Source organism: Bacteroides sp. BFG-637, from assembly GCF_024793605.1.
Lineage (GTDB): Bacteria > Bacteroidota > Bacteroidia > Bacteroidales > Bacteroidaceae > Bacteroides > Bacteroides vicugnae.
This window is the reverse complement of the sequence record NZ_JANUPD010000002.1, coordinates 1-57671: the sequence shown is the minus strand read 5'-3', so window position 1 is coordinate 57671 and position 57671 is coordinate 1. Positions and strand designations below refer to the sequence as shown.

At 41.0% G+C, this 57671-nt stretch carries 45 protein-coding genes and 5 pseudogenes (1 of these 50 running past the window's edge); 19 read left to right on the top strand and 31 right to left on the bottom strand.

Features of this window, described 5'->3' with window-relative positions; genetic code table 11:
• Positions 1-60 carry the end of a winged helix DNA-binding domain-containing protein gene (locus NXX38_RS00265; protein ID WP_258978270.1) on the top strand. 993 nt of this gene lie to the left of the window's left edge, so 60 of the gene's 1053 nt are visible here — the last part of the coding sequence; its start codon lies beyond the left edge, outside the window; it ends in the stop codon at positions 58-60.
• Between the two features lie 264 nt (positions 61-324).
• Here NXX38_RS00265 and NXX38_RS00260 read toward each other — a convergent pair whose 3' ends face one another.
• Positions 325-966, bottom strand: coding sequence for a DUF1349 domain-containing protein (locus NXX38_RS00260; RefSeq protein WP_258981808.1), 642 nt, complete (start codon positions 964-966; stop codon positions 325-327).
• Between the two features lie 111 nt (positions 967-1077).
• Between NXX38_RS00260 and NXX38_RS00255 the strand changes: the two genes are divergently transcribed.
• Positions 1078-1851, top strand: a complete 774-nt coding sequence (locus NXX38_RS00255; RefSeq protein WP_195649149.1) for a response regulator transcription factor — start codon at positions 1078-1080, stop codon at positions 1849-1851.
• 50 nt (positions 1852-1901) lie between these two features.
• On the opposite strand, the pseudogene NXX38_RS00250 reads toward NXX38_RS00255, so the two are convergent.
• The 11 genes and pseudogenes from NXX38_RS00250 to NXX38_RS00200 all read right to left on the bottom strand — a co-directional run.
• Positions 1902-2128: pseudogene (locus NXX38_RS00250) on the bottom strand (HAD family hydrolase); the annotation flags it as partial.
• An 81-nt stretch (positions 2129-2209) separates the two neighbouring features.
• Positions 2210-3373: a glycoside hydrolase family 3 C-terminal domain-containing protein gene (locus tag NXX38_RS00245; protein WP_258978269.1), complete on the bottom strand. Its 1164-nt coding sequence runs from the start codon at positions 3371-3373 to the stop codon at positions 2210-2212.
• A 16-nt stretch (positions 3374-3389) separates the two neighbouring features.
• Entirely contained in the window at positions 3390-4394 is a 1005-nt protein-coding gene (locus NXX38_RS00240) for a glycoside hydrolase family 3 protein (RefSeq protein ID WP_258978268.1), read from the bottom strand.
• 8 nt (positions 4395-4402) lie between these two features.
• Positions 4403-6358, bottom strand: coding sequence for a sialate O-acetylesterase (locus NXX38_RS00235; protein ID WP_217721261.1), 1956 nt, complete (start codon positions 6356-6358; stop codon positions 4403-4405).
• 19 nt (positions 6359-6377) lie between these two features.
• Entirely contained in the window at positions 6378-8384 is a 2007-nt protein-coding gene (locus tag NXX38_RS00230) for an FAD-dependent oxidoreductase (RefSeq protein WP_195649146.1), read from the bottom strand.
• A 27-nt stretch (positions 8385-8411) separates the two neighbouring features.
• Positions 8412-9449: a BACON domain-containing protein gene (locus NXX38_RS00225; protein ID WP_195649145.1), complete on the bottom strand. Its 1038-nt coding sequence runs from the start codon at positions 9447-9449 to the stop codon at positions 8412-8414.
• Between the two features lie 51 nt (positions 9450-9500).
• Positions 9501-11201 (bottom strand): right-handed parallel beta-helix repeat-containing protein, encoded by a 1701-nt coding sequence (locus tag NXX38_RS00220; RefSeq protein WP_234132423.1) that lies wholly within the window; start codon positions 11199-11201, stop codon positions 9501-9503.
• 27 nt (positions 11202-11228) lie between these two features.
• Positions 11229-12728 (bottom strand): RagB/SusD family nutrient uptake outer membrane protein, encoded by a 1500-nt coding sequence (locus NXX38_RS00215; RefSeq protein WP_234132425.1) that lies wholly within the window; start codon positions 12726-12728, stop codon positions 11229-11231.
• Positions 12729-12739: 11 nt separating this feature from the next.
• Positions 12740-16174, bottom strand: coding sequence for a TonB-dependent receptor (locus NXX38_RS00210; RefSeq protein ID WP_258978267.1), 3435 nt, complete (start codon positions 16172-16174; stop codon positions 12740-12742).
• A 132-nt stretch (positions 16175-16306) separates the two neighbouring features.
• On the bottom strand, positions 16307-17287 hold the full coding sequence (locus NXX38_RS00205) for a FecR family protein (RefSeq protein ID WP_195649141.1): 981 nt from the start codon (positions 17285-17287) through the stop codon (positions 16307-16309).
• Between the two features lie 77 nt (positions 17288-17364).
• Positions 17365-17985, bottom strand: a complete 621-nt coding sequence (locus NXX38_RS00200; protein WP_258978266.1) for an RNA polymerase sigma factor — start codon at positions 17983-17985, stop codon at positions 17365-17367.
• 60 nt (positions 17986-18045) lie between these two features.
• Here NXX38_RS00200 and NXX38_RS00195 point away from each other — a divergent pair.
• A pseudogene (locus tag NXX38_RS00195) lies at positions 18046-19111 on the top strand (DUF2027 domain-containing protein).
• Between the two features lie 65 nt (positions 19112-19176).
• Here the strand turns inward: NXX38_RS00195 and NXX38_RS00190 are convergent.
• The 10 genes from NXX38_RS00190 to hemW all read right to left on the bottom strand — a co-directional run bounded on the left by NXX38_RS00190 (position 19177) and on the right by hemW (position 28328).
• A complete protein-coding gene (locus tag NXX38_RS00190) occupies positions 19177-19533 on the bottom strand; it encodes a hypothetical protein (RefSeq protein WP_004299310.1) in 357 nt (118 codons plus the stop codon).
• A 292-nt stretch (positions 19534-19825) separates the two neighbouring features.
• Positions 19826-20434 carry a lysine exporter LysO family protein gene (locus NXX38_RS00185; RefSeq protein ID WP_004326224.1) on the bottom strand — a complete coding sequence of 203 codons (609 nt, stop codon included), beginning with the start codon at positions 20432-20434 and terminating at the stop codon, positions 19826-19828.
• Complete coding sequence (locus NXX38_RS00180) at positions 20431-20718, bottom strand: LysO family transporter (protein ID WP_008650120.1); 288 nt, start codon at positions 20716-20718, stop codon at positions 20431-20433. The genes NXX38_RS00185 and NXX38_RS00180 overlap by 4 nt, the downstream gene beginning before the upstream one ends.
• Positions 20719-20720: 2 nt before the next feature.
• Entirely contained in the window at positions 20721-21419 is a 699-nt protein-coding gene (locus tag NXX38_RS00175) for a hypothetical protein (protein WP_234132427.1), read from the bottom strand.
• Between the two features lie 65 nt (positions 21420-21484).
• Positions 21485-22492 carry a DUF4249 domain-containing protein gene (locus NXX38_RS00170; RefSeq protein WP_258978261.1) on the bottom strand — a complete coding sequence of 336 codons (1008 nt, stop codon included), beginning with the start codon at positions 22490-22492 and terminating at the stop codon, positions 21485-21487.
• 7 nt (positions 22493-22499) lie between these two features.
• The gene (locus tag NXX38_RS00165; protein ID WP_258978259.1) at positions 22500-25193 is read right to left on the bottom strand and encodes a TonB-dependent receptor; all 2694 of its coding nucleotides are present in this window, start codon (positions 25191-25193) and stop codon (positions 22500-22502) included.
• On the bottom strand, positions 25190-26074 hold the full coding sequence (locus NXX38_RS00160) for a FecR family protein (RefSeq protein WP_258978257.1): 885 nt from the start codon (positions 26072-26074) through the stop codon (positions 25190-25192). Before NXX38_RS00160 ends, NXX38_RS00165 begins: the two co-directional genes overlap by 4 nt.
• Positions 26075-26101: 27 nt before the next feature.
• Positions 26102-26536: a hypothetical protein gene (locus tag NXX38_RS00155; RefSeq protein ID WP_258978256.1), complete on the bottom strand. Its 435-nt coding sequence runs from the start codon at positions 26534-26536 to the stop codon at positions 26102-26104.
• An 87-nt stretch (positions 26537-26623) separates the two neighbouring features.
• Positions 26624-27178, bottom strand: coding sequence for an RNA polymerase sigma-70 factor (locus tag NXX38_RS00150; protein ID WP_258978254.1), 555 nt, complete (start codon positions 27176-27178; stop codon positions 26624-26626).
• Positions 27179-27197: 19 nt separating this feature from the next.
• The gene (hemW, locus tag NXX38_RS00145) at positions 27198-28328 is read right to left on the bottom strand and encodes a radical SAM family heme chaperone HemW (RefSeq protein WP_258978252.1); all 1131 of its coding nucleotides are present in this window, start codon (positions 28326-28328) and stop codon (positions 27198-27200) included.
• 385 nt (positions 28329-28713) lie between these two features.
• On the opposite strand from hemW, the gene NXX38_RS00140 reads away from it, so the two are divergent.
• From NXX38_RS00140 to NXX38_RS00130, 3 genes are all read left to right on the top strand, one after another.
• A complete protein-coding gene (locus NXX38_RS00140) occupies positions 28714-30870 on the top strand; it encodes a translation factor GTPase family protein (RefSeq protein ID WP_258978251.1) in 2157 nt (718 codons plus the stop codon).
• A gap of 345 nt (positions 30871-31215) precedes the next feature.
• Positions 31216-32772, top strand: coding sequence for a sensor histidine kinase KdpD (locus NXX38_RS00135; RefSeq protein WP_074559146.1), 1557 nt, complete (start codon positions 31216-31218; stop codon positions 32770-32772).
• 1 nt (position 32773) lies between these two features.
• Positions 32774-33475, top strand: coding sequence for a response regulator transcription factor (locus tag NXX38_RS00130; RefSeq protein ID WP_004299326.1), 702 nt, complete (start codon positions 32774-32776; stop codon positions 33473-33475).
• A gap of 78 nt (positions 33476-33553) precedes the next feature.
• On the opposite strand, the gene NXX38_RS00125 is transcribed toward NXX38_RS00130, so the two are convergent.
• Both NXX38_RS00125 and NXX38_RS00120 read right to left on the bottom strand, forming a co-directional pair.
• Positions 33554-33730 (bottom strand): hypothetical protein, encoded by a 177-nt coding sequence (locus tag NXX38_RS00125; protein WP_167511779.1) that lies wholly within the window; start codon positions 33728-33730, stop codon positions 33554-33556.
• A gap of 140 nt (positions 33731-33870) precedes the next feature.
• A complete protein-coding gene (locus tag NXX38_RS00120; RefSeq protein WP_004299328.1) occupies positions 33871-34317 on the bottom strand; it encodes a MarR family winged helix-turn-helix transcriptional regulator in 447 nt (148 codons plus the stop codon).
• A 160-nt stretch (positions 34318-34477) separates the two neighbouring features.
• Here NXX38_RS00120 and rpsF point away from each other — a divergent pair, with 160 nt between their 5' ends.
• The 8 genes and pseudogenes from rpsF to NXX38_RS00080 all read left to right on the top strand — a co-directional run bounded on the left by rpsF (position 34478) and on the right by NXX38_RS00080 (position 42110).
• A complete protein-coding gene (gene rpsF, locus NXX38_RS00115; protein ID WP_004306610.1) occupies positions 34478-34822 on the top strand; it encodes a 30S ribosomal protein S6 in 345 nt (114 codons plus the stop codon).
• Positions 34823-34824: 2 nt separating this feature from the next.
• A complete protein-coding gene (gene rpsR / locus NXX38_RS00110; protein WP_002562536.1) occupies positions 34825-35097 on the top strand; it encodes a 30S ribosomal protein S18 in 273 nt (90 codons plus the stop codon).
• Between the two features lie 14 nt (positions 35098-35111).
• On the top strand, positions 35112-35555 hold the full coding sequence (gene rplI, locus NXX38_RS00105) for a 50S ribosomal protein L9 (RefSeq protein WP_004299330.1): 444 nt from the start codon (positions 35112-35114) through the stop codon (positions 35553-35555).
• Positions 35556-35637: 82 nt separating this feature from the next.
• Complete coding sequence (locus NXX38_RS00100; protein WP_148365222.1) at positions 35638-37302, top strand: DUF6377 domain-containing protein; 1665 nt, start codon at positions 35638-35640, stop codon at positions 37300-37302.
• Positions 37303-37540: 238 nt separating this feature from the next.
• The gene (locus tag NXX38_RS00095) at positions 37541-38653 is read left to right on the top strand and encodes a Gfo/Idh/MocA family protein (RefSeq protein WP_074559145.1); all 1113 of its coding nucleotides are present in this window, start codon (positions 37541-37543) and stop codon (positions 38651-38653) included.
• Between the two features lie 12 nt (positions 38654-38665).
• Positions 38666-40153 (top strand): Gfo/Idh/MocA family oxidoreductase, encoded by a 1488-nt coding sequence (locus NXX38_RS00090; protein ID WP_074559144.1) that lies wholly within the window; start codon positions 38666-38668, stop codon positions 40151-40153.
• A 37-nt stretch (positions 40154-40190) separates the two neighbouring features.
• Positions 40191-41054 carry a DUF1080 domain-containing protein gene (locus NXX38_RS00085; protein WP_074559143.1) on the top strand — a complete coding sequence of 288 codons (864 nt, stop codon included), beginning with the start codon at positions 40191-40193 and terminating at the stop codon, positions 41052-41054.
• A gap of 148 nt (positions 41055-41202) precedes the next feature.
• Positions 41203-42110 (top strand): annotated as a pseudogene (locus tag NXX38_RS00080) (sugar phosphate isomerase/epimerase family protein).
• Positions 42111-42198: 88 nt separating this feature from the next.
• On the opposite strand, the gene NXX38_RS00075 reads toward NXX38_RS00080, so the two are convergent.
• Positions 42199-42420 carry a hypothetical protein gene (locus tag NXX38_RS00075; RefSeq protein WP_004306615.1) on the bottom strand — a complete coding sequence of 74 codons (222 nt, stop codon included), beginning with the start codon at positions 42418-42420 and terminating at the stop codon, positions 42199-42201.
• A gap of 158 nt (positions 42421-42578) precedes the next feature.
• A complete protein-coding gene (locus NXX38_RS00070; RefSeq protein ID WP_217721249.1) occupies positions 42579-44252 on the bottom strand; it encodes a long-chain fatty acid--CoA ligase in 1674 nt (557 codons plus the stop codon).
• Positions 44253-44362: 110 nt separating this feature from the next.
• Between NXX38_RS00070 and mtaB the strand changes: the two genes are divergently transcribed.
• The 4 genes and pseudogenes from mtaB (at position 44363) to NXX38_RS00050 (ending at position 48160) form a co-directional block, all read left to right on the top strand.
• Entirely contained in the window at positions 44363-45682 is a 1320-nt protein-coding gene (gene mtaB, locus NXX38_RS00065) for a tRNA (N(6)-L-threonylcarbamoyladenosine(37)-C(2))-methylthiotransferase MtaB (protein WP_148365221.1), read from the top strand.
• A gap of 2 nt (positions 45683-45684) precedes the next feature.
• A pseudogene (locus NXX38_RS00060) lies at positions 45685-46607 on the top strand (lysophospholipid acyltransferase family protein).
• Positions 46604-47632 carry a glycosyltransferase family 2 protein gene (locus NXX38_RS00055; protein WP_234132435.1) on the top strand — a complete coding sequence of 343 codons (1029 nt, stop codon included), beginning with the start codon at positions 46604-46606 and terminating at the stop codon, positions 47630-47632. Before NXX38_RS00060 ends, NXX38_RS00055 begins: the two are co-directional and overlap by 4 nt.
• Positions 47633-47635: 3 nt before the next feature.
• On the top strand, positions 47636-48160 hold the full coding sequence (locus NXX38_RS00050; RefSeq protein ID WP_258978249.1) for a methylglyoxal synthase: 525 nt from the start codon (positions 47636-47638) through the stop codon (positions 48158-48160).
• A 133-nt stretch (positions 48161-48293) separates the two neighbouring features.
• Here the strand turns inward: NXX38_RS00050 and folB are convergent, their stop codons facing one another.
• The 4 genes from folB to NXX38_RS00030 all read right to left on the bottom strand — a co-directional run bounded on the left by folB (position 48294) and on the right by NXX38_RS00030 (position 55133).
• Positions 48294-48665: a dihydroneopterin aldolase gene (gene folB / locus NXX38_RS00045; protein ID WP_148365219.1), complete on the bottom strand. Its 372-nt coding sequence runs from the start codon at positions 48663-48665 to the stop codon at positions 48294-48296.
• On the bottom strand, positions 48649-49701 hold the full coding sequence (locus NXX38_RS00040) for an acyltransferase family protein (protein ID WP_074559134.1): 1053 nt from the start codon (positions 49699-49701) through the stop codon (positions 48649-48651). The genes folB and NXX38_RS00040 overlap by 17 nt, the downstream gene beginning before the upstream one ends.
• 75 nt (positions 49702-49776) lie before the next feature.
• Positions 49777-52458 (bottom strand): 4-alpha-glucanotransferase, encoded by a 2682-nt coding sequence (locus tag NXX38_RS00035; protein WP_258978247.1) that lies wholly within the window; start codon positions 52456-52458, stop codon positions 49777-49779.
• Positions 52459-52589: 131 nt separating this feature from the next.
• A complete protein-coding gene (locus tag NXX38_RS00030) occupies positions 52590-55133 on the bottom strand; it encodes an adenosylcobalamin-dependent ribonucleoside-diphosphate reductase (RefSeq protein ID WP_074559132.1) in 2544 nt (847 codons plus the stop codon).
• A 285-nt stretch (positions 55134-55418) separates the two neighbouring features.
• On the opposite strand from NXX38_RS00030, the pseudogene NXX38_RS00025 reads away from it, so the two are divergent.
• A pseudogene (locus NXX38_RS00025) lies at positions 55419-56158 on the top strand (NADPH-dependent oxidoreductase).
• A gap of 100 nt (positions 56159-56258) precedes the next feature.
• On the opposite strand, the gene dnaA reads toward NXX38_RS00025, so the two are convergent.
• Complete coding sequence (gene dnaA, locus NXX38_RS00020) at positions 56259-57671, bottom strand: chromosomal replication initiator protein DnaA (protein ID WP_074638126.1); 1413 nt, start codon at positions 57669-57671, stop codon at positions 56259-56261.

Sequence of the window (57671 nt, the reverse complement as noted above, 5' to 3'; positions counted from 1 at the left end):
TGTGTCGATGAAGTTGCTTTGAACCGTGAAAAGGACAGGTATATACGATTTTGGAAATAATATGAAAAACGTATGCTCTGTTTCTCTGTAATTCACCTCTACTAATTATAGTATTTGTTTTTAATCCCCTCCACCCGTGAATGCTCTATTTATCAGGTGTTCAGAAGAAAGGTGAAGGAGACAGATAAATGCTATATCTGTAGAAAGAACGGATATACCTCTTATTAACTCTCAAAAGCATAGCTTTAGACTGGTTAAAGCTATGCTTTTCATTCCCTAAAGCTATGCTTTAGTCGGGTACAACAACCGGTATATGTGAAGTACCTATTTATTCATTTGTTTCTTGGCCCATTCCAGTCTTCGTTGATCGGCTAATGGAGTCACTTTAAATTCTTCGAATGTAGCGGTGAAGCCTTTCCCGTCCGGACAAGCTCCCATCAACCCAACCATGACAGGACAATTATCTTGCAACCAACAAGTGCGCATCATAATATATTCTTTATCGTCACGTGAGAAAAATATTTCTACTGCATCCAAACGGCGGACTGCTTTTATCCATATAGAACGGGGAGCATCCGGCAACTGCACTACGCTCCAATCGCTAGTCCGATGCGTTACAACAGCACTCACATTCTGTTTGCCATCTACATATTCCACACCTGCTTTGATCCAGTTTTCATGGTCGATGCGCAGCATTAATCCCATTTGGTCGAAAGTTGTTACGTAATTGCCGGTTATCTTTACTTTGGCTTCGAATTCTCCACCGTAAGTGGCATAATAGAAAGGACCGTCGTCTACGGTAAATCCATAATGAGAAATCCGCCAGAAGTCAGTTTTTGCCGGAACGTCCATCACTAAAGTTTTACCATCTTTTATTTCCCATTGTTGAGGCTCATTCAGCCAGTTCATTTTATTCAAACTTTGTCCCATAGAAGAAGTTGCTACTGCTATAAAGGCTATTGACATGATTTTGATTTTTAAATATTTCATGATTATTTCTTATTTGATTATCTTTGTGGTGCAAAGATAGCACAAGCCGCCGTGTGTAACAATACTGAATAATAACCATTTTATAGAATGGACGTATTACAAAAGGAAATAGATGAAGTTTATGCAACGCAACCGATCACTGATGAAACATTGGATAATAGGGTTGTAGAGCAGCATCGGCGATTTATTCATTCATTGACAGAGATAAATGGCGGGTGTGCTGTAATTTCGGATCTTTCGAACAGGAAGAGTTATATTGCCGTTCATCCGTGGGCACATTTCTTGGGGTTGACTCCCGAAGAAGCTGCGTTAAGTGTAATTGATTCTATGGATGAAGATTGTATTTACCGGCGTATTCATCCTGAAGATTTGGTAGAAAAGCGGTTATTGGAGTATAAGTTTTTTCAGAAAACCTTTGCAATGCCTTTCGATGAACGGCTGAAATACCGAGGAAGATGCAGAATACGTATGATGAATGAGAAAGGAGTGTATCAGTATATTGATAACTTAGTGCAGATTATGGAAAATACTCCTTCGGGAAGTGCATGGCTGATCTTTTGTCTTTATTCCCTGTCGGCAGATCAACGGACAGAGCAAGGTATATACCCTACCATTACTCACATGGAACGTGGAGAAGTGGAAATACTTTTCTTATCGGAGGAACATCGCAATATATTGTCCGAACGTGAAAAGGAAATACTTCGCTGTATACGTAAAGGACTATCAAGTAAAGAGATTGCAACAACCCTTTATATCAGTGTGAATACAGTCAACCGGCACCGGCAGAATATTTTGGAAAAACTTTCTGTCGGGAATTCGATAGAGGCGTGTCGGGCTGCTGAATTGATGAAACTGTTGTAATTGTAATCCAATTTTTTCACCTGTTTTAAATGATCATGTGTGAATGCATCTACTACTACTTCAGTTTCCACCATAGAAATGGTGAAAGCTTTGGCGCCATATCCGAGATATTTCAGATTGCTCATTTCTGTTTGAAATAAAGCGGCTGAAATATCTCCGGAAGTGCCATAAGGTTTTAGTAGATTGGTATATTGTTTTTCTATTTCCTGAAAAAAGATTCGTTGCTCCATAAGGTATCGTCTGCATCGAAAGCTATAACTATAATAAGTCCTTTCATCGGTTTCGTCGTCAATTTATGATTTTTGTAGATATCCGGGTATCTCATAGAGCAAAGATAGAAGAAAAATCAATATATCATTTAAAAGTTGACTTTGATATTTTTTCGGAAAATAATATCTTCTGCATTTCTCCCGATCATAATTGTATAATCTCCATCAGCTTTTTCCCAACCGGACTGACCGTAATACGCTAGTCGATCAAAAGGAATTTTGAGTTGGATTGTTCGTTTCTCCCCTTTTTTTAAAAACACGTTTTCAACAGCTTTGAGCTCTTTTACCGGACGGGTTGATTCTCCCCACCATTTTCGGGTATATATCTGGATTAGTTCGTGTCCGTCCATTAAGCCGCTATTATAAATAGGTATGTCGACAGAAATAAATTTTTCCTCAATGCTGATGTCAGGCTGCCCATATTCAAAAGTTGTATAGGAAAGGCCGTAGCCGAATGGATATTGTGGCTTGTTGTCAATATCAATGTAACGACTTGAGTAGTTGCCTTCCTTGTCTACTGCCGGACGACCTGTGTTTTTATAATTATAGTATACAGGGATCTGACCTATATGCTTGGGAAAAGACATAGGTACTCTTGCCGACGGATTATATTTTCCTGTTATGACATCCACCATGGCATTACCGGCTTCTGTTCCGAGAAACCATGTATAAAGAATGGCGGGTGCTTTTTCTGCTATTTGGTTAAAGATTAGTGGTCTTCCACCCATTAGTAAGGTTATGCATTTTTTATTGACCTTATAAATTTCACAGGCAAGTTCTTCTTGTACTCCGGGAATATGTATGTCACCTCTTGAACGGGCTTCCCCACTCATTCCCCAGTTTTCTCCCAAAGCCAATATAACCAAGTCGGACTCTTTGGCTGACTTGATGGCAGCCGGAAAACCTGACCTATCATTACCGGAGATAGAACAACCTTCTATAAAAGTGATTTCAGTTTGTGGAAATTTGTTTTTGAGTGCTTCAAGTAAGGTGACGGCAACATCTGTTTCGGCAGCTACTGTCCAGTTGCCGTCCATAGCCCGTTGGAAATTGGCCAATGGTCCGATGACGGCTACTTTTTGAGGTATCTTCACTGGAAGCAGACTGTTGTTTTTGAGTAAGATAATGGACTTGCAAGCCATTTCGTATGCTGTTTTCCGGTGTGAATCCGTTAATATTTCATCAGCTTCTTTCTGGCTGTTGCAATATCGATACGGATCATCGAAAAGACCTAATTGATATTTTTGTACCAAGACTTTGCGAACTGCTTCATTTAAGGTAGCTTCTGAAACTTTCCCGGTTTCCTACTAATTTCTTCAGTTGGTCGGAATAGACATTACTTTCCATATCAATGGTAACTCCTGCCTGAATGGCTTGCATAGCTGCCATTTCCCTGTCTTTGCTATAACCGTGTACTACCATCTCCCAGATGGAAGCCCAGTCGGAGACTACGAGCCCCTTATATCCCCATTGTTTATAAAGCAGATCATACAAGTATGCATTGCCGGAGGAAGGTACACCGTTAATCTCATTAAAAGAGCACATAAAACTGGCCACCCCATTCTCTGCTGCAACTTTGAACGGAGGAAGGTAAACATTATGTAATGTTTGCATAGAAATATCCACAGTGTTATAATCTCTGCCTCCGATAGCTGCTCCATAAGCTGCGAAATGTTTGGCGCAAGCCATTAGCTGGAGTCCGTCGTCGAAAGGTTGCTGGTAACCGTTAATCATTGCTTTCCCCATTTCGCAGGCCCAGTATGTATCTTCTCCCGGTCCCTCCATCACTCTTCCCCAACGAGGATCGCGAGCAACATCAAGCATTGGTGAGAAAGTCCAATGAATACCGGAAACCACCGATTCACGTGCTGACACCCGGCATGATTGCCATATGGCTTCTGTGTCGAAACTGGAAGCCATGGCCAGGGGAATAGGAAATACAGTCCGGTAACCATGAATGACATCCAGTCCGAAAAGAAGTGGAATATGCAGTCGTGATTGCATGGCGAGTTCTTGCATGGAACGAGTTGCATATTCACCGCATACATTCAACATAGATCCTATTTTCCCTTCTTTAATCAGTTTCCGCTTATCTCCGGAATCAGTGATAGGACCGGTTGCCATTTGGAATCCCGTTATCTGATTAAGTTGCCCTATTTTTTCATCCAATGACATTAACCGGATGATAGAATCTGCCTTGGTCTCATAACTTTGCTGGGCAAAGATTGAGGATGAAGTGATTATTCCTAAAAGGAGTATGATGATATGTTTCATGTTGTTTCTTATTTTTCAGTAACGCCTTTCCAGCTATCTGTACGAAATGGAATAGCGGGAAGACCTTGTGCATTAAATAGATTGGCGGCGGGGTTGTTGCTCCAAGCATAACGGACAGCAACCGGTTCTGCTATATTCTCGTTGTATACAATGATTTTTCCATTTGCATCAATAAATGCTTTTGCCCATACAAATTTCCGGTCTTCTCCGGCAATGCTGAATCCTTCCAGATAGCCATACTTGTTATGAATAGTCAATTGAGAACCATATGTATTCATGGTAATAACAGCTGTATTTTCTTTAAAACTGACATTCTGGAAAGTAGGACCGCTGTAAACAAGTGAGTCTCTGCCATAATCTTTGTGCAATGCAATTAAGGATAGGCGTCTGCCCACTTCCTGTTTATTTGTAGGGTGTATACTATAAGCGTCGCCGATGTCATATATAGTGGCCTGTCCTGTGTGTGGCAGTTCCAATGTCATAGCTTGAGATTCCCGAAGTTCTGCCCATGAACTTCCGACAGGGGTCGTGTCTTCCGGATACAGGTTGGCTAATTGTACCCAATAGAAAGGTAATTCATACCCCCATCGGGTTCGCCAATCTTTTATCTGTGTTTGAAATAGTGTCCGGTAATCATATCCTGCTCCTACATTATTCTCTCCCTGATACCAGATGACTCCTTTTATACGGAAAGGAGTGAGCGGATGAATCATTGTATTATATAAGGAGGAATGTACCATGTTGGGAGTTATATCCAATACATGGTAATCTGCATTGGCAACTGACATTTGATATTTCCAGTTTCCTGCCAGAGAGTGACGGGTATTGTCAATTTCCAGATAGATGTCCGCTTCCTGTCCCCACATGCCACCACTTCCTCCGTTATCAGTTACTCTGACAGTGATGTTGTTACTACCTTCTTTCAATATGCCGGGAGGTATGGAATAGATTCGTGGAGTATCCCATCCACTGGCATTACCAACTTTTGTTCCATTCACCCATGTGATATCTGCATCGTCGATGGTTCCAAGAGAAAGAGTGGCGGGTCTGCCTGCTTCCGTACAAGTTAAGTTCAGATCATATTTGAACCATACATGTCCGTCTATTAGTGATAAAGGAGTTGTTCCCCATTCACCGGGCACTTTCATTTCTTCCCATGCCACAGTGTTGAATCCGGGAATAAACCACTGGTTGTTAATTCCCGGATCATTTTCCATGGCATCCAGAAAAGCCTGTTTCTGTCCCTTGTTCTGGCGAATATATTCTTCCAGATTATTGACGACTTCCATGTTATATTGCTTTTGAACGTTGGAGGGGAGTGCAGTAAAAGCTTCATCACTAATCCATGTTTCAATATCTGTTCCTCCCCAAGAAGCGTTGATAATCCCAATAGGAATTTGCACTTCTTTATACAGAGCTCTGGCATAATAATAGGCTATTCCCGAAAAAGCTCCGACAGTGGAAGGAGAACATATCTCCCATTGGGCATTAAAATTGTCCTGTGGGCTGTTTTTGATGCTTTTAGGTACTTTTAATGCTCTGATTTCCGGATAATTGGCATTTTGAACTTCTTGCTTTGAATTGGCGGACTGTTCAACAGTCCATTCCATATTAGACTGTCCGCTGCATAGCCAGATGTCTCCAATCAATATATTTTCTATTTTAATACTGTTTTCTTTTCCCTGGACCGTTAGAGAATAAGGACCTCCATAAGGTATAGGAGATAAAATTATTTCCCAAGTGCCGTCTTTCTTACACCGTGTATTCACTTTCTGATCATGAATACTGACCGTCACAGTTTCATACCTGTTTCCCCATCCCCAAATCTTTATGGGCATATCCCGTTGTAACATCATGTTGTCGGTGAAGTATCCGGGCAGTTTGATTTCTGCCCGGATACTTTGAGAGATGAGTAAACAAAATATGACTAAAAAGAAAGTATCATATTTTTTGAATCTATCCATTTTTATACGTTTTTATCGATTAATTGTCTGTTGCAGGGATAAAGAGTACTGCATCTGCTACAACTATTCCATCTGCTTCTTCGTTCGAGATTCTCACATAGTTATCCATTCCCTTTGTAAGTTTATATTGCCCGATAGAGACCCATTCTCCGGAAGTTTGTCCTTCTACAACAATATCCGAAGATCGGATGATCTTTTTATGTAACTCATTTCCATCGTAAATGTCTATGTGCGTTTGTGTAGTAGCATTTTGTACTTTGGGGAAATAAGCATATATTTCATACAGATTGTCTACCGGTATGACCGGAGTATATTGTATGGTTTTAAGATTCTTTCCTTTGGAATCGTCAGAAAAGAAATCGGGACCATAAGCTTTCCATATTTCAGTTTTCCACTCTCCGGTACGTTGAACATGGGACGTATCATGGTTGTCTATCAGGATTTCCGGTTGGCTTTTGTCCGCCAATGGGTTTTCTCTGAATTCTTTCAGGATAGCTTTGGCATCTACTTTCTGTACGCAATTATCATATTTGTCAATAGCCTGACCGGCGGCAATGGCTGCTGATTGTGCTAATACCATGAATACCGGTTCCATGCGGATTGAGCCATATGCGATGTGTGACGTTGACAAACAAACAGGGACCAGCAGATTTTGCACTTCATTTTGTTTGGGAGTGATGGCTCTATATGAAATAGGGTAGGGGCTAAAGCCTCCGATTTCTACATTCCCTTCATTTTTCACCATGCCATTCACGATATGGCGGTCACAGTTATGTGAGTCCATGGTATAGGCGGCCCAGCCTATACCGTCCGTTACAGTTTCCCTGCCTTGGCAGTGATGTTGTGTCATGACCAGTTCACCGATCATCCGTCGGGCTTCACGTACATACAGTTGGTGTGTCCAGTGTCCATTGTCTGTGTATTCATCTTTCGGGTAACCCCATTCCAACATCTGGTTGCGGATTGATTCGGGAATCCGTTCGTCATGTCCCACGAAGTAGAGCAGGCCTTTGGTATAATCTTCATGGAATTTCCAAATTCGTGCCCGTTCTTCATAGTCAGCATCCGGGTAATTCCAATTTTCACCTATTACATCTGTAGAAAAACCTCCGAAGTTATTAATGTCTGTCTTTCCATTAGGCATATCACTCCAAATAAAAACATCTGTATGTTTATTCCATGGATGTAACTCTTTGAGCCGTAGCAATAATTCATAGCGTGAGGGATTGTAATTGTCCGGTTTGGTGATTGGAATCCGATTTTCCGGACGGTTTGTTAATGTTATCCTGAAGTTGTATGCCTGTACTTTTTTGTCACCGGTTCCATTTGAATTGACCGGAGCGGGATTGATACCATAAATTAACCCACTGGTTGAATCACCTTTTATCTTATAGGGGTCTATACCGTCAGGGAATTGATGACGGTCCATTAACTCGACACCATTATATGTTTCTCCATATTGACTGTTCGCTTCTCGTCCCACTATATAGGAAACACCACTTTTTGCCATCAAGTCTCCTTCGTAAGAACAGTCAATAAATACCTTTGCCCGCACTTTTCGATTGGTAGTATGGTTCGGATGTTTACTATCCTCCAATGTAATGGTGGTGATGGAGTTTCTTTGTTTTTCTACATCGGACAATCGGTTTTCATACCAGACTTCAATTCCCGCGCGTTTTATGTAGTCTTTGAAAATGGTTTCGGCCACGCTTGGCTCAAATATCCATTGTTCTAGTTTTCCATAGTGTGTGCCCAACCGGCGATAGAAATCTAGCGCTAATCCTTGCACTACATACTTGTTTCCAATGTCAGTAAATCCTAATCCTCCCGAACTCATGCCGCCTAAATGGCGGCCAGGTTCGATGAGTAAGACACTTTTTCCTGACTGTTGTGCCGTATAGGCTGCGATTACACCTGCCGATGTACCGCCATAGATACAAATATCTACTTCTTTAACTGATTGTGTACGGCAGGAAATCATTGTTGTCAGGATAACTGACAGTAATAATATTATTCTATTTTTCATTTTTACATTAAGTACTTTATAGGTTATTTATTTGAAATCAAAATTCATTACCTTAAAGGACATGGTAGATGAACTGCCTCCGGCAGCTTTTGCATAGATTCCAATCGTACATTCTCCTCCTGTTACATTAATTTGCATGGAATTCTCTTTCCAACCGCCTCCCGGTAATGTCATTTTCTGTTGCGTTTCGTTTCCGTTTTTATCAATCACAATGAAATAAACCCCGTCAGTGGCAGCTGAATTTCCCGGATAACCGGCTGCCTGACAAGATAATATGTAAACTCCATCGGTCAGGTTTGTAAGTTTTTGGGTGACTCTGCCTTCAAATCCGCTTGTTGCGGAGATATTGTTTTTAAGATAGTAAGCTCCTGTGGGGGATCCGGCTGCAATGTATGCGTCAGTAGCCAGTCCGAACAGGCCGCTAGTACCGCTTGTTGTCCAATGTTCCATGCTGTTATTGATGAAAAAGCCGTTTTGTAGTATTGCATTGCCACTTTGTTTCACGATGATTGTTACATTTGGAAAATCTCCATTGGGATGTATCGTTATTGAGGTTCTTCGTTGTGTGACATCATTAGGAGACGCTGTAAGTTTGAAACCATTGGCGGTAATATCGCTTATGCTGCACCAAGTGTCAGTTGGAGGATCCACTGTATAATCTATATTTGTGGCAAGAGTCACATATAGTTCGCCACCGGCTTGTGCGAATGTTTTATTCAATTCCTCGTCTGCTATGGAGAAGTTAGGATCGCCTTGTTCTTGTGTAACTTTGATGATGTAGAAAGGAAACCCTACGGTAGCTACTACTACATCGACACTTCTTGTTGTTGTCAATGCATTTGTATTGACAGAGAAGAAAAAGCCATCTTCCGTTTTTTCTCCGATGGTGCACCATGGCTCGGAAGACATAGGTACATAATTGTCTGTGGAAGTTACGGGTATGAATATTTCGCCACCACTTTTTCCGACAGTTAAATTTTGTGCGCTATCTACTTGGAAAATTTTTCCGGATAGTTCATTGTCTTTATCGCAACTAAATATGATTAATGCGAATGTGACTATCATTGATATTTTCAAATACTGCTTCATATGTAGATATAAATATAGTTATATATTTTATTTAGAAAATGCTCCCAAATAGTTGATTCCCTGAACCGGGTTTCCAGCAAAATCAGTATCGGCCATTCCGTCGAACAATATTCCGTCCGTGAAAACTTTGGATTCAGTTGGCTGGAATCTTAGGGTCTGACTGAAACCATTGGCTGAAACGGGTGCATTTATTTTCGGATCATAACGGAGTGGAGATGAATCTATAATAAAGGAACTACCCACATGGAAAAACAGATTGTTTTCAAACGAATACTTCTCCATATTGTGGAGGTCTATTTTTCCCGTACATGGAGTCATTGACACAAAAATATTGTTCCGGTAAGAAATATCATGAGACTTTCCGGCATTAGCCCAGTCGTCAGTAAAAATGATTACTGGAGTTGTCCCATTATCCAACACAATTGTGTTGTTGTAAATGTCTGTTGCTCCCACATTACTTGAAACTGTCATCAGACTGCCACGGTAACTTCCGTCATTCTTGTAGAAAATGTTATTGCGGATAACCGTTCCGCTATGGTCTCCTGTTTTTATATTACACAGAAGAATGCCTCCTCCTTTATTATGATGAACATAATTGTATTGTACTAATGTGTTTTTGCAGGCAATATCCACATCAAGTCCCTGACCATCGGCACTGCCATGAGCCAGCCAAGTGTAGGCGGCTTCGTTGTATTGCATGACGATATTAGTACAGCTATAAGGCCAAAGGCCAGCACTTGCCTGTCCGTTTCGTCCGAGGAAGTTGGCATGGAAACAACGGTTATGATCAATATAAGAGTCGGTGGAGCCCATTAGGATCAAGCCGTCGCCACCGCAGTAGCTGAAATCATTGCCTTGTATCACCACATTTCTGGATGGGTACCAGTTTTGGTCGTCGCTAATATATTCATTATTGCCGTTGCCCGGTTTGTCACGTTGTCCCCATTTCCCCTGAATCAGGATTCCTGTGCGGCATACCTGACGAATAATGTTGTTGGTGATAAAGAGATTTTCATACCAGCTGGCACCTTGTTCTTGGGTTGTAGCATTTTCGATGATGATACCACCGAACTCTTTATTGGAGAAGCGGCTATCCGGTGCTATTTTTTCTACATCGATCGTTTCCGGATCAACATTTTCAAAAGGTATATCACCGGCCCAGTTCACTTCTTCGATGAGGCAGCCTGTAATTTCTACATTGAGGAAAGCTCCGGCACCTTGGATTTGGGTTTGTATGCGAATACCACGTGTTCCGGTCTTGTTGGTTACACGAATATTGCGGAAACGCATATTGTCATCCTGGATCAATACGGCTTGATCGCCTGTTCCGCTGATGGTAGGACGTTCTGTTCCTCCGTAAATGTCCATAATAAATGGCTTGTCGACACTACTGTTCAGATTTTTCAGAACCAGATTTTCTGCAAAGACAGAACCGCTTTTCAGCAGGACTTTCATCTTGGGAATCTTGGCCATATATGTAACTTTGGATAACGTTTTGAAAGGAGTTGCCTCGCTTAGGCCGTCATTTGTATCATCGCCTGTATCAGTATCTACATAATAGACAGTATAATCGCTTTCGTCGATGACGGGGATTGAAGGAGGAGTAATTCCCTTGTCGTAAGTCACTTCTATTGATTGATTGGGTTTGTTATCGATCGGGTCATTGTTCCCTTCACAACTGTAGCAACAGCAGATAAATGCATATAGCCATATATATTTTTTCTTCATATTATTAACTTGATTATGGTGAAAATATTAATTGGTATATCCCGGATTTTGCTTGACCACCCCTTCTGATTCGAGAATGTATTTGGAGGGTATGGCAAAACGTACTTTATGACTTGCCGACTGGCTATTGGGAAACATTGCCTTGGAGTCGGAAACAAATACTCCATGCCGTATTTTATCCTGACGCGACAAACCTTCTGCCATAAACTCATGTAACCGTTCGTTGAGGATGGCTTTATTGAAAGCATCCTTGTCCGACGTTTGTACATCAGTCAGTTCGGGTAAGTTTACGCGGTTGCGAATTTCATCAACGAGGTCGATAGCTTCCTGTGTCGGACCATTGTTGTTCATATTGATACATTCTGCTAATGACAGCATAACATCGGCAAAGCGGTAAACAATCAAATCTACTGAAGCAAATTCACCTCCGGTATAGGTATGGTCATCTACTTTTATGATGGCCGCTGCGTTAGCAAGGAATCCGTGCGTGCGGTCATTTGCTTCATTGGTGATACTGGTATAAGAAGTAACGATGGAGTTTAACCGGTCATCACCACTTTCAAAGGTGTCGTAGAAATCCCAGTTCATGCCGAAGGTAAACCAGCATTGCCTGTCCTCGCGATAGCGTACCGGCCAGAATTGAATGATACTTCGGTTTTGCATTCCATCGGCAAGTCCACATGGAATGGCATGGATGATCTCTTTGTTTTTGACATTATATTTGTTAAAAATTTCTCTGTATTTACCTTTTTCCATCAAATCATACGTGGTTCCGCGATAACTGTACAGTTCTCTTGCTATTTTTTCGGCTTCTGTATAATTTTTATCTATCATGTAGAATTTGAGTTTCAACATCAGTGCCAGTCCTTTGGACACTCGTCCCCAATCGTCATCTTGTCTGATGGGCAGTTCGGTGATGGCATCATCCAGATATTTGTGCATGATGGCGGTGTATTCGGTATCGCTCAAACGAGGGATAAGTATTTTTTCATTCGGATTAGCCAGTGCTTCTTCTGTGACCAATGGTACAGGGCCGAATAAGTCATAGAGAATGAAACCAATCCAAGCGTAAATACATTTTGCTTCAGCTATGGCTTTTGCTTTAAGCTTGTCGGTGATAGGGGCAGCTTCTATGCGTTTGATAGTTTCCAATACAGAAGTAAGTTTGTTATATTGCGAGTACATCCCTTCGGCAAAATCCTTGGCATACCCTGCGGGAGCATTTTCTTCCCAACGATGTTCCTGATATTGCGGATAACCTGTGGCAGTGGTCCAACGGCTAGCCAATGTACCAGAGGTGAAGTCAGACACTACCTGATAGCTATATTGGTCGACTCCGTAGAAACTGCCGTATCCCATTCGGAATGGACCGTAGTACAACCCTGCAAGTGCTTTGTTCACATCGTCTTCATTGCGGAAAAAGTTTTCAGGATAGATTTCATTATATGATTCCCTTTCGAGTGTGCAAGCCTCCATTGAAAGGATTATTGACGCAATTGCTATTATGAATTGTATTTTTGTTTTCATGATGATAAGGGTTAAAATTTAATATCCACACCAACAGTGAAAGAACTGGTACTCGGATACGTGTACACATCGTATTCTGGATCATATCCTTTGTAAGGGGTGAGTGTCAGAATATTTTTCATAGATGCATAGAAACGCACAGACTGCAGGACCTTCTTGGTAATACTCTTGGGAAGTGTGTATCCTAACGTGATATTGTCCAGACGGATAAACCATGCCTTTTCCATAAAGTAATCGGCATATCCAAAACTTGACGAAGTATTCTGTGTGAAAGCCGGAATGGTAGACGTAGTATTATTGAAAGTGAATCGATCGTTGAAATAAGGAGAGGTGTTGGTGCCTTCATAAGGGCCATAAGCGATGTTCACCAGATAATCAGTGTTTTTATAATGATTAAACTTACCATACATATGGATGCTCAAGTCGAAATTCTTGTAGGAGAACGTGTTCGTCCAACTGACCGGTATCGGTGTCTTATTATGAATAACGACCAGGTCGGCATTATCGATCTTTCCGTCCGGTTCGCCCAAATACATCGGACGACCATCGGCGTCTCTCATTATACTACCATCTGCATCGTATAAATAGCCATTAATGTCCTTGATTTTAATAGTGCCGGGAAGGGCACCGGGCATATGAGGAACTGTTTCTCCGGGCATGATTAACCCGTCTGAAAGATAGCTCCAGACGTCGTTCCAGTCAATGTTACGGGCCGGAGTATTAATATCGAGTACCTCAGACGGATCTCGTTTGGAGGTAAAGTCACGATAATAAGTCAATGTGAACTGGCTGCGCCAATTGAATCCGGATTTGGTGACTACGGTTCCATAAAGTGAGAGGTCAACTCCTCGTGTGTTGTCTATTCGCTGAGTATTGTAATTTAATGTGTTGATTTCGTGATACGACATCAGGTTCTTTGTACCGATACGGTCTCTGATTTTTCGTTCGTAAACATCAATGGTACCGCCAAACTTATTATTGAAGAATCCGAAATCCAAACCGATATTGATGTCTTGCTGTGATTCCCAGGATAAATCTGGGTTGCCAAGTACGGCGAGTGCTACACCACTTGTCAATTTGTTATTGAAATAATAATCTTTTCCGGGAGTATAATAAGTACGAGTGCCGGTCAGACTTCCGGCATATCCGGTGATACCTGCTCCAAATCGGAGTTTTAAATTTGACAGCCATTCGATTGGTTTCATAAATGATTCTTCGTTCATACGCCATGCAACAGATATACCACCAAAATTACCCCATTGTTTATTGGCTGCAAAGTTGGACGACCCGTCTCTACGAAAATTGGCGGTCAGCAGGTAACGATCTTTATAGGTATAATTCAGACGTGCGATAAAAGAAGCGTTCTGGTCTGTAGTTTTTGAAGATGACGCAATAGGCTTTTCGTATGTACCAAGATCGAGGTTATGCCATTTCACTCCATCGTATGGAAATCCGCGATTTTCACCACTCAGGCTTTCCGATACCACTTTCTGATACTCCCAGCCCGCCATCAATGTTAAAGCGTGGTCGTTGGCAAATGTCTTGTTGTAAGTGGCGGTCATATTGATGTAGTAGTTCGACAAATTGTTTTCGTTGATTTTGGCGATTCCTCCATTGGCGTTGATCCCTTCTTGAGTAGTCATAGGGAAATATGCACCGGTACTGGCAAATTTCCGGTCATATCCTACGGTTGTTTTTACTACTAAACCTTTTGCTGGCATAATATCCAAGAAAGCGGAGGTCAGAAGGTTATCTTTCTGGGTTAGCATGGTGGCGTCCAGAATAGATGCGGGATTTTGGGCCAAACCATAGATGCGTCCAAGAGCGTAATTACCATTTTCATCTCGTATCGGAATCGTAGGATCATATTTGCGTACTGCCATGAAAAGGGTTGTTGATCCTGACTTTCCGGATATGGGCACATCATTCGACTTTATATGTGAGTAAGAGACTGTTATCCCTCCTTTGAAATACTTGCTGAATGTCTGGTCGAGGTTGATGCGGCCTGATGTCCGGTTGTAATCGTTATTCTTGACAATTCCGTCATTACCCATATATCCCAATGAAATGAGATAGTTGGATTTTTTACCGCTGCCACTGACTGAAAGATTGTAATCCTGTATCTGTCCGTTTCTTGTCACAGCATCATACCAGTCTGTTCCTCCTGTGAAATTCTGAATCTCGTCCCAGCTGTAATTCCATGCCTTTCCGGCAGCTTCGTAACGGCGGCGCATCTCGTTAATGTCTTCGGAAGGCGGAAGAGTTCCCCACGGATAATATCCGCTGGATTGCATCCACCGTTCAAGTTGAGAGTCATTGGAAGCGATCATGTATTCTTTGGGGTTCATTACTTCCGGTTTTTCTGCGATCCACTGGCCTGTATAGGAAGCTTTGAAGGAAACATTCACTTTCTCGTCTGTCGATCCGCGCTTGGTTGTGATTAGAATGACACCTCCGGCTGCACGGGAACCGTAGATTGAGGTAGCACTGGCATCTTTCAAGACTTGAATATCCAGGATATCGTCCGGGTTAATATTATCGAGTACACTTTCCTTGTCACCTTTCCCGAAATTAAGCCCTGGATCAGGCTCCCACATCGTACTGACTGGTACACCATCTACTACAATTAATGGTGAAGCACCGGTGGCCGCACCGCGGATTTGCATCCAAACAGCGGCGCCCGGCTGACTGCTGGTTTGCGTGAAAGACATACCTGCTACTTGTCCTTTTAGTGCTTGTCCCAAAGTGGTGGAACCTATTTGAGGCATTTCTTCCCCTTTGATGGAAGAGATAGAACCTGTTAAGTCTCTTCTTCTTTGGGCACCATATCCGATGACTATTACTTCATCGAGTGTTTGAGTGTCAGGAATCATATTGACTTTCAGATTTGTCTGGTCTTTTATTTTCTGCTCTTGAGTGAGATACCCTAAATACGAGAATATTAGTGCGGTATTAGGGTCTGCATCAATGGTGAACTTACCGTCAATATCTGTAGTCGTACCTTTAGATACACCTTTAACCTGTATTGATACCCCGATGAGAGGTTCATTGTTCTCATCTACTACAACGCCTGTCAATTTTTTACCTTTTTCTTGCTTCATGGGGATAATGGCAAAGGTGTTTCCACTCTTTTTGAAGGTTAAGGACATTGGAGGCAATACCTTATTCAGAAAGGTTTCAATCGGCATTTGATTGACTGTAATAGTCACTTTCTTTTCTTTTGTCAGGTTTACATCCCGATATGTGAAACGATAAATTGTCTTATTTTCTATTTGGTCTAATACCTCTTGAAGACTTGCATTCTTGACCGATAGAGTGATCTCTTTGTTTTGAGCGCATAAATTCACCGGATGAATGACTAAAATGAAAAGAATACTAAACAAGATTAGATAATTATTGCTACATTTGTAGCGATAACTTTTCTTAAGATAAAAATTATCCATCATATTAAATATTAAGGTTGATACTAAAAACTATTTGCAAGTTTGTATTGACTATGGAACCGGAGGGTCTGCCAACCTTTCGGTTCCAATTTTGTTAGGGTGCTCTCTCTTTCATATCTGTTTTTTTTTAAGTGATTACTTCATTCTTATCAGGATTTTACCATTTTTCTCTGTGTAGGTAAATTGATAGTGCATTTGTAAGAGTCGCAATACTCCATGAATATATTCTTCTTTAAAGCTACCGGTAAAGAGGTCGGTATTATATTTGTCTCCGGTTATCTGAATTTCGACTCCATAGCGTTTTTTCAACTTTTCTATGATATCAGAGAATTTGGCAGAGCGGAAAACTAGTTCTCCCCGTGTCCAGGCTGTTTCGAAGTGCCCGGTAGTTTGCCGGGAGGATAGCTGGTGATTCTTCTTTGAATAAATAACTTTCTGACTAGGTTTCATAATGATAGGATGCTGACTGTTATTTTTGGTAGTCAGTTTTACTGCTCCTTCTATCAAGGTTGTTTCTACTTCGTCCTGATCCGGATATGAGTTGACATTGAACTTTGTACCCAATACTTCAATTTCCACGTCATCAGTATGTACATGGAAAGGTTTTTCTGCATCTTTAGCTACTTCCAGATAGGCTTCTCCCGTCAGGTATATATCTCTTTGGTATAATCCGAAGTCGCTGGGATAGGAAAGGGAGGTGGCTGCATTCAGATATACTTTCGTACCGTCAGGGAGAGTGATTGCTGCTTTTTCTCCGCTTTCTACTTGGATGGCTAGCTGTTGATCGATAAATTTATTCAGTTTATCGTTGGTTATATATAAGTGGATTTGTATACCTATAAGTAAAGGGATTGCAATGACTGCCGCCACTTTTGCTATAAATAATAAGGTATGCCTCATGGATGATTGGGATTTAATGGAAAGTTTTCTTGCTATTTGCTCAAATGCTACAGGTGAGGTAGCTTTTGTTTCATATTGCTCCCATACGTCGGACATTGCCTGCTTTAATTCTTCATCTGATAACTCTGTAACAGAATTTTTCAGTACCTTTCGTTCATCCGGAGTGATATTCTCATTGATGAACTTATTTAATAGATTATTTATATGCTTTTCCATGTAATGACTTTGTTGTTCTATAAGTTAATACGGGAGGAACTAAAAAGTCTACTATGGGAAAGTGTTTTTTTTCGGTATTATTCAAAAAAAATGGTGAAAAGAAGAAGAAAAGCACTGCCCACTTCTTTTCTTAGAATGCGGATTGCAGCTGAAAGTTGGTTGTAAATGGTCTGTTCACTGATATTTAGCTTCTCGGATATTTGTGGGGAAGTCATTCCCATCTCTTTGCTTAATTCAAAAATTTCTTTTTGACGACTCGTCAGTTTTTCTTTTGCTTTATTCAGCCGTTCTACAAACAGATCATAGTCTAGTTTCTGTTCGACTGAAAAAGGATTGCTGATTGGTAGGTTGTCGGAATAATCCAGATAACTTTCAAAGATGGGATTGTTGAGACGTTTGCGGAACTCGTCTATAATTAGATTATGGGAAATTTTAAATAAATAAGATTTGAAAGATTGGGTGGGATCAATGCTTTCCCGGTTAGTCCATATTTTGATAAAAGTATCCTGAACAATGTCTTTGGATAACTCGTGAGAACGGGTCAATCCGAAAACAAATCCGTATAAATTACCGGCATACCTATTATATATAACTTTGAAGTCATTATAAGAGCCACACCGTAATCCTTCTATGTGCTTTTCAATCTTCATATCGATTACATTCCGTATTCTTGAGACAAAGTTACTGAAATATTTCATAGAAATCTCTATCTTTGTTACTCGTTTTTTTGAGTTTGAATTTTAATTGGATATACAACAATGAAAATAGGAGATAAAGTACGCTTTCTTAGTGAGGTAGGCGGTGGAATCGTCACTGGATTCCAAGGAAAGGATTTTGTGTTGGTGGAAGATGCAGATGGATTTGATATTCCGATGCCGATACGTGAGTGTGTCGTGATTGAAACGGATGACTATAATTTGAAGCGTAAACCGACTTCTTCTGCTCCAAAACAAGAGGGAACTGCTAAACCGGTAAAACCGGAGATGCCCGTCATTCAACGCCAGCCGGAAGTGAAGGGAGGAGATACGCTGAATGTATTTCTGGCTTATGTGCCTGAAGATGCAAAGGCTATGATGACTACTCCTTTCGAGACTTATTTGGTAAATGATAGCAATTATTATTTGTATTACACTTATTTGAGTGCAGAAGGAAAAGCCTGGAAGAACCGTTCGCACGGGTTGGTGGAACCCAATACCAAATTGTTGCTGGAGGAGTTCACAAAAGATGTACTGAATGATATGGAGCGGGTGGCCGTTCAGTTGATCGCTTTCAAGGACGGTAAGCCTGCAGCTATCAAACCGGCTGTCAGTGTGGAAATACGGATTGATACCGTGAAGTTCCTATAAACTTCATACCTTTAGCGATTCTGATTTCTTCGAAGAACCGGCGTTGATTTATGACATTGTGAAAGATGATATGCCTACTAAACAAGTATATGTTTCGGCAGAAGAACTTCAAGAGGCTTTGCTGCAGAAGAAGTCTGTAGATAAACCCAGATCACAACCTATTGTGAAACCGAACCATGCTCATGGTGGAAAGAGTGAGATTGTCGAAATAGATCTTCATATCGACTCTTTACTAGATGATACTCAAGGAATGGGTAATGCTGAAATACTGAACTATCAATTGGATAAATTTCGCGAAGTGATGGAGGTTTATAAGAACAAGCGTGAGCAGAAGATTGTCTTTATTCACGGCAAAGGGGATGGTGTACTTCGGAAAGCCGTTCTTGATGAATTGAAACGGAAATATAGTAATTGCCGTTATCAGGATGCTTCTTTCCAGGAATATGGGTTTGGAGCTACTATGGTGACTATTAAATAATAGAATAAAAAAAGTGGAAGCCCAAACTGGCTTCCACCCTCTCTCTCTTTTGCATATTACTCATTTTACTTATTCAGTTCAATACCTTTATTCTGTAAAGTGATGTTCATCAATGCAGCATACTTGGCATACTGTTCAGCACTAAGAGTCTTTCTCATCAGCTTCAAGTTACCATAAACAGCGTTACGCAATTTAGCTTCTTTATCTTTCTTTGCTGTTGTGGCTCTTGACATCTGTTCGGAGAAATAATCGCAGATGTTTGCAACCTCTTCACTCTGAACTGAATTCAAGTTCAAATATTTACCTAATTTACTAACATTGATGTTACCTTCCCATTTTGCAGTTGTAGGTTGATTTCCGGCTGCAAATGTTGTAGCAGCAAGGCAGAGCGCTGCCACTAATGTTAATCCTAAACGTTTCATAATACCTACTTTTTTAATTGTTATACCTAAAAACTATTCCTAAAAACAAATCTAATACCTATTGAAAATTAGTCTAAGCGCTTAGTTTTTTCTTTTTACCTATGCAAATATAAGAATATGTTTTATAGCATAAAAATAAAGAAAAGGAAAAGATTCTATTTAGCCTCATTTCTTGATGTAAGTCAAGAGATGATATGCTTTTTGATACAAAAACGGTTCTTTATGAAACATATTTGTAATACGTGTGCGAAAACGATAGTGGAAATAATCTGCTTTTTAGGATTTATTCCTGTTAAAATGATATTGAGCAAAGGAACGTGACTAGGAAAGGAACACTGAAATCAACAACAAAACCATGGAAAATGGAAATGATTACAAATTCTTTTCCCGAATATCGGGTAATAATAGGAAGAGTGGTATCCATTGTAGTGGCTCCACCAACAGAAATAGGGGCTAGCTTTCCGAAATACTTCACTAATAATGGCGCACACAGCAAAGCGATGATTTCACGCATGATATTGGAAAGTAATGCAATAGTTCCCAATTCGGGCCCCTTGTATTCAGTAATGAAAATGCTGGAAAGTGAATAATAGCCAAATCCGGCTCCGACTGCCATACAGTCTAAAGGGCCTCGTTGGCTCATAAAGGCTCCTGCTACGGCGCAGCCTGCTAATGTGCCAATGATCGTCATGATGGGAAGGAATACAAGCCGCGGATTCAGGGAGCGAAAACTCTTCAGGGTATTCGGATCGTTACCAATACTGATACCTACGCAGAACATGAGTCCGCAGAGGGCATAGTAACTGAGCTTGCTGTCGGTGAAGTCGTATGGAATGAGATGATAAACTCCACAAAGAGTACCGATAATGAAGAAAGAGACGATAATCAAACTACCTTTCATGCTTTTGTCTCCTTTCCTCTATTCCATCTATATAATAGATACCATAATCCCCAGGCACATAACGTACTTCCTGCAACGGCAGCTACAGTGATGATAATAGCTTCCAGTCCGAGAGTATGCAAACCTTTGATAATAGATTCGTTACCTCCTACATCTATTCCGAGAAGAAAGAGGAGAATCCATATAAGAAGAGTAATTATCTTGTGTATCCATGATAGTCTTTTACTGCGTAACAAGTAGCCAAGAAGCATCCCTGTCAGCATAATTCCAATAATGATAAACATAGTTAGTGCCTGCTTTTTGGCTGCAAAGATAGTATTAAATGTATATCCCGACTAATCTCCTCCACGATTTCTTTCGTAGCCATTGACAAACATTCGGTCATATCATCCAGGCAAGCGGCATTGGCGGACGGTGAATCTTCGAATCTTTGCGCTTTTGTAGTTTGCTGATATTCTGTAGAGTAGGTTTTGTCAAGCAGACAATCTTCCTTTTGAGTGAGGCGGATAGAAATGGCAAGACTGGAAGTTGCCGGGCGAATTTTGTTATTGACAACCTCCAACATTTCTCCCTCAAACCAAGGGATGCTTGACTGGTTGAGTTTGATTCTGCCATACGTCTCATTCTTTCTGATTTTTACTTCCAGCCGATAGGCGGAATCGGGAATTATTTTCCCTTTCTGATTATCTATCAGATGGTAGCAGGTGCTACTGTTACATTCGGTAAGCAGTGCCTCCGTCAGAAATTCCCGATAGAGTTGGGTGAGCGAAGACTCTCCTAACCGGAGATGGAAAAGCTCACCTTCGTAGTTATATAACAGTAACGGTATATACGCAGACTTTTTTCGTTTCACGCTCGTGTAATAATCCATGTTGGAATAGTCGATGAAGTCCAGATATACGGTTTGGTCTGCTTTCTCCTGATAGATAGGAGAAGTGAGCTCGTAATACAAGCTGGATTTTAAGGCTTGTATCTCTCTTAGCATACTCCGGCTGCTTCGGCAGGAACAGAACAGTGGGAGTAAGACAAATATGCATAATATACGATTGGTTACCATCGTTGTGGTGTTTCTATTTCAATTTTTTTGCTGACCTCTGTTGAGATTCCTATCATTCCGGTTCCTCCATGTACATTGCTGGGATATTTGATTGGTTCATCGATTGTCTCGTCATAAATGTCAGAGTCCACAAGGTTAAGCGCTTTCAGATAATAATATTCTACTTCCGTGATGCTTCTTAAGTGGATAATGATGTCCATTTGATGAAAAAATCCCTCTTCGCTGGCAGTTTCGACGTGTGTACTATTATATACTGTCATTGTATAAGATGTGTTTTTAAACCGGGAGTCATCGAATACCCCATAGATATTCCTTGCCGTGTCAAATAATCCGTTATCCTCGTCTTGTCCGGTAGACGGTTGCCCGTCTGTCAGTACAATGTCTTCGCGTCCGATGAATGAGTAACTGTGCTTTGTCCAAAAGATGTACTCGCCTTTTCCCTCTTCTTCATAATTATATTTTCGTAAAGTAGTTTGTTTGTCCACCACAATGCGATAATAATTAGTTTCATTGGGACGGTCTTTGAGGGTTATCCGGTAACGAAGATATTTTCTTATGTGACCATACTCCAACATTGGAACGGTAAGAGTGTCGATGTTTTCTATTTCGGCAGGACGTTGAGGAACCGTCACTTCTGCCCACGCATGATATTTCCCGTCATCAGTAAGTGCATCAATACGTACCACGTCACCGGGAGTAAATTTGCTTGTAATGTTGAAGCGGCATTGCGGATCTCCTTCCTGTTTCGGTGGAAGGGGACGCAGGCTTTCTGTCAGTTGTCCGTTGACGCGTACCTCTATCGTTGCATTTTGGATATGAGTTGTAGCGTCCTTTCCTGTGAAGTTGAGGAAAAGAAGATTTGCCTGGCTTTCAGCATTAATCAGTGCATTCATTACTAATTTGGGCGGATTGTCCTTGATGCTGAAAGGAAGCTCATTCTCACACGAAACGATTATTAATGCTGCAATCAGTACGGATAAATAATGTATAAAAGTTTTCATTGTCGGTTTAGAATTTATAAGTATAAGTAAACGAGGGTATTATAGGTAATAATGTATATTTCTTGATGACACCTTTTCCTTGTTCATTGTGAGCTCGGTAAATCCATGCCGGATTCATCGCGTTATACACATTGTATAGACTGATATTCCAAGTTCGTATCCCATGCTTGGTTTTTTTATTGAAATTGATGCCGATATTGAGCCGGTGGCTTGCAGGTAGGCGAAAGTTGTTCCGGTGCTCCACGTAGTTAGTTTCTCCGATAGTGGGAGATGTATTGGTAAAGCTGGGTTCGTAAGGGATTATCCATCCTCCGCCCGAACCGTTGTTTATACCGTCGTTAGGACGGATAATTGCTGTTTTTTCTTCGGGAATAGTACTTGTTCCCCCTGTGTAGAACGCCCAGGAAACCCCGATGTCGATGCGGTCGTTGAACTGGTGGTTGACCGTCAGGTTAATGCTGTGACGGCGGTCGTACTTGTACGGAAACCGTTCTCCGTTGTTAATGCCGCCTTTGGCGAATTGGCGGTCACTTTTAGAAAGGGTATAGGATAGCCATCCTGTAGTCTTGCCGACAGTCTTTTGTGCCATAAGTTCAATGCCCATCGAACGCCCTTTTCCCATCTCCACTTTGTTTTCCCAGCCTGCCGAAGTGCCGAAGAAACTGACTCCGTCTTTGTATTCCAGCACATTGCGCATAGCCTTATAATACCCTTCTGCCGAAAATTCCCAGCCTTTGATTCCCGTATAATATCCGCCTAGGGAAAACTGGTGGGATTGCATAGGTTTGATTTTTTGGGTTACAGGGACCCATAAATCAGTCGGCATACTGATGGGCATGGATGAAAGCAGATGTACGTACTGGCTCATTTGAGTATAAGATGTTTTCAGGGCAATATCCTTCACTAACTGATAACGGGCGGATATGCGTGGCTGAAAGGAGAAGTAGCTTTTATTCTGTACATGAAATAAAGAAAGATGGGCGCCCATATTCAGCCGGAAACGTGTGTTGAGTCTGAAATTATCTTCCGCATAAGCTGATATTTCATGTGCGTATAGAGGGCTGTTATTTATGCTGTAGTATGTTTTCTCCTGTCCGACCTGTTTGCTGGTATGATCTGAAATTTTGGATGTCATGACTTCCGGGCGGAAGATATGGTATATATATTCTGTGCCGAACTTTATGCGATGGATAGGGCTGGGGTTGAAATCGAAGTCTATCTTATAGCTCCAGTCTTGAATGCCGGAACGGTAGTCAGCGGAATATCTGTTGACTTTATTTTCGGTTGATCCGAAGAATTGATTGGTCATGTATGAATGGATGCCAAGCTCGTAATTGTTGAAGGCGACTGTTGTGTTGCTGAACAGTCGGTTGTTGAATATATAGTTCCACCGGGCAGAGGCAATGGTGTTTCCCCAGTTCATTTTAGAACCGTCTTCATTGTCGGTGTTTTCGTCAAATTTAGTGGCGAAGTGGTCTTTACCATTGTATATGCTTAAGAAGAGACGGCTACGGTCGGAAAACTTATGGTTGATTTTGGCATTCACGTCATAAAAATAATAGCTGTATTTTTCGTCGTCGGGCATGAATGGTTTGGCAAGTAAATCAAGATAGGAGCGTCGGGCAGAGATATTAAAGGATGTTTTCCCCTTCACAATAGGACCTTCCAGATTGAACTTGCTGGTCAATAATCCGATACTAAGCATACCGTGGTACTTTTGCATATCTCCATCATTAGTACGGACATCGATTACCGAAGAAAGCCGACCGCCAAAGCGTGCCGGAAAAGAACTTTTGAATAGCATCACTTTCTTGACTGCTTCGGGAGTAAAAACCGAGAAGAATCCGAACATGTGATCTACATTGTATACCGGAACTCCATCCAGCAAGATTAGGTTTTGGTCGGGACTACCGCCACGTATATACAATCCCGCAGAACCGTCTACACCTGCCTGTACGCCAGGTATGAGCTGGATAGCTTTCATGACATCAGCTTCTCCCAGTATGCTCGGAGTACTTTTAATTTGTGTTATAGGGATTTCAATAGACCCCATCTGTGTAGCCATGGCTCCTGCTTCCGCTCGGTCCGAGACAACAACAACTTCCTGCAATTGCGTATTTCCTTGCATACGTATATTCATCAATGTATCCTGCGAGAGAATGAACTGACAAACTTCTGTGGCATAGCCTAAATAGGAAAAATGCAGGCTGGTCTCTCCTTCAGGTAGAGTGATGCTGTAAAAACCGTAAGGATTGGTGGTAGTTCCCTGATTCTGATGACTCTCAAAGATATTTGTTCCAATCAACGTCTCGGAGGACGTTCCGTCAGTGACATATCCGCTGATGGTAAACTTGCGGCTTACGTTTTTAGTTTTTTTCTTTTTTTGTAGCAGGATATAGCGGTCGGAGAACTGGTAACTGATTGTTTCATCCTTGAATACAATATCAAGTATCTCGTGCAGGGGCTTTTCTTTAACTTTCAGGTTGATTCTATGTTTGATATTGATTTCTTCGCTGTATATAAAGGAATAACCGGTTGAGTTTTCAATTATTTTGGTGAATTCCTTCAATGTCACATTTCGTAGTGTTAATGTAAGCCGGGCATTTGCGTTTTGTGCGTGTACCTGGGCGGTGATAAAGAACACCATACCTATCAGAACAATGGTTCTGACAGGCAGGTGGCCTTGGTGAATAGTTTTCATTTTAAGTCTGGTTTAGTAGTAATAATAATCTGTTTATTGTTTAATGAGTAGTTGAAATAACCGGCGTTATGTAATACAGATAAAATAGTCTCCAGATCTTCTCCATTGCGGAATCGTGCTGTGATCCGGTAATTTTGCAAAGTTGTGTCGGCTATATGGATAGTCGTTCCGAATGAGTTGGACAGTTCGCGGGCAATTTCCTGCAAAGGCAGATCATCGAATATAAATTCTCCCTGTCGCCAGGAAATTTCGTCTTCTGCATTTGCTAGAACTTTGCGAGTGAGTTTTTCTTCCACCTTATTATATATAGCAATCTCGTTAGGCTTCAAAATCATACGAACAGACTTGCTTTTATTGCTGACTGCTACCGAGCCGGACAATAACGTTGTCTTTACATCCGGATTGTCAGGATATGCATCTACATTGAAATGGGTTCCCAATACCTGAACGTCGATTGTTTCAGTCTGCACGATAAACGGATGTTCTTTCTTCTTGCTTACTTCAAAATAAGCCTCTCCATTGAGTTCCACTTCCCGCTTGTCCGATTTAAACTTTTCCGGATAAGAAAGTGAAGAATAATGGTTGAGTGTCACTGTACTGCCATCGGGAAGACAGACCGTGCGTGTCTCTGCCAAGGTGGAAATCGTTTGTATGGTGGTTGGTTGTATATATAAATAGGCTGTCCACGTCGATAGGCAAAGTAGAGCTGCTGCCGCTGCTGCCGAGAAGGTACGTATTAGCATCAGACGCCGGGTATGTGACTTCAGTCTTTTCTCCAGTTTCGGGTAACTGGCTGTTGCTGAAAACCGTCCTCGCGGTGAACGCGTGGAAGCGACGAGCTTGTACAGTATTTCTTCTAATTCCGTATCGGTAAATTTCATAGTTTTTTCTGTATTACTCTTGATCTGTTATTTTCGTATCAACAGAATGGTCAACTTACTGATTCCGCCTTCTTTCCATTGGGGAGTACAGGATAAAGTGATATTCTGCTTCTTCAATATCATCTGTTTAGGATAGATTTTTAGAATAGTCGTAGCCGACTTCTTACCCGCTTTGATGATTACTTTTTTTTCTGTCAGCTGTACGACTGCCGCTTGTCCTGCTAAAAGAGTGGGCGTAGCAAGTATTACCGTCCGGTCTTCTTTCGTTTTTTCCGTTGCAACAATTTTAATTTTCAACTCACATTCGGATTTACCGCTTTCACATTCTATTGTTTCCTTCGAATGTTCGAATCCTGCATAGTCCTTCGGGAAATTGTCGTTATCATTGTTGCATGAAAACAGGTACAGACAAACTGATAGAAAGGCAAGGATTCTAATGATTGCGTCATTTAGCTTTTTCATTTTTTCTGTCTTTTAGGTGATTGATTTATTTGTTGATAAAGACCGGAGGTTGACAGAAACTCCCTACGCTCCTTTTCTAAATAATTGTTAATCTATTTCTGCCCGGCTAATCATCTCTTTGAGTCGTGTGATTGCTTTCTGAAGTTGTGCGTCCACTGTATTCGTGCTGATACCTAATTCCTCCGCTACCTGTGCGTAACTCTGTTTTTCTTCACGGATGCGAATGAATACTTCCCTGCAACGCTCCGGAAGCCGGTCGAGTGCTTTTACGTAAAGAGCAAACAATTCTTCACTGATGAGTGATTCTTCCGGCGAATAGCTCTGTTCCTGTGGCTCCGGCAGAGAATCGGGATGAATGTAAGTGTGTTTTAATTCTTTTTCCAGATAATTGAGCGAAGCATTCTTGACGAGAATGAAACAATAATCTTCGATGTTTCTCACATCAAGTAGATTGCTACGTTGTTTCCATAGTTTCAGAAATACGTCGAGAACGATTTCCTGCGACCATTCTTCCTGTTTCACATAGTAGTAGGCAATGCGGAAGAGGCGGTTGTAAGTCATATTGTAAAAGTTCCGGAAAGCAGTTTGCGAATCCAGTTCTTTCATTTGCCGCAATAACTTTCTAACTTCTGATTCGGTCATCGGCTTGCCGTTTGTTTTGTTAATCTACCCAAAGTAAATCACTCATTATACTGTCGGAGATGAAAATACCTTCACGAGTCAAGCGTAAGGCTCCGTCGTGTTCTTCCAGTTTCCCATTTTTCAGATAAGGCGCAGCCATTCTCTGGCAATACTCCCACATCTCATTGCCGAACATCTGTTTTAGCTTTTCTATAGGTGTTCCCCATACTGTACGTATGGTAGTGATTATAAATTCATTGTAGCGGGTCGTCTGGTCCAGATACTCTATTTCAAAAGCACGGCTGTCTTCCTCTATACCTTTTATATATGTATCGATGGAAGAAACATTCCATTCCCGTGTCATCCCGTCAAAAGAATGTGCCGACGGTCCGCACCCCAGATAAGGTATTCCTTTCCAGTAAGAACTGTTGTGGCGGGAGTACTTGTCCGGACGGCAGAAATTCGAAATTTCATAATGTTCAAATCCCGCTTTCTGCAGATGCTCTATCAGTAACGTGAAAAAATCTAAACTGGAATCTTCGTCCACCTCCGATATCTGATGCTGTTTTAACATATTATATATAGGTGTATCTTCCTCGTAAATCAGATGATAAGCGGAAATGTGCTCCACGTTCAGACTGACAGCCTGACGAAGATCATTCTCCCATCGTTCTTTGGTTTCTCCCGGTAATCCGTAGATGAGATCGATGCTTATATTTTGAAAACCGGCTTCCCGACATCTGTGAACAGCTTCGATAGCTGTACGGGCATTGTGACGACGTTTCAATAGTTTGAGAGTGGGATCGTCAAAAGTCTGTATTCCCATGCTGATGCGATTGAAAGGGAGCGAAGAAAGCATTTTCAGATATTCACTTGTCAGATCGTCGGGATTGGCTTCCAATGTGATTTCCTGCCAATGGCTTAATCCGTAATGTGTCCGGATCGTATCAAATATCTGTTCGAAATCTTCTTTTTCCAATTGAGACGGGGTTCCGCCACCGAAATAAACGGTTTCTATATCTTCTCTTTTCAGGTAGTCTTTCCGCATGGCTAACTCCTGGCAAAGTGCTCGTACATAACGGGTTTTGAGCTCGCTACGGGTGGTTGAGTAGAAATCGCAGTAGATGCACCGTGTTTTACAAAAAGGAATATGAAGATAGATACCTGCCATAGTTGTGCCGTTTGAGTTTAGTGGCTGTAAAAGTAAGATTATTATCAGATATAACAAAAAATCTTATTGACTGAAATCATTCTTATGAGGCGTTGCATAGATAAGTTGTCTGACACCCGGGTGTCGGTATGCCTGAGACCCGGGTGCTGAACAATCCGTTTGTGCAGTCTAAATATTATATGCATATATACTATTGAATGGTGGTTCGTATAGAAATTAAATTATGAGCGAGCAAAAAATGTTTATGTTAAAGATGTGTTACATAACATTGTTTAGTAACACCGTCATAAGTGTTGCTTTTCCCCCAATTAATCCCTAATTTGCGCATCACAAAATTAATGGTATGTGAGAAACATACTGAGTAATTACTAAAATCTTATATATTATGAAAGTATATCAGACTAATGAAATCAAGAACATTGCCTTGTTGGGAAGTTCTGGCTCTGGGAAAACCACTCTCGTGGAAGCGATGCTTTTCGAGAGTGGTGTTATAAAACGTCGCGGATCTGTTGCTGCAAAGAATACTGTTAGCGATTATTTCCCTGTTGAACAAGAGTATGGTTACTCCGTTTTCTCCACCGTTCTCCATGTAGAATGGAATAATAAAAAACTTAATATTATTGACTGTCCGGGATCGGACGACTTCGTAGGCAGTACAGTAACTGCACTAAATGTGACCGACACAGCAATCATTCTTCTTAATGGCCAATACGGCGTCGAAGTCGGTACGCAAAATCACTTCCGTTATACAGAAAAGCTGAATAAACCTGTTATTTTTCTAGTCAACCAGCTTGATAATGAAAAATGCGATTATGATAATATCCTCGAACAGTTGAAAGAGGCTTATGGCTCTAAGGTTGTTCCTATTCAATATCCAATAGCTACCGGTCCGGGCTTTAATGCGCTGATCGACGTGCTGTTGATGAAGAAATATTCGTGGAAACCCGAAGGAGGGGCTCCGACCATCGAAGATATTCCGGCAGAAGAAATGGATAAGGCTATGGGGATGCACAAAGCATTGGTAGAAGCTGCTGCCGAGAATGATGAAAATCTGATGGAGAAATTTTTTGAACAAGATTCTCTTACAGAAGATGAAATGCGCGAAGGTATCCGTAAGGGATTGGTCGCCAGAGGTATGTTCCCTGTATTTTGCGTTTGTGGAGGTAAGGATATGGGCGTTCGCCGCTTGATGGAATTCTTGGGTAACGTTGTTCCTTTTGTTTCTGAAATGCCGAAGGTGCAGAATACCGAAGGTAAAGAGGTGGCTCCGGATAGTAACGGACCGGAATCTCTTTATTTCTTCAAGACCAGCGTGGAGCCGCATATCGGTGAAGTTTCCTATTTTAAGGTAATGAGCGGTAAAGTTCATGAAGGAGACGACTTGCTGAATGCCGACCGTGGTTCGAAGGAACGTATTGCGCAAATTTATGTGGTAGCCGGTGGTAACCGCGTCAAGGTGGAAGAGCTGCAAGCAGGTGATATCGGTGCTGCTGTGAAACTGAAAGATGTGAAAACCGGTAATACACTGAACGGTAAGGATTGCGACTATAAATTCAACTTTATCAAATATCCGAATTCTAAATATACTCGTGCCATCAAGCCGGTGAATGAAGCGGATGTGGAAAAGATGATGAGTATTCTGAACCGTATGCGTGAAGAAGATCCTACCTGGGTGATCGAACAGTCAAAGGAGTTGAAGCAGACTTTGGTACACGGACAGGGAGAATTCCATCTTCGTACATTGAAATGGCGTTTGGAAAACAACGAAAAACTTCCGGTGAAGTACGAAGAACCGAAGATTCCGTATCGTGAAACGATTACAAAAGCCGCTCGCGCTGACTATCGTCATAAGAAACAATCCGGTGGTGCCGGTCAGTTTGGTGAAGTTCACCTGATTGTAGAACCTTATAAAGAAGGTATGCCTGTGCCCGATACGTATAAGTTCAATGGACAGGAATTTAAGATTACCGTGAGAGGTACGGAAGAGATACCATTGGAATGGGGTGGTAAACTGGTGTTTATCAACAGTATTGTCGGTGGTTCTATCGATGCACGCTTCCTGCCTGCTATTATGAAAGGTATTATGTCTCGTATGGAGCAAGGTCCGTTGACGGGTTCGTATGCTCGTGACGTGCGTGTCATTGTTTACGATGGTAAGATGCATCCGGTAGATTCTAATGAAATCTCCTTTATGCTTGCCGGACGTAATGCCTTTAGTGAAGCCTTCAAGAATGCCGGTCCGAAAATTCTGGAACCGATTTATGATGTAGAAGTGTTTGTTCCGTCTGATAGGATGGGAGATGTAATGGGAGATCTTCAGGGACGTCGTGCCATGATTATGGGTATGAGTAGCGAAAAAGGTTTTGAGAAACTGGTTGCTAAAGTACCTTTGAAAGAAATGTCTTCTTACTCTACTGCTCTTAGCTCACTCACCGGCGGACGTGCTTCGTTTATTATGAAGTTCTCTAGTTATGAGCTTGTTCCGACAGATGTTCAGGATAAGTTGATGAAGGATTTTGAAGCTAAACAAATTGAAGAATAAAGATAAATGATAGTTGATAGATGATATGTGATAGTTGATGGAAAACTTATTATCATATTCGTTATTTACTATCTGTTGCTTATAGACTATCAACTTAAACGTTAAAACTGTTCCCTTTTTTAAGTAAAAGGGGACAGTTTTTGTTTAACTATGATTAATAAAGATGGAAAAACGCAAGGAAAAGATTTAATTTTTTATTAAATTTGCAAACCAAAGGAGGGCTTTTATTGTTGTAGTAATCAGAATACAACCTAAATAGCTCCTTACGGTTAATTTCCGGGAAGTTCCGGTTAAATCAAGTTAATGCATTAGGAGTGTTAATTAGGGAGTGTTAATTTTGTTGCTATGAAGAAGTCAACAATTTGGATATTAGGTATTGTAATGGGGCTTTCCTTCCTTAGTCTGCTGTATTTGCAGGTTAGTTATATCGAGGAAATGATGAAAACCCGTAAGGAACAGTTTGATTCGGCTGTACGCAATAGCCTGGATCAGGTTTCCAAGGATGTGGAATATGCAGAGACTAGACGTTGGTTGATCGAAGATATTTCAGAAGCGGAAAGAAAAGCACTGATTGCGAATAACGCTTCCATACAACAAGACAACTTGATTCAGCAAACGCAACGGTTCACGGTGAAGTCTAAGGATGGAAAGGTATATTCGGATTTTGAGCTGAAAGTGATGACCACTAAGCCCTCCGAGCTTCCAAAGGCAATGATTTCTCCTTACAGGGGAACAAAGACCATTCCGGAAACTTCGCGTTCATTAGTGGAAGCCATCAAGAACCGGTATATGTATCAACGGGCGTTACTCGATGAAGTGGCCTGGCAGATGATTTATCGGGGGAGTGACAAATCGATTGGAGACAGAGTACGGTTCAAAGAACTGGATGACTATCTGAAATCGAGCTTATATAATAATAGTATAGACTTGCCTTATCACTTTACGGTGATTGACAAAGACGGTAGGGAGGTCTATCGTTGTGCGGATTATGACGCAAAGGGAAGTGAAGACGCTTATCAGCAGGCATTGTTCAAGAATGATCCGCCTGCGAAAATGAGCATATTGAAAGTGCACTTTCCGGGTAAGAAAGATTATATCTTTGACTCAATCAGTTTCATGATTCCGTCGCTGATATTTACGCTGGTATTGTTAGTGACATTCATCTTTACGATTTATATCGTATTCCGGCAAAAGAAACTGACGGAAATGAAGAATGACTTTATCAATAATATGACGCACGAATTTAAAACACCGATATCTACCATTTCATTGGCAGCACAGATGTTGAAAGATCCCGCGGTAGGAAAATCACCGCAGATGTTCCAACATATATCGGGAGTGATTAATGATGAAACCAAGCGCTTGCGCTTCCAGGTGGAAAAGGTGCTCCAGATGTCGATGTTCGAACGTCAGAAGGCAACTTTGAAGATGAAGGAGATCGATGCGAATGAATTGATTGCAGGTGTTGTCAATACCTTTGCTCTGAAAGTGGAACGATATAATGGTAAGATAACATCGAACCTTGAGGCTACCGATCCTGTTATATTTGCAGATGAGATGCATATTACAAATGTAATCTTTAATCTGATGGATAACGCGGTGAAATACAAGAAACCGGAAGAGGATCTGGAGCTGAAAGTGAGAACGTGGAATGAGTCGGGTAAGCTGATGATTTCGATACAGGATAACGGTATTGGTATCAAGAAGGAGAACCTGAAAAAAATATTTGAAAAGTTCTATCGTGTACATACGGGTAATCTGCACGATGTGAAGGGCTTTGGACTGGGATTGGCTTATGTGAGGAAGATTATATTGGATCATAAGGGAACCATCCGGGCGGAAAGTGACCTGAACGTGGGAACTAAATTTATTATTGCATTACCTTTATTAAAAAATAATTGATATGGACGAGAAACTGCGTATTTTATTATGCGAGGATGACGAAAATCTTGGCATGCTTTTAAGAGAATATCTACAGGCAAAAGGTTATTCTGCTGAGTTATATCCTGATGGAGAAGCCGGTTATAAGGCTTTCTTGAAGAATAAATATGACTTGTGCGTGTTCGACGTAATGATGCCTAAAAAAGATGGCTTCACACTGGCACAGGATGTCCGTGCAGCAAATGCTGAAATACCTATTATCTTCCTGACTGCTAAAACGCTGAAAGAAGATATCCTGGAAGGATTTAAAATCGGTGCGGATGATTATATCACTAAACCGTTTAGTATGGAAGAATTGACGTTCAGAATTGAAGCAATCTTGAGACGTGTTCGTGGAAAGAAGAACAAAGAAAGCAATATCTATAAGATTGGTAAGTTTACTTTCGATACACAGAAACAAATTCTGTCGTCAGAAGGCAAACAGACTAAACTGACTACCAAAGAATCTGAACTGCTCGGATTGCTTTGTGCACATGCAAATGAGATTTTGCAACGTGACTTTGCTTTGAAAACAATCTGGATCGACGATAACTATTTCAATGCCCGTAGTATGGACGTGTATATCACGAAACTGCGTAAGCATCTGAAAGAAGATGATTCTATCGAGATTATCAATATCCACGGAAAAGGCTATAAGCTGATTACCCCGGAAGTTGAATCTTAATAATCGCATTTGAGATGACTACAAATAAAAAATCCCGGAAACATTCGTTTCCGGGATTTTTTATTGATTTCTGCGAAATTAATCTGCGATTTTCTTATTAATAATAATATAAGAAATGAGTCCCAGTACTACAAGTACTACTGAAGTACCCAGGATGGCGTTGTTGTTTACATTTCCTGTAAAGGAACAAGCCAACAGGATGACTACTCCGGCCAAGATTAATATCAATCCTAAGTTCTTTAATAAGCCTTTCATGCGTGTGTATTTTAATAGATTATAATATTCCAGTCACAAATTAAAGCATAATTCTTTAACGGGCGAAATTATTTGGATAAAAATTCCATTATAAATGCACGATTTAGTGGATTTTATGATTTTAAGTTCTGTTCTTCTGCTTAATCTTTCGTATTATAGAATACCTTTTTCAGTACCTCCTGACCAATGCTCAATTCGTCGAGAGTGATGCCATGAAGAGCCTCTTTCAGAGTCTGGCCGGCAATAACGCGTGCTTTTTCTTCCAGTTCTTTTCCGTCTTTAGTCAGGTGGATTAAATTGGTACGGCGGTCTTTTTTATCGGAAATGCGCACAACGAGATGCTGCCGTTCCATATTGTCTATCAAACGGGTCATGCTGGGTTTGTCTTTAAAAGTTGCATTACACAACTCTTGTTGTGTAACACCGTCTTTTTCCCACAGAAAAATGAGTACCGTCCATTGTTCCGGACTGATTTCCAGTCCGTTCTGACGGAAGTTACGGTACAGTTTCCGGTTGATTGCCGCGGAAACTTTGCCATTTAGTATGGCGAATATAAGCCGGATATCGAAATTAAATTGCTCTATCATGAAATTATTGTTTAAACAACTTTGCAAAGGTAAGTCACTTCCCGGATAAATCCTATCTTCGGATACAAAAAAAGATTAAATATTTGTAGTTCAAAATAAAATGTCTAACTTTGCACCCGCATTTAAAATCAAATAATTTATTTATTTAATTAAACGAAGTATGAATCAATACGAAACCGTTTTCATTTTAACTCCCGTTTTGTCTGACGTTCAGATGAAGGAAGCGGTAGAAAAATTCAAAGGCGTTCTTCAAGCTGAAGGTGCTGAGATTATCAATGAAGAAAACTGGGGACTGAAGAAATTGGCTTACCCAATTCAGAAGAAGTCTACAGGTTTTTACCAACTGATTGAGTTCAATGCAGATCCTACTGTAATTGACAAGCTGGAACTTAATTTCCGTCGTGATGAACGCGTAATCCGTTTCTTGACTTTCAAGATGGATAAGTATGCTGCTGAATACGCTGCAAAAAGAAGAAGTGTTAAATCAAACAAAAAGGAGGATTAATCATGGCACAACAAGTTCAATCAGAAATCAGATATTTGACTCCGCCGTCAGTAGATGTTAAGAAGAAAAAATACTGCCGTTTCAAAAAGAGTGGTATTAGGTATATCGACTACAAAGATCCTGAATTCTTGAAGAAATTCTTGAATGAACAAGGAAAAATCCTTCCGCGTCGTATTACAGGTACTTCTTTGAAGTTCCAACGTCGTATCGCGCAGGCTGTGAAGAGAGCTCGTCACTTGGCATTGCTGCCTTATGTAACTGACATGATGAAATAAGAAGGAGGAAAAGTATGGAAATTATATTGAAAGAAGACGTAGTAAACTTGGGTTATAAGAACGATATCGTAAACGTGAAATCCGGATACGGTCGTAATTATCTGATCCCGACTGGAAAAGCTGTCATCGCTTCTCCTTCTGCAAAGAAAATGTTGGCTGAAGAACTGAAACAGCGCGCTCACAAACTTGAGAAAATCAAGAAAGATGCTGAGGCTATGGCTGCTAAGTTGGAAGGCGTTTCTTTGACTATTGCAACTAAAGTTAGCTCAACCGGTACTATCTTCGGTTCTGTTGGTAACATCCAGATTGCTGAGGCATTGTCTAAGCTGGGTCATGAAGTTGACAGAAAGATCATCGTTGTAAAAGACGCTGTGAAAGAAGTTGGTAGCTATAAGGCTATTGTTAAACTTCACAAGGAAGTTTCGGTAGAAATTCCTTTCGAAGTAGTTGCTGAATAAGAGCAAATTTACTTCATATACAAAAAGCGATTTGTTCTGAATGGATGAATCGCTTTTTTTTGTTATCTTTGCTATTACTATTATGAAATTCAACTGTTGTTTTCTGAAGAAGAGGTTTTTGCTTCTGCTGATTGCTTTGGGAATTGGCAGTGTCCTTTATGCGAATGATGAGTTGAAACTATTGACGGATTCTTTGCGTAGAGTGATAGATGAGAAACATGTCTATGTTCAAAAGAAAGAGGAGAGAATAAACCGGATAAAATGTATGTTGAAAAGTCCCGGTTTGACTCTTGAAGGGGAGTATAGAATCAATTTACGGTTATATAGCGAGTATAAAAAGTTTCATATTGATTCTGCCATTCATTATGTCGATCGCAATATCGAGATTTCCCACCAGTTGAATAAACCTTATTTCACCAACCAGTCATCTTTAAATCTTAGTCTTTTGTATTCGATGTGTGGCAGATTCCGCGAAGCTGAGATTATTTTGAAAAGTATAAAGACGTCAGAACTTCCAAAAGATTTATTAATAGACTATTATCAGACTTACTCCAGTTTCTGGGGGCATTACTCCATTTCTGTTGCCAACAATCTGTATGGAAAGCAACAATCTGCTTATCAGGATTCACTGTTTGCTCTCATAGATCATACTTCCTGGGATTACCGGATGTCACAAGCTTCTTATTATATCTGGCGTGATACCTTAAAATCGAAGGAAATTTTTAAGGAATTGTTGGATATCGAGGAGGTGGGAACGCCTAATTATGCCATGATTACTCATTCGTATTCCAGATTGTGTCATCATCAGAAGAAATATGATGAGGAAAAGAAATATCTGATGTTGTCGGCGATTGCCGATACCCGGAATGCAACGCGTGAAAATGCCTCTCTTCAATCTCTTGCGTTGATACAATACGAAGAGAAGAATCTGGCCGATGCTTTTAAATTTACACAGTCCGCTATTGATGATGTAATTTCTTCCGGTATTCATTTTCGTGCAATCGAAATCTATAAATTCAATTCGATTATCAATACTGCCTATCAGGCGGAACAGGCTAAATCGAGATCGCATCTGACTACTTTTCTTATTTCTACAAGTATTATCCTTTTTCTTTTGATTCTGCTCGTCGTTTTCATCTATATTCAGATGAAGAAAACGTTGAAAATAAAGCAGGCATTGGCGCAGAGTAATGAGGAACTTCTGCGGCTGAACAATAAACTGAATAGTATGAACAGCCAGCTGAATGACACCAATAATCAATTGTGTGAAATTAATGGCATAAAGGAATATTATATAGCTGAATTCTTCGATGTGTGCTTTAGCTATATCCACAAAATGGAAAAGTATCAGAATATGCTGTATAAAATAGCTATTAATAAGTACTATGACGAGTTGATTAAGAAGCTGAAGTCGTCTGCGCTTATTGATGAAGAGCTTAGTGCACTGTATGCCCGTTTTGATAAGGTCTTTTTAGGTTTATATCCTACTTTTGTTTCTGATTTTAATGCTTTGTTGAAAGATGAAGAGAAGATTATTTTGAAGCCGGATGCTTTATTGAATAGGGAACTTCGTATTTATGCTTTATTACGTTTGGGTATTACGGATAGTGGGAAGATAGCGAACTTCCTTCGGTGCTCTACAAGTACGGTTTATAATTATCGTACGAAGATGAGAAATAAAGCTGCTGTCGACAGAGATGAATTTGAGAACGAAATTATGAAAATTAGTTCAACACAAGAGACATAATTGTTATTTTACTGCTGACCTCCTTTCCAAATCATCTACATTTTTTTGATATACTTAAAGTGTTAAGTGCTTGATTAATAGTGTAAAATGTTAATTTACTATCTACATAAAGTAGTGTAAGTCAAATAAGCCGTTATTTATTTGGCTAGATTTGCAATATCAGTTTTTTACTCATCAGCTTGATGGTGAAAATTGATACTTTATCTATTATTTGTACTTAAATTCACTATGTTTTATTATGAACACGCAATCTTCAGTAGACACGAGAATTAAAGTTGGAATTATCGGTTTTGGTAGAATGGGAAGATTCTATTGGGAAGCGATGACAAAAAGTGGGCGATGGAATATTGCTTATATTTGCGATACTGATCCGGAATCACGTCAATTGGCTAAGAAGTTATCTCCTGAATCTCTTATAGTAGAAGATAATCAAAAAATTTTTGAGGATGAAAGTGTACAGGTAGTCGGTCTTTTCACTTTGGCCGACTCACGGATGGAACAAATAGAAAAAGCTATTCGCTACGGCAAACACATTATTTCAGAAAAACCTATTTCAGATACCATGGAAAATGAGTGGAAGGTCGTGGAGATGACAGAAAACACCAACCTCATTTCTGCGGTAAACTTGTATCTGCGGAATTCCTGGTATCATAATCTGATGAAAGAGTATATCGAGCAGGGAGAAATCGGAGAACTGGCTATTATCCGTATTTGCCACATGACTCCCGGTTTGGCACCGGGCGAAGGTCATGAGTACGAGGGACCTGCTTTCCATGATTGTGGAATGCACTACGTCGATATTACCCGTTGGTATGCAGGCTGTGATTATAGAACATGGAATGCGCAGGGAGTGAATATGTGGAATTATAAAGATCCTTGGTGGGTACAATGTCACGGAACTTTCCAAAATGGCGTAGTCTTCGATATTACTCAGGGCTTTGTTTATGGACAATTATCTAAAGACCAGACACATAATTCGTATGTGGATATTATAGGTACCAAAGGAGTTGTGCGTATGACGCATGATTTCAATACCGCTGTTGTTGATCTGCACGGTGTCAATCAGACCATTCGTGTGGAGAAACCTTTCGGTGGCAAGAATATAGACGTGTTGTGTGACCTGTTTGCTGATTCGGTAGAAACCGGAAAGCGCAATTCCCGCTTACCGTCTATGCGCGATTCGGCCATTGCATCCGAATATGCGTGGACATTCTTGAAAGACACACGCAAACACGATTTGCCCGCTATTGGTAATTTGCGCACTCTGGAGCAAATACGCGAGCGAAGAAGAAACATGAAAAATGGATATGGATTGTTGCATGGCAACCTTCCAAAGATTATTAACCCTTAAATAAATAAAATCATGTCAAACATTTCGAGGAGAAAGTTTCTCAAAACGGGGGCTGCTGCTTTAGCAGGCATTACTATTGCTCCCAGTACTATTTTAGGTATGAGCCACGGGCATATTTCGCCTACTGACAAACTGAATCTTGCAGCCGTGGGTATTGGTGGTATGGGACATGCCAATATTAATCACGTGAAGGGCACTGAAAATATTGTGGCTCTTTGTGATGTGGATTGGAAGTATGCAAAAGGTGTGTTCGACGAATTCCCCAAGGCTAAAAAATACTGGGACTATCGTAAGATGTATGAAGAAATGGGTAAATCTATCGATGGTGTGATTATTGCAACTGCCGACCATACTCATGCTATCATCACTGCTGATGCAATGACAATGGGAAAACACGTGTACTGTCAGAAGCCGTTGACCCACTCTGTTTATGAATCTCGTTTATTGACAAATTTAGCTGCTTCAACAGGTGTTGTTACTCAGATGGGTAATCAGGGTTCATCAGACGAAGGTACGGATTTGGTATGCGAATGGATTTGGAATGGTGAAATCGGTGATATAACTAAGGTGGAATGTGCAACAGACCGTCCTATTTGGCCGCAAGGATTGAATGTTCCTGAAGGTGTAGACCGTATTCCTAGTACATTGAATTGGGATTTGTTTACAGGTCCTGCTAAAATGAATCCTTACAATGCTATTTATCATCCTTGGAACTGGCGTGGATGGTGGGATTACGGAACAGGTGCATTAGGTGATATGGCTTGCCATATTTTGCATCAGCCGTTTAGAGCATTGAAATTGCAATATCCTACCAAAGTGGAAGGATCATCTACTTTATTGTTGAATGCTTGTGCTCCGCAGGCACAGCATGTGAAAATGATTTTCCCTGCTCGTGAAAATATGCCGAAAGTAGCTATGCCTGAAGTGGAAGTACATTGGTACGATGGCGGTATGATGCCTGAACGTCCGAAAGGATTCCCGGAAGGAAAACAACTGATGCAGAGTGGTGGTGGTTTGACTATTTTCCACGGAACGAAAGATACTTTGATTTGCGGATGTTATGGACAGAATCCTTGGTTGCTTTCTGGTCGTAAACCAAATGCGCCAAAAGTTTGTCGTCGTGTTCCTAATGCTATGAACGGTGGGCACGAGATGGACTGGGTACGTGCATGTAAAGAAAATAAATCTAACCGTATCATGACTAAGTCTGATTTCTCAGAAGCCGGACCCATGAATGAAATGGTAGCAATGGGTGTATTGGCTATTCGTTTGCAAGCGCTGAATAAGACTCTTGAATGGGATGGAGCTAACATGTGCTTTACGAATATCGGTGATAACGAAACGATCCGTACCGTTATCAAAGACGGATTCAAGATTCATGATGGTCATCCGACATTTGATAAGACATGGACTGATCCGATTAATGCGAAACAGTTTGCTGCTGAATTAGTGAAACATACTTATCGTGACGGTTGGAGACTTCCTGATATGCCGAGATAAAAGTAAATTAAAAATTAAAAATTAAATAGTTGATATCATGAAAAAAGTATTTTATCCATTAGCTTGTTGTTGTCTTGCTGCAGGCGTTTTCGCTTCTTGCGGTGGTCAGAAGAAAGCAAATGCTCCGGAAGAGCAAAAAGTTGCGTTGTCTTACTCTAAATCATTGAAAGCACCGGAAACTGATAGTTTGAATCTGCCTGTTGACGAAAATGGTTATATCACAATCTTTGATGGTGAAACATTTAACGGATGGCGTGGTTATGGAAAAGACCGTGTTCCTACTAAATGGACAATCGAAGATGGCTGCATCAAATTCAACGGTTCTGGCGGCGGTGAAGCTCAAGACGGTGATGGTGGTGACTTGATCTTTGCTCATAAATTTAAAAACTTTGAGTTGGAATTGGAATGGAAGGTTGCTAAAGGTAGCAATTCGGGTATTTTGTATTTAGCTCAGGAAGTTACTTCTAAAGACAAAGATGGTAATGATGTGCTTGAACCTATTTATATTTCCGCACCTGAATATCAGATCCTGGATAATGCCAATCATCCGGATGCTAAATTGGGTAAAGATAACAATCGTCAGTCAGCTTCTTTGTATGACATGATTCCGGCAGTTCCTCAAAACTCTAAACCATTTGGCGAATGGAACAAGGCTAAGATTATGGTTTATAAAGGTACAGTGGTTCACGGACAAAACGATGAAAACGTACTTGAATATCATTTGTGGACAAAACAATGGACTGATATGTTGCAGGCAAGTAAGTTCAGCGAAGATAAATGGCCTTTGGCATTTGAATTGCTGAATAACTGTGGAGGAGAAAATCACGAAGGTTTCATCGGTTTGCAAGATCACGGTGATGATGTTTGGTTCCGCAACATCCGCGTGAAGGTTTTGGACTAATCGCATAAATAAGAAATAAGGCACGGATTACACGGATAACACGGTTTTTTAACTATCGTTATTATATAACAACCGCGTAATTCCGTGTAATCCGTGCCTATTTTTTCTTATATAAATCTAATAATTGTAATTCCCTGATATCTATTATATGAAAACAAAAATTTATTTATGTGCGTTGGCTACTCTTTTCATGATTCCACAGGCAATGACCGCGCAAACTAAGAAGAAAGCTAAAAAGAAGTAGCTATTCAACTCTATTCTGTCAGAGATATATTGAATAAGGTAGACAATAAAGATGGTAAGTGTGACCCCACTTATACTGCTCTTCTGAAGAAATTGGCAAACATGGGATATACCGGTGTTGAAGCTGCCAATTATAATAACGGTAAATTTTATGACCGGACTCCTCAACAATTTAAGAAAGATGTCGAATCGGCAGGATTAAAAGTCTTGTCTTCACACTGCACGCGTGGACTGTCGAAAGAAGAACTCGCCTCCGGTGACTATTCGAAATCACTTGAATGGTGGGATCAGTGTATTGCCGATCATAAAGCTGCCGGTATGAAATATATTGTAGCTCCGTGGATGGATGTACCTAAGACGCTCAAAGATTTAGAAACGTATTGTGCATATTATAATGAGATAGGCAAGCGTTGTAAACAACAGGGTCTGTCGTTTGGGTATCATAATCACGCTCATGAATTTCAGAAAGTAGAAGATAAAGTGATGTATGATTATATGCTGGAACATACGAATCCTGAATATGTCTTCTTCCAGATGGACCTTTATTGGGTAGTTCGCGGACAAAACAGTCCTGTTGATTATTTTAATAAATATCCCGGTCGTTTCAAGATATTCCATGTGAAGGATCATAGAGAGATCGGACAAAGTGGAATGGTAGGTTTTGACGCTATCTTTAAGAATGCAAAAACTGCAGGTGTTAACTATCTCGTTGCTGAAATCGAGGGCTATAGTATGCCGGTAGAAGAGAGTGTGGAAGTAAGCTTGGATTATTTGTTGAATGCTCCTTTTGTGAAGAGTTCATACGCTAAATAACGTGTGAATAGCTAAAATAAAGGCATAAAAAAAGTCTGTGCATGCTTTCGCATGGCAGACTTTCAATTCTCTCTAAGCTGTTTCTGAATTATTCAGCTACAGTTTCAGTTGCAGTGCTATCAGCATTCAAAGAATCTGCTGCTGCGGCTGCTGCTTGTTCAGCTTCAAGAGCTGCTGCTTCTACTGCTGCGATTGAGTCAGCGATACGGATAGAATCTGCAGTTGCTTTTGCTGCGTCAGCTGCTTTGTTACCACATGATGCGAATGATACTGCTACGATAGCTACGGCCATCAAAACTAATTTTTTCATTTTCTTTGCTTTTTAAAAACGTAATACAATCAATTGCTTTATTAAAACGTTGCAAAGGTATGTACTTTTTCAATATGTTGTTCTCGAAACACCAACTTTTTTATATATTTTTTTGTAACTAGCCACTTTTTTCCCACTTTCGTATGTTTAAAAACATGCTAATCGACAGCAATACTGTTATATAGGTATCTTTTTATGCTTCTTTTGGGAGTTTTTTCAAATTCCGTAGGATAAAGTTGGATTCTGCTGATTTTTTCATAAGCGGCTACATTGCTGTTCAGATTCTTAAGATTTTCATCCATGATTGTTTTCAGGTTATCCGGATTGTTTAATCCGAGAGAATCCAACGCTTCATAATCGGCATAAACGAGTGCTACTAATTTTTTGTTGCGTTCGATAACGAGACTTTCAAGAATGAAAGGTAGGTTATTCAGTTTTGTTTCCAACTCTTCGGGGAAGATGTTCTGTCCGTTTGAGCTTAAGATCATGGTCTTGAGCCGTCCCCGGATGAAAATATTCCCGCTGTTGTCCATGCTACCGAGATCACCCGTACGTAGCCAGCCGTCTTGTGTGAATACTTCCTCTGTTGCTTCCTGGTTCTTGTAATATCCTACCATCACGTTTTCTCCCCGCACTTGGATTTCTCCGGTTTCTGCTTCAGGGTTTTCCTTATAGATACGTGCTTCCATTATATCCAGAATCTTTCCGGAAGAGCCTTGTACAAATTCATCCCAAGGGGCATAGCTGATTAGCGGTCCACATTCCGTCATACCGTAACCGATAGTAAAAGGGAATTTAATTTTGTAGAAGAATTCTTCTACTTCTTTATCCATAGCGGCGCCACCGATAATGATTTCCTTAAACCGGCCTCCCAGTGCATCAATCAGTCTTTTGCGTATCTGGTTGTAGATCTGTGTGTCGAGCAGCGGAATATTGAGTGCCCACTTCATGCCTTTTTTATTAATGAGTGGTTGGATGATATTCTTATATATCTTTTCGATCACTAGCGGGACAGTAATAATAAGGTTGGGTTTCACTTCCTCAAAAGCCTTCATTATAATCTTGGGAGAAGGAGTTTTTCCAAGCAAAGTGACATGGGTGCCGACAGCAGTTGCTGTCAGAAAGTCGAACGCACAGCCGTATGCATGAGCGAGTGGGAGGAAAGAGAGTACCTTGTCTCCCTTTTTAAGAAGTTCGGTGCGGATACCGAAGGTAACATTTCCTGCCAGATTGTTCCCTGTCAGCATCACTCCTTTACTGAAACCGGTGGTTCCGGAAGTATAGTTTAATAGCATCACTTTGTCATTGGATAAAGTGGTATATTGAACATCTTCACGGGCAAATCCTTTCGGATACAAAGAATGCATTTCTTTATCGGTGTTTTTCAGAAACTTCTGTATGGTTTCTCCGTCACGCTGATAAAGACACCGGAAATCGGTCAGTGAGAATACGCCTCGCAGTCCCGTTAGTTTTTCCTCTTCCAGATTGTCCCAGATGCTGTCACTGGTGAACAGAAATACAGATTCGGAATGATTGACGATATGATGAACATCGTTGGGCGTAAAGTCTTGAAGGATGGGGACAATGATTGCTCCATACGTGATAGTTGCCATATAGGCGATGCACCAGTGAGCATTGTTTTTGCCGATAACTGAAATCTTATCCCCTCTGCGGAGGCTACAGTGTTTGAATAACAGATGTAAACGGGCGATTTTTTCAGCTACCTCCCCATAAGTATATTGGGTATCTTCTCCATAATCGGTGTAACAAGGTAGATCCCAATTTTCACGAAAACTATTTTCGTATAGTTTAATGAAATTCTCTTTAATCATTGCACGTTTTTTAGTGAATTGTGCAAAAATAGGAATAAACTTTCGTATCCAAAAGCGTTTTACTAATAATAATGTGTAACTTTGCAAAGTTAATGTGTTTATAACAGCTTATGATAGATACCACTGTATTTCAAAATAAGACAGCCGTTTATTATACTTTAGGCTGCAAATTAAATTTTTCAGAGACTTCAACTATCGGTAAAATTCTGCGTGAGGCAGGAGTCCGGACTGCGCGTAAAGGAGAGAAGGCAGATATCTGTGTGGTAAATACCTGTTCGGTGACGGAGATGGCGGATAAGAAATGCCGGCAAGCGATTCATCGTCTGGTAAAACAACACCCAGGTGCTTTTGTGGTAGTGACCGGATGTTATGCGCAATTGAAGCCCGGCGATGTGGCAAAGATAGATGGAGTGGACGTAGTGTTGGGAGCTGAACAGAAGGGAGAATTGCTTCAATATCTAGGTGACCTCCAAAAGCATGAAAAAGGAGAAGCTATCACTACGGCGACCAAAGATATCCGTTCTTTTGCTCCCTCGTGTTCACGGGGAGACCGTACCCGTTTCTTTTTGAAGGTGCAGGATGGATGCGATTACTTTTGTTCTTATTGCACGATTCCTTTTGCCCGGGGGCGAAGTCGTAACGGGACTATTGCTTCCATGGTTGAACAGGCCCGTCAAGCAGCTGCCGAAGGAGGAAAAGAGATTGTTCTGACCGGAGTGAATATTGGAGATTTTGGTAAAACAACAGGGGAGAGTTTCTTTGATTTGGTAAAAGCGCTGGATCAGGTAGAGGGAATCGAACGTTATCGGATATCTTCTATAGAACCAAATCTGTTGACCGATGAGATCATTGAATTTGTGTCTCACTCCCGTAGTTTTATGCCTCATTTCCATATCCCTTTGCAGTCCGGTTGTGATGAGGTTTTGCAATTAATGCGCCGCCGTTATGACACAGCTCTTTTTGCTTCCAAAGTGAAGAAGATCAAAGAGGTGATGCCGGATGCTTTTATCGGTGTGGATGTGATTGTGGGAACCCGTGGAGAAACGCCGGAGTACTTCCAACAAGCTTATCAGTTTATTGAGAGTTTGAATGTGACCCAGTTGCATGTGTTTAGTTATTCCGAACGTCCCGGAACGCAGGCCCTAAAAATAGAATATGTGGTTTCCCCGGAAGAGAAACATCAGCGTAGTCAACGTTTATTGACACTGTCGGATCAAAAAACGCAGGCCTTTTATGCTCGTCATATTGGGCAGACAATGCCGGTGCTGATGGAAAAATCGAAGGCAGGTGCTCCGATGCATGGATTTACGGAGAACTATATACGTGTAGAGGTGGAAAGCGATGATTCGCTGGATAATAGGGTGGTCAATGTACGTTTGGGAGATTTTAATGAAGAGATGACAGCACTTAAAGGTACAATTCTGATATAAGTATGGGATCAAAACTTATCTACTGGTTGGTATATAGTGGGATGTGGTTGTTTTCGGCACTTCCGTTCCGGGTTTTGTATATGTTCTCGGATTTGAATTATCTGCTGATGTATCATATTGGAAAATATCGCCGGAAAGTAGTTCGGGGGAACCTGTTGAGATCATTTCCGGAAAAAACTGATGCCGAGAGATTGCAGATTGAACGCAAATTCTATCGCTATCTGTCGGATTATATGCTTGAGGATTTGAAATTGTTGCATATGTCTGCCGAAGAGCTTTGTGTGAGAATGATTTATAAGAATACGGAACAATATCTGGAACTGACAGAAAAGTACGGAGGCATTATTGTGATGATTCCTCATTATGCCAATTATGAATGGTTGATTGGCATGGGGGCGATCATGAAACCCGGAGATGTTCCCGTGCAGGTTTATAAACCGTTGAGAGATCAATATCTGGATAAACTTTTTAAGCGTATCCGCTCTCGTTTCGGAGGATATAATATTCCCAAACATTCTACTGCACGTGAAATTATTAAGTTGAAGCGTGATGGAAAAAGATGGTAGTCGGTCTGATTACCGACCAATGGCCCAGCGGATTTGATAGATATTGGACTACTTTTTTAGGGCAGGAGACTGCTTTTCTGAATGGTGCCGAGCGTATTGCTAAAATGATGAATTTCCCTGTTTTCTATTGCGAACTTAGTAAGAGACGTAGAGGATATTGTGAAGCGGAATTCAAACTAATGACGGAGACGCCGAAAGAAACCAAGGAAGGAGAAATCACTGAAATGTTTGCTCACCGATTGGAGCAGACAATTCGTAGAGAACCGGCATACTGGTTGTGGTCTCATAAACGCTGGAAATTAACCAGAGAGGAAGCTGAACAACAGGAAGAATTGAACAAGAAGAAAGAACAGCAATGAAAGTTTCAGTTGTAATCTTGAATTGGAACGGATGTGATATGCTCCGTACTTTTCTTCCGTCTGTTGTCCGCTATTCGGAAGGAGAGGGGATGGAGGTTTGTGTGGCTGATAATGGCTCTACAGACGATTCTGTGACTTTGCTTCAACAGGAATTTCCTTCTGTTAAGACGATTGTGCTCGATCAGAATTATGGTTTTGCAGACGGATACAATTGGGCATTACAGCAGGTAGATGCAGAATATGTAGTGCTTTTGAATTCGGATGTCGAGGTGACGGAGCATTGGCTGGAACCAATGGTTGCTTATCTGGATGCTCACCCGGAGGTGGCTGCCTGTCAGCCGAAGATACGGAGCCAGCGACAAAAAGAATATTTCGAATATGCCGGGGCAGCCGGTGGTTTTATTGATAAATATGGTTATCCTTTTTGTCGAGGGCGTATAATGGGCGTTGTGGAGAAGGATGAAGGTCAGTACGATACAGTGATTCCTGTTTTCTGGGCGACGGGAGCAGCCCTGTTTATCCGACGCGCTGATTATATGAATGCCGGAGGATTGGATGGACGTTTTTTTGCACATATGGAGGAAATAGATTTGTGCTGGCGACTTCGTTCGCGAGGACGTGAGATTGTTTGTGTGCCTCAAAGTGTTGTCTATCATGTGGGGGGAGCTACTCTTAAAAAAGAGAATCCTCATAAGACTTTTCTTAATTTCCGTAATAATCTTGTCATGCTCTATAAGAATCTTCCACAGGAGGAGTTAAATAAAGTGATGCGTATCCGGGCCTGTCTCGATTATGTGGCAGTGTTTAACTTCTTGTTGCAAGGGCATTGGGACAATGCTCGTGCTGTCATGCGTGCACGAAAAGAGTACCAACAGCTACGTCCTTCATTTTCTTTATCCCGTGAAAAGAATATGAGAAAAAAAACTTTGAATCCGATACCTGAACGGACAAAAAGTAGTATCTTGTGGCAGTTTTATGTGAGAGGATGCAAAAGATTCTCTCAATTGTCGGATTTAAAAGGATAGCAAATGGAAGCAAAGGTTAGAAGAGGCATCGGGCTGGTAGCGCATGATGCGATGAAAAAAGATCTCATCGAATGGGTATTGTGGAATTCGGAACTGTTGATGGGAAATAAATTCTATTGTACAGGTACTACCGGTACTTTGATATTGGAAGCATTGAAAGAGAAGCACCCTGATGAAGAATGGGATTTTACGATTTTAAAATCAGGTCCGCTGGGTGGTGACCAACAGATGGGATCACGTATTGTGGATGGACAGATTGACTATCTGTTTTTCTTCACTGACCCTATGACACTGCAACCGCATGATACGGATGTGAAAGCATTAACCCGCTTGGCTGGTGTAGAAAATATTGTTTTTTGCTGTAATCGTTCTACGGCGGATCATATTATTTCCAGTCCGTTATTTATGGATCCTGACTACGAGCGCATTCATCCGGACTATTCCGGCTATACAAAGCGTTTCCAGGATAAACCTGTGGTGACGGAAGCTGTTGAATCAGTAAATAGAAGAAAAAGAGAGAGAAAATAAGCCGGTAGTTTACGGCTGTGAAAATAGGAGCAGATTTTGCTTAAAAAAGGAATGCAGATGATACGGATTACTTTATTAATATCGTATTATCTGCATTTCGTTATTTATGTTTCATTACCAACAATGTGATATCTTATTTCTTGCTGCAGTGTAGCTCAATTCCTGCGGACTCTATATCTGCTCCCATCGGTGGATTCCGTTTGGAAAGCCGGAGTTCTATTTCTTCAATACAGGGGAATTGGGCAAAGAGTTTTTGTATAATCCGTCCGCTCACGTGTTCCAGCAATTTTGAGGGAATAGCCATTTCGTTTTTTATCACCTGATGTACTTCGGCGTAGTTGACGGTGTCGGTAACTTCGTCTGTCCGGGTAGCTTTGCTGATATCCACTTTCAGTTTCAGGTCAATGATATATTCATTTCCGATCAGATTTTCTTGCGGTGCAACTCCATGATAGGCGTAACAACGAATTTCTTTCAAAAGAATATAGCTACTGTTTATCTTCATATATTGTCTTTTTAGTGTGATCTTGTTTGACTTTTAACAGGTCTTTCTGTGCAACCATTTGTGGAATCACTTTTAGAAAGACGGGGGTGAGCAGAATGCAGATACTTAGTGTTATAAGCAAAAGTACACTTGCCTGTGCCCAACTATTGTGAATATAACGGCTGACCAATGGACCTAAAAAATGAAGTATCGGTCCATGAATACTTAAGGTGATGATCGAATATCGCCCTAAGTAAGAAATAACCTTTATTTCCTTTACTTTTTTGCAAAGTAACATAATCATAAATATTCCTGCAAATGCAGCGATATATACTTGAAAAATATTTCCCGTATAGTTGTTGGTGCGCATACCTAATGTGGTAGCGGTAAAGTACATGACTACCAGTGCCAATAGAACGAAAACCGGGATCAACTTGTCGAAACGATGACTGGGATACAGAAAAAAGTTATACCGCCGAATCCAGAAACCGGCTACATAGAAAGGGAGGGCGGTCATGGAAACATCTATATACAAAGGCAACTCTATCTGTAACTTTCCGAGATAAAATCCTGTGCAACCAATCAGGAGGGTGACAGCAAACATGATAGGCAGGTGTTTCTCACGCAGAAAGTGGATCAGATAAAACAGGATATTGCAGTTGAATAGTGCAAGTAGAAACCAAATCGGAGGATTGAACTTGATAAGGTCATGTCCATGAAACACTACCAAGAGCTCATTCCATGATACAGGCAGTTGAAATACCCCGGGTGCTATTTTCCAAACGATATATTTCATTAGAAATGCGCTTAGATAGAAGAAAAGAAAAGGGATAATCAACTTGTTTATTTTCCGTAGGATAAATCCGAACAAGCCTTCGTATGATTTGAAAAATACTCCGGAGATAAAGAAATAAAGCGGCATGCGAAAACAGGAGAGCATGGAATTGGTATCCAGCTGTTCGAAGGCTCCTCCAACGTGCGCTATTACTACAAGGATGATGCAGACTCCTTTGGTTAAGTCCACGAAATCAATACGTCTGCTTTGGTTGCCTTCCATTATCTCTTTTCAATTTCACTTTTCGGCGCAAAGATACTTCATAAATTGGAATAAAAAGAGTTAGTGCCTTTTATCTTATTTATTCGGATCTCTTCCTGTATTTTTTATCAGTTCACAAATCTTATCATTGAGTGTTTTTGCTTTCATCAACTGTTCCAATGTGAGGTGTATCCGGTATCGCCAATAATTTCGTGGATTTGATGGAATATTAATCCGTTCTTCCGCCACATTCGGATTTCTCCACTTCTCGTCTATTGATAACCAATCTTGGAAAGACAAGATGCAGAGAATAGAATTACTGTTGAGATGATTGCGTACAATTTCCTCGCACAACTCGGGAGTAGCAGTGGTTGGTGCAGTACCGTAGTGTCCTAACGTTGCATTATAGTAGCGTTGGGTCTGTTGATAATCTTCTTCCCACCAGCCACGCAAGGTAGACATATCGTGGGTGGAGATTGTGCAGACAGACCGGTATGGATACTCATTCAAATGCCCGAATTCATACATTGGATTTTTAGGCATTCGCTGAATTTCCAAACTGAGAATACGGAGATCATTCATCACTGATGATACACAAGCAGGAATCATCCCCAGATCTTCTCCACAAACCAACATACGGGTGGATTGTGTCAGCTGGGGCAATTTCTTCATGGCCTGTTGAAACCAGAACTCATTGTGTCGGTGGTAATAATACTGGTCGTATAGTTTGTTAAAAGCATTCTTCTCCTCTTCGTTTAGCAATCGGAATACGAAATCTCGTTGTACGCCGATTCGAGGGTGGTATTTCCCTTCCTCTTTTTTGTCCGCAACAAATAAAACGTTGCTGATTAATGAATAAAGCCCTTCCCGAATCCAGATACTATCTTCATCATTTTTGCCGGCAAAGAATTGTTCTACTTCCCTTTGCGTCTCAAATCCCGGTTTCATCCGATAGGTACCGGAGTCGTCAACTAATTGGAGAAAGTCTTGTTTTACCAAGTTGGTATGGGGGCCGAACAACTGTCCAAGGAAAGATTCATGAATAGATGGGAGCAGGTATTCATCCCGGAACGTGAGGCCATAACTTTCGATTTCTTCCCGACTCATGGGGAGAGAAGGATCAAACTGACCTAACAATCCGTGTACGGCGTGCATCGGTATTTCCCAGATACGGAAAAAACCGAGGATATGATCGATCCGGTAGGCATCGAAGTATTCCGCCATTTTCTGAAAACGTTTCATCCACCAGCGGTAGCCGTCTTTTTCCATGACATCCCAGTTGTATGTAGGAAATCCCCAGTTTTGCCCGTTGATGGAGAAATCATCGGGTGGAGCACCTGCTTGTCCGTTGAGATTGAAGTAATGAGGTTCTGTCCAGGCTTCTACACTGTTGCGGCTGATACCGATTGGAATATCTCCTTTTAATACAACACCGTGTTGGCGGGCATATTCGGTTGCAGACAGTAATTGCAGGTGCAGGTGATACTGAATATAGTAATACAATGAGATATGAGGATAGTCTACAGTTTCCGGCTGGCACATTTTTTCTATATCTTCCGCATTATAAACAGAGTGTCGTGGCCATTTACGGAAATTGGGTGTTTTGTAGGCGTCGCGCAGATAACTGAAGACTGCATAGGGTTGCAACCATTCTTTGTTGGCTTCAAAGAAGTCTTTGAAACCTTTGGAAGCTAAGACTTTTTTTCCTTCCTGTCGGAATAGTAAGTTGAAAAACTCCCATTTAGTCTGGTTTACTGCTTCGTAGTCAATGGCAGGCAGACTGTTCAGTTCTTTTTGCTTTTTGTTGAATTTCGATGCGGCTTCTTTGTCTTTCAGAGTTCCCATTTGCTTGATATCCGCATACATTGGGTGGAAGGCATAAATGGAAATGCTGTTATAGGGGTAAGAGTCGGTCCATGTGTGAGTCATGGTGGTGTCATTGACCGGTAAAATCTGAATAACTTTCTGATGGGTGATTACTGCCCAGTCGATCATACGTCTCAAGTCACCAAAATCACCTACTCCAAAACTTTTCTCTGATTTTAAGGAGAATACAGGTATGGCGATTCCCGCACCTTTCCAGGCGGGAATGTCGAAATAGGCATACCGGTCGGAGATCACGAGCGTTTCGTTTGTCTTCAGTTCCGGGTCTGCCAGATAACGGTTGGGGTTCTTTTCCCAGCAGTCCGCTTTCTTTTCTTGTTTGTTGTAGAGGATGAATTTGTATTCCAGCGGGTATTTTAGTTTGCTGGCATCCAATTCTATCTGCCACTCCGGAAAATGGACGTCACTCATTAGAACCGCTTTCTCCGGGTCCCAGTGGCCTAATGATTTCTGGTTACCACAAATCGCCAGACAATAATCTTTATTGATATGTGGAGCATAGGCTTTGATTACCAGGCCCTTCTTATAACTTTGCGGGATACTTTCTCTCTCGGGATGTGCCAGTAAAGCTTCTGTAAAAGCTGAACTATAAAGGTACGACTGTTCCGGAATGTTTTTCCAGCAATCATTGATTCTGTATATCTTCTTGGAAGTGCCTGATAGGAAAATAGATCTTGGAAAACTGTCCCATTCCTTGCGGATAACTATTCCGTTTTGTTCTATCTGATAGTTATAATTGATAGCCATCCCTTCATGGGGGATTTCAAGCTCAACTTCTGCCGTCCAATAGATACCATCGGTGGTGTGTAAAGGAATTGATTCCGGAAATAAGCCGGAAATTCTTACTTCTTCTCCCCAGTTGGTACGGTATTCAATATTAAATGATAGAATCATATATATTAGATTTTAATTGTACATATAAGACACTGCAAGTATAAGACATTTTTTTGAATAAAAAATAAAAGGAGTCGCATTGGACTCCTTTTAATCTTTTGTTTATATATTAATTAACATACGTAGGACTATTATCCACACCTGGAAGCACCGCAAGTTGTACAAATCAGACAGCCTTCCTGATAAACCAATGTCTCATTACCGCAGTTCGGGCATTTCTTACCTTTGGCTTCTGTTCCATCCTGAATATACTTCTTCAATGCACGTTCCACACCGTTTTTCCAAGTGTTGATACTTTCACTGTTTAATTGGAGAGAGCCAACCAGTTTGATAACCTGTTCAATCGGCATCCGGTAGCGAAGCACACCAGAAATCAATTTAGCATAGTTCCAGTATTCTTTGTTGAACTTCTCTGACAATCCTTCAATGGTCGTCTTATATCCGCGTTTGTTCTCGAATTGGAAGTCGTAACGTTTGGTACCGTCTTCATCTACATTTTTGATGATACGTCCGCAAGTCACACTCTTAGGTAGCAAGATACCTTCATCATCATCTTGCAAACCTGTGAATATTTCATAAGGGTGTCCATCTAATAATCCGACAAAAGCCACCCATTTTTCTTTGTTGTTCTGGAAACGGACAACATCTGCTTCCAATATTCTCGGACGTACCTCTACAACCGTAGGCGGTTTGCAAGGAGGAAGGTCTTCTTTCTTTTCCTTATTTGATTTAGTGGAAATCAAAACTCCGGAGCGTGAACCGTCGCGATATACGGTACAGCCTTTACAGCCGGATTTCCATGCTTCTACATACAAACGGTTTACTAAATCCTCGTCTACATCATTCGGTAGATTGATCGTTACGCTGATGGAGTGGTCTACCCATTTCTGGATTCTTCCCTGCATCTTCACCTTCATCAACCAGTCGACATCGTTGGAAGTTGCTTTGTAATAAGGAGATTTAGCAACCAGTTCATCAATTTCTTCTTGGGAATAGCGTTTGGCCGGATCGTATCCGTTAGCTTCCATCCAGGTCACAAACTTGTGATGGAATACGATATATTCTTCGAATGCATCTCCTGTTTCGTCTACAAAATCTACATGTACATTCGTATCGTTCGGATTAACCTTTCTTCTGCGTTTGTAAACAGGCAGGAATACAGGTTCGATACCGGAAGTTGTCTGTGTCATCAAACTGGTAGTTCCGGTTGGAGCAATTGTCAGGCAGGCAATGTTACGGCGACCGTATTTCTTCATGTCCTCATACAGTTTCGGGTCAGCTGCTGCCAGGCGTTGGATGAACGGATTATTCTGTTCACGTTCGCTATTGTATATTTCGAAAGCACCACGTTCTTTGGCCATTTCCACTGAAGAACGGTATGCGCCGAGAGCTACTGTCTTGTGTACTTTTTCAGAGAATTCTGTCGCTTCTTCCGTTCCGTAACGCAATCCCAATGCAGCAAGCATATCACCTTCTGCAGTGATACCTACACCAGTACGGCGACCTTGTCCACTCTTCTTGTAGATTTTCTCCCAAAGTGTGCGTTCTGCATGTTTTACTTCTTCATTTTCCGGATCTTCGTCAATCTTGGTCATGATACGTTCGATTTTCTCGAGTTCGAGGTCGATGATATCATCCATGATACGTTGAGCAAGAGCCACGTGTTTCTGGAACAGGTCAAAATCAAAATAAGCATCCGGTTTGAACGGATTCACTACATAGGAATATAGATTGATAGCCAATAGACGGCATGAATCGTAAGGACATAGAGGAATTTCTCCGCATGGGTTGGTAGATACAGTTCTGTAACCCAGATCTGCATAGCAATCAGGCACGGACTCACGGATAATCGTATCCCAGAATAAAACTCCCGGTTCTGCTGATTTCCATGCATTATGAACGATTTTCTTCCACAAGGTAGAAGCGTTGATTTCTTTGGTAAATGTCGGGTTGGCAGAGTCAATAGGATATTGCTGTACATACGGCTTTTCATCTACGGCAGCTTGCATGAAAGCATCGTCCAGCTTGACAGAAACATTGGCTCCGGTTACTTTGCCTTCAGTCATCTTGGCGTCAATAAATGCTTCGGAATCCGGATGTTTGATGGATACACTCAACATCAGTGCACCACGACGTCCGTCTTGAGCTACCTCACGAGTAGAATTCGAATAACGCTCCATAAATGGAACAAGGCCGGTGGAAGTCAGTGCCGAGTTTTTAACGGGAGAGCCTTTCGGACGGATGTGTGATAAATCGTGACCTACACCACCGCGTCTTTTCATCAGTTGCACCTGTTCTTCGTCGATTTTGATAATAGCACCGTAAGAGTCGGCTGCGCCATCCACTCCGATAACAAAGCAATTGGATAGTGAAGCAACCTGATAGTCGTTACCGATTCCTGTCATCGGGCTACCTTGGGGGACGATGTACTTGAAGTGATCTAATAAATCATACAGTTCTTTTGCTGTCAACGCATTCGGATACTTTGATTCTACGCGTGCCACTTCATTTGCAATTCTCCAATGCATGTCTTCCGGGGATTTTTCATAGATATTACCGAAAGAATCCTTTACTGCGTATTTGTTTACCCAAACCCTTGCAGCAAGCTCGTCGCCTTGAAAATATCGTAAAGATTCTTCATAGGCTTCGTCGTAAGAATAAATTTGTTTTTCCACGATTCAATTTGTGTTAAATCTCGTTTTTAATAAGTAATATGTAGAAGTTTACTTATCGTTAACAAATGTAGCCGCAAAGCTAAGAATGTTTTTTCATCTATCAAAATAAAAATGAAATAATTTATTAACAGGTTGCAAGTTTTCCATTTGTTTATGCTAAGTATTTGATAAACAGTTGAAAGTGTTTTTTGTTCAAAGGTTAAAGTTCTCCAAAAAGAAAACTATTCTATTCTGCTAGTGTGGTAGAATATTTTTTTCTTTTTATATCTTTGCAAAAAAAAAGATATGTTTGAAACCGTAAAGAACAGAAGAACTATTCGGAAATATCTGCCTAAAGATATAAATCCTGGTTTGTTAAATGATTTGCTCGAAACCTCTTTTCGTGCTTCTACGATGGGGGAATGCAACTTTATAGTGTAATTGTGACTCGTGATGCAGAAATGAAGGAGAAACTCTCGCCTGCTCATTTCAATCAGCCTATGGTAAAAAATGCACCGGTCGTATTGACTTTTTGTGCTGATTTTCGTCGTTTCAGCAAATGGTGTGAACAGCGGAAAGCTGTGCCGGGCTATGATAATTTAATGTCTTTTATGAATGCCTCCATGGATACTTTGCTCGTTGCTCAGACTTTCTGTACACTGGCGGAAGAAGTAGGACTCGGCATTTGTTATTTGGGGACTACTACTTATAATCCTCAAATGATTATCGATACTCTCCAGCTTCCCGAACTGGTATTCCCTCTCACCACAATAACGGTAGGCTATCCGGATGGTATTCCCGCACAAGTAGACCGCTTGCCTTTGGAAGCTGCCGTGCACGATGAAAAATATCACGACTATACACCGGAAAAAATAGATAAACTTTACGCCTACAAAGAATCATTGCCGGAAAACAAGCAGTTTATCGAAGAAAATGAAAAAGAAACATTGGCTCAAGTCTTTACGGACGTGCGTTACACAAAGAAAGATAACGAATTTATGTCCGAAAATCTATTGAAAGTACTTCGCCGGCAAGGATTCTTTTAAGTATTAAGTATAAAGTATTAAGTATTAAGTATTATCCATGCGGACAAGCTTTATTATGCGGTTTCGCACCAAGGTAATACTTAATACTTTATACTTAATTTCAGTTTCTCTTCTTCAGTAACGACTCTATTTCCTGTACTTCTGCATGAAAGCTCTTGTCTACCTCCAATTGTCCTTTTACGGTTTTGCAGGCGTGAAGTACTGTTGCATGGTCTTTGTTACCGATGAACTTACCTATTTTAGAAGTTGAAAAGTCTGTGTGGTTTTTAGCTAGATACATGGCGATCTGTCGTGCTTGAACGACTTCTCTTTTTCTGGATTTTGTATGTATGGCAGACGGCTCCAGGTCGAAATGTTTGCATACCACTTTGAGAATATCATCAATAGTGACAGCTTTCGTTTCATTGTGAACCACGCCATGTACAATGTGTTGTGCTAAATCCAGGTCTATTTCCTTATTGAAAATAGTAGAACGGGCCATGATAGCGATGACGATACCTTCCAGATCACGTACACTTTCATTCACATTCTCGGCAATATAGTCAATCACTTCTGCCGGAAATTGTAACCCGTCACGGTGTATCTTGTTGCGTAGAATATTTTTGCGAAGTTCTACGGTCGGCTTTTCCAGCTCGGCTACCATACCCCATTTGAAACGGGTCAGGAGGCGTTCTTCGATACCCTGCAATAATACGGGAGCACGGTCCGAAGTCAATATGAGCTGTTTACCATTCTGATGTAAATGATTGAAGATATGGAAGAAATTGTTTTGAGTCTTGGTGACACCGGCAAACTCCTGAATATCGTCAATGATTAATACATCGATCGTCTGATAAAAATTAATAAAGTCGTTGGTCGTGTTATTTCGTACAGAATCCGTATATTGTACCTGGAACAAATGTGCCGAAACGTACAATACTCTTTTCTCTGGATAAATTTCTTTGATTTTTGTGCCTATTGCGTTTGCCAGGTGTGTCTTTCCCACTCCGGATGCTCCATAAAGGAATAACGGGTTGAAAGCGGTCCCTCCCGGTTTTTGCGCTACAGCTTCTGCTACACTTCTTGAAAGTTTATTGCTGTATCCTTCAATGAAGTTCTCAAAATTATAATTGGGATTCAAATGCGGGTCCAGATCTTGAACGGCAGGAGCCTGTAAGAAACTGGGAGCTTTGTTTCCTCCGATTATACTTTTAGGGGTAACAGCTGTAGAACGATTGCTTGCTTCGAGATTCACGGTTTGATTTGGAATCGAAGTCTTGTCCACCATGACGTTGTACATCAACTTGGTGCCTTCGCCAATGACCTTATATAATGTCTTGCGTATTAGATCTACGAATCTCTCTTCCAGAATTTCATAGAAAAACTGGCTCGGGATCTGTAAGATCAAAGTTTTGTCCTCATATTTCAACGGAACAATAGGGGCAAACCAAGTATTATATGTCGTCTCAGGAACATTGTCTTTAATTACGTCGAGACAGCGGTTCCAAAGTACGACATGATTTGATTCAATCAT

Excerpts from the sequence above, each read along its gene's own strand:
- NXX38_RS00260 (WP_258981808.1), bottom strand. The coding sequence starts at position 966 with ATGTCAATAGCCTTTATAGCAGTAGCAACTTCTTCTATGGGACAAAGT.
- NXX38_RS00255 (WP_195649149.1), top strand. The coding sequence starts at position 1,078 with ATGGACGTATTACAAAAGGAAATAGATGAAGTTTATGCAACGCAACCG.
- NXX38_RS00240 (WP_258978268.1), bottom strand. The coding sequence starts at position 4,394 with ATGAAACATATCATCATACTCCTTTTAGGAATAATCACTTCATCCTCA.
- NXX38_RS00235 (WP_217721261.1), bottom strand. The coding sequence starts at position 6,358 with ATGGATAGATTCAAAAAATATGATACTTTCTTTTTAGTCATATTTTGT.
- NXX38_RS00230 (WP_195649146.1), bottom strand. The coding sequence starts at position 8,384 with ATGAAAAATAGAATAATATTATTACTGTCAGTTATCCTGACAACAATG.
- NXX38_RS00225 (WP_195649145.1), bottom strand. The coding sequence starts at position 9,449 with ATGATAGTCACATTCGCATTAATCATATTTAGTTGCGATAAAGACAAT.
- NXX38_RS00220 (WP_234132423.1), bottom strand. The coding sequence starts at position 11,201 with ATGAAGAAAAAATATATATGGCTATATGCATTTATCTGCTGTTGCTAC.
- NXX38_RS00215 (WP_234132425.1), bottom strand. The coding sequence starts at position 12,728 with ATGAAAACAAAAATACAATTCATAATAGCAATTGCGTCAATAATCCTT.
- NXX38_RS00210 (WP_258978267.1), bottom strand. The coding sequence starts at position 16,174 with ATGATGGATAATTTTTATCTTAAGAAAAGTTATCGCTACAAATGTAGC.
- NXX38_RS00205 (WP_195649141.1), bottom strand. The coding sequence starts at position 17,287 with ATGGAAAAGCATATAAATAATCTATTAAATAAGTTCATCAATGAGAAT.
- NXX38_RS00200 (WP_258978266.1), bottom strand. The coding sequence starts at position 17,985 with ATGAAATATTTCAGTAACTTTGTCTCAAGAATACGGAATGTAATCGAT.
- NXX38_RS00190 (WP_004299310.1), bottom strand. The coding sequence starts at position 19,533 with ATGAAACGTTTAGGATTAACATTAGTGGCAGCGCTCTGCCTTGCTGCT.
- NXX38_RS00185 (WP_004326224.1), bottom strand. The coding sequence starts at position 20,434 with ATGAAAGGTAGTTTGATTATCGTCTCTTTCTTCATTATCGGTACTCTT.
- NXX38_RS00180 (WP_008650120.1), bottom strand. The coding sequence starts at position 20,718 with ATGTTTATCATTATTGGAATTATGCTGACAGGGATGCTTCTTGGCTAC.
- NXX38_RS00175 (WP_234132427.1), bottom strand. The coding sequence starts at position 21,419 with ATGCTAAGAGAGATACAAGCCTTAAAATCCAGCTTGTATTACGAGCTC.
- NXX38_RS00170 (WP_258978261.1), bottom strand. The coding sequence starts at position 22,492 with ATGAAAACTTTTATACATTATTTATCCGTACTGATTGCAGCATTAATA.
- NXX38_RS00165 (WP_258978259.1), bottom strand. The coding sequence starts at position 25,193 with ATGAAAACTATTCACCAAGGCCACCTGCCTGTCAGAACCATTGTTCTG.
- NXX38_RS00160 (WP_258978257.1), bottom strand. The coding sequence starts at position 26,074 with ATGAAATTTACCGATACGGAATTAGAAGAAATACTGTACAAGCTCGTC.
- NXX38_RS00155 (WP_258978256.1), bottom strand. The coding sequence starts at position 26,536 with ATGAAAAAGCTAAATGACGCAATCATTAGAATCCTTGCCTTTCTATCA.
- NXX38_RS00150 (WP_258978254.1), bottom strand. The coding sequence starts at position 27,178 with ATGACCGAATCAGAAGTTAGAAAGTTATTGCGGCAAATGAAAGAACTG.
- hemW (WP_258978252.1), bottom strand. The coding sequence starts at position 28,328 with ATGGCAGGTATCTATCTTCATATTCCTTTTTGTAAAACACGGTGCATC.
- NXX38_RS00140 (WP_258978251.1), top strand. The coding sequence starts at position 28,714 with ATGAAAGTATATCAGACTAATGAAATCAAGAACATTGCCTTGTTGGGA.
- NXX38_RS00135 (WP_074559146.1), top strand. The coding sequence starts at position 31,216 with ATGAAGAAGTCAACAATTTGGATATTAGGTATTGTAATGGGGCTTTCC.
- NXX38_RS00130 (WP_004299326.1), top strand. The coding sequence starts at position 32,774 with ATGGACGAGAAACTGCGTATTTTATTATGCGAGGATGACGAAAATCTT.
- NXX38_RS00125 (WP_167511779.1), bottom strand. The coding sequence starts at position 33,730 with ATGAAAGGCTTATTAAAGAACTTAGGATTGATATTAATCTTGGCCGGA.
- NXX38_RS00120 (WP_004299328.1), bottom strand. The coding sequence starts at position 34,317 with ATGATAGAGCAATTTAATTTCGATATCCGGCTTATATTCGCCATACTA.
- rpsF (WP_004306610.1), top strand. The coding sequence starts at position 34,478 with ATGAATCAATACGAAACCGTTTTCATTTTAACTCCCGTTTTGTCTGAC.
- rpsR (WP_002562536.1), top strand. The coding sequence starts at position 34,825 with ATGGCACAACAAGTTCAATCAGAAATCAGATATTTGACTCCGCCGTCA.
- rplI (WP_004299330.1), top strand. The coding sequence starts at position 35,112 with ATGGAAATTATATTGAAAGAAGACGTAGTAAACTTGGGTTATAAGAAC.
- NXX38_RS00100 (WP_148365222.1), top strand. The coding sequence starts at position 35,638 with ATGAAATTCAACTGTTGTTTTCTGAAGAAGAGGTTTTTGCTTCTGCTG.
- NXX38_RS00095 (WP_074559145.1), top strand. The coding sequence starts at position 37,541 with ATGAACACGCAATCTTCAGTAGACACGAGAATTAAAGTTGGAATTATC.
- NXX38_RS00090 (WP_074559144.1), top strand. The coding sequence starts at position 38,666 with ATGTCAAACATTTCGAGGAGAAAGTTTCTCAAAACGGGGGCTGCTGCT.
- NXX38_RS00085 (WP_074559143.1), top strand. The coding sequence starts at position 40,191 with ATGAAAAAAGTATTTTATCCATTAGCTTGTTGTTGTCTTGCTGCAGGC.
- NXX38_RS00075 (WP_004306615.1), bottom strand. The coding sequence starts at position 42,420 with ATGAAAAAATTAGTTTTGATGGCCGTAGCTATCGTAGCAGTATCATTC.
- NXX38_RS00070 (WP_217721249.1), bottom strand. The coding sequence starts at position 44,252 with ATGATTAAAGAGAATTTCATTAAACTATACGAAAATAGTTTTCGTGAA.
- mtaB (WP_148365221.1), top strand. The coding sequence starts at position 44,363 with ATGATAGATACCACTGTATTTCAAAATAAGACAGCCGTTTATTATACT.
- NXX38_RS00055 (WP_234132435.1), top strand. The coding sequence starts at position 46,604 with ATGAAAGTTTCAGTTGTAATCTTGAATTGGAACGGATGTGATATGCTC.
- NXX38_RS00050 (WP_258978249.1), top strand. The coding sequence starts at position 47,636 with ATGGAAGCAAAGGTTAGAAGAGGCATCGGGCTGGTAGCGCATGATGCG.
- folB (WP_148365219.1), bottom strand. The coding sequence starts at position 48,665 with ATGAAGATAAACAGTAGCTATATTCTTTTGAAAGAAATTCGTTGTTAC.
- NXX38_RS00040 (WP_074559134.1), bottom strand. The coding sequence starts at position 49,701 with ATGGAAGGCAACCAAAGCAGACGTATTGATTTCGTGGACTTAACCAAA.
- NXX38_RS00035 (WP_258978247.1), bottom strand. The coding sequence starts at position 52,458 with ATGATTCTATCATTTAATATTGAATACCGTACCAACTGGGGAGAAGAA.
- dnaA (WP_074638126.1), bottom strand. The coding sequence starts at position 57,671 with ATGATTGAATCAAATCATGTCGTACTTTGGAACCGCTGTCTCGACGTA.